The sequence below is a fragment of the Methylobacterium sp. Leaf88 genome (assembly GCF_001422795.1).
Taxonomy (GTDB): Bacteria; Pseudomonadota; Alphaproteobacteria; order Rhizobiales; family Beijerinckiaceae; genus Methylobacterium.
This window is the reverse complement of the sequence record NZ_LMMK01000012.1, coordinates 491,681-548,550: the sequence shown is the minus strand read 5'-3', so window position 1 is coordinate 548,550 and position 56,870 is coordinate 491,681. Positions and strand designations below refer to the sequence as shown.

At 67.0% G+C, this 56,870-nt stretch carries 50 protein-coding genes and 2 tRNA genes (1 of these 52 cut by a window edge); 29 read left to right on the top strand and 23 right to left on the bottom strand.

All coding sequences use genetic code 11. The features are described 5' to 3' along the window. Nucleotides 1–415, top strand: the 3' portion of a protein-coding gene (locus tag ASF20_RS08925; protein ID WP_082501241.1) for a GNAT family N-acetyltransferase. It extends 89 nt beyond the left edge of the window; only the last 415 of its 504 coding nucleotides appear in the window; its start codon lies beyond the left edge, outside the window; it ends in the stop codon at nt 413–415. A 7-nt stretch (nt 416–422) separates the two neighbouring features. Here the strand turns inward: ASF20_RS08925 and ASF20_RS08920 are convergent, their stop codons facing one another. Then, the gene (locus tag ASF20_RS08920) at nt 423–1,673 is read right to left on the bottom strand and encodes a c-type cytochrome (RefSeq protein ID WP_244476362.1); all 1,251 of its coding nucleotides are present in this window, start codon (nt 1,671–1,673) and stop codon (nt 423–425) included. 232 nt (nt 1,674–1,905) lie between these two features. Here ASF20_RS08920 and ASF20_RS08915 point away from each other — a divergent pair, with 232 nt between their 5' ends. From ASF20_RS08915 to glp, 4 genes are read left to right on the top strand one after another with little or no spacing between them, the layout of a single operon-like run. After that, nucleotides 1,906–3,063, top strand: coding sequence for a molybdopterin-binding protein (locus tag ASF20_RS08915; protein WP_156647997.1), 1,158 nt, complete (start codon nt 1,906–1,908; stop codon nt 3,061–3,063). Between the two features lie 8 nt (nt 3,064–3,071). Then, entirely contained in the window at nt 3,072–5,051 is a 1,980-nt protein-coding gene (locus ASF20_RS08910) for a molybdopterin biosynthesis protein (protein ID WP_200927204.1), read from the top strand. Next, entirely contained in the window at nt 5,048–5,593 is a 546-nt protein-coding gene (gene mobB / locus ASF20_RS08905; RefSeq protein WP_056273097.1) for a molybdopterin-guanine dinucleotide biosynthesis protein B, read from the top strand. Before ASF20_RS08910 ends, mobB begins: the two co-directional genes overlap by 4 nt. Further along, nucleotides 5,581–6,834, top strand: a complete 1,254-nt coding sequence (gene glp / locus ASF20_RS08900) for a gephyrin-like molybdotransferase Glp (RefSeq protein ID WP_056273094.1) — start codon at nt 5,581–5,583, stop codon at nt 6,832–6,834. Before mobB ends, glp begins: the two co-directional genes overlap by 13 nt. On the opposite strand, the gene ASF20_RS08895 is transcribed toward glp, so the two are convergent. Next, a complete protein-coding gene (locus tag ASF20_RS08895) occupies nt 6,810–7,802 on the bottom strand; it encodes a substrate-binding domain-containing protein (RefSeq protein ID WP_056273091.1) in 993 nt (330 codons plus the stop codon). The genes glp and ASF20_RS08895 overlap by 25 nt on opposite strands. 73 nt (nt 7,803–7,875) lie before the next feature. Here ASF20_RS08895 and ASF20_RS08890 point away from each other — a divergent pair, with 73 nt between their 5' ends. From ASF20_RS08890 to ASF20_RS08865, 6 genes are all read left to right on the top strand, one after another. After that, nucleotides 7,876–8,571, top strand: a complete 696-nt coding sequence (locus ASF20_RS08890) for an ABC transporter permease (RefSeq protein ID WP_056273087.1) — start codon at nt 7,876–7,878, stop codon at nt 8,569–8,571. A 4-nt stretch (nt 8,572–8,575) separates the two neighbouring features. Then, a complete protein-coding gene (locus ASF20_RS08885) occupies nt 8,576–9,292 on the top strand; it encodes a phosphate ABC transporter ATP-binding protein (RefSeq protein WP_056273084.1) in 717 nt (238 codons plus the stop codon). After that, the gene (locus ASF20_RS08880) at nt 9,265–10,089 is read left to right on the top strand and encodes an extracellular solute-binding protein (RefSeq protein WP_056273081.1); all 825 of its coding nucleotides are present in this window, start codon (nt 9,265–9,267) and stop codon (nt 10,087–10,089) included. Before ASF20_RS08885 ends, ASF20_RS08880 begins: the two co-directional genes overlap by 28 nt. A gap of 264 nt (nt 10,090–10,353) precedes the next feature. Further along, the gene (locus ASF20_RS08875; RefSeq protein ID WP_056273078.1) at nt 10,354–10,677 is read left to right on the top strand and encodes a hypothetical protein; all 324 of its coding nucleotides are present in this window, start codon (nt 10,354–10,356) and stop codon (nt 10,675–10,677) included. Beyond that, nucleotides 10,677–11,123, top strand: a complete 447-nt coding sequence (locus ASF20_RS08870) for a hypothetical protein (protein WP_056273075.1) — start codon at nt 10,677–10,679, stop codon at nt 11,121–11,123. Before ASF20_RS08875 ends, ASF20_RS08870 begins: the two co-directional genes overlap by 1 nt. Before the next feature lie 142 nt (nt 11,124–11,265). Beyond that, complete coding sequence (locus ASF20_RS08865) at nt 11,266–11,613, top strand: hypothetical protein (protein WP_056273072.1); 348 nt, start codon at nt 11,266–11,268, stop codon at nt 11,611–11,613. Nucleotides 11,614–11,814: 201 nt separating this feature from the next. Here ASF20_RS08865 and ASF20_RS08860 read toward each other — a convergent pair whose 3' ends face one another. Continuing rightward, nucleotides 11,815–12,060, bottom strand: a complete 246-nt coding sequence (locus ASF20_RS08860) for a hypothetical protein (RefSeq protein WP_244472742.1) — start codon at nt 12,058–12,060, stop codon at nt 11,815–11,817. Between the two features lie 14 nt (nt 12,061–12,074). Continuing rightward, nucleotides 12,075–12,722 (bottom strand): PRC-barrel domain-containing protein, encoded by a 648-nt coding sequence (locus ASF20_RS08855; RefSeq protein ID WP_056273069.1) that lies wholly within the window; start codon nt 12,720–12,722, stop codon nt 12,075–12,077. Between the two features lie 152 nt (nt 12,723–12,874). Here ASF20_RS08855 and ASF20_RS08850 point away from each other — a divergent pair, with 152 nt between their 5' ends. From ASF20_RS08850 to ASF20_RS08835, 4 genes are all read left to right on the top strand, one after another. After that, nucleotides 12,875–14,263, top strand: coding sequence for a Wadjet anti-phage system protein JetA family protein (locus tag ASF20_RS08850; protein WP_056273066.1), 1,389 nt, complete (start codon nt 12,875–12,877; stop codon nt 14,261–14,263). Nucleotides 14,264–14,467: 204 nt separating this feature from the next. Continuing rightward, a complete protein-coding gene (locus ASF20_RS08845; protein ID WP_056219253.1) occupies nt 14,468–14,737 on the top strand; it encodes a hypothetical protein in 270 nt (89 codons plus the stop codon). A 127-nt stretch (nt 14,738–14,864) separates the two neighbouring features. Beyond that, nucleotides 14,865–15,500, top strand: coding sequence for a DUF4194 domain-containing protein (locus ASF20_RS08840; RefSeq protein WP_056219257.1), 636 nt, complete (start codon nt 14,865–14,867; stop codon nt 15,498–15,500). A gap of 512 nt (nt 15,501–16,012) precedes the next feature. Then, entirely contained in the window at nt 16,013–19,468 is a 3,456-nt protein-coding gene (locus ASF20_RS08835; protein WP_056273064.1) for an SbcC/MukB-like Walker B domain-containing protein, read from the top strand. Nucleotides 19,469–19,482: 14 nt separating this feature from the next. Here ASF20_RS08835 and ASF20_RS08830 read toward each other — a convergent pair whose 3' ends face one another. Then, nucleotides 19,483–19,956: a cupin domain-containing protein gene (locus ASF20_RS08830; RefSeq protein ID WP_056219264.1), complete on the bottom strand. Its 474-nt coding sequence runs from the start codon at nt 19,954–19,956 to the stop codon at nt 19,483–19,485. An 870-nt stretch (nt 19,957–20,826) separates the two neighbouring features. Here ASF20_RS08830 and ASF20_RS08820 point away from each other — a divergent pair. Next, on the top strand, nt 20,827–21,615 hold the full coding sequence (locus tag ASF20_RS08820; RefSeq protein ID WP_244472743.1) for a Crp/Fnr family transcriptional regulator: 789 nt from the start codon (nt 20,827–20,829) through the stop codon (nt 21,613–21,615). An 84-nt stretch (nt 21,616–21,699) separates the two neighbouring features. On the opposite strand, the gene ASF20_RS08815 is transcribed toward ASF20_RS08820, so the two are convergent. Then, nucleotides 21,700–21,903 (bottom strand): ribosome modulation factor, encoded by a 204-nt coding sequence (locus tag ASF20_RS08815; RefSeq protein ID WP_056219272.1) that lies wholly within the window; start codon nt 21,901–21,903, stop codon nt 21,700–21,702. A gap of 495 nt (nt 21,904–22,398) precedes the next feature. Between ASF20_RS08815 and ASF20_RS08810 the strand changes: the two genes are divergently transcribed. From ASF20_RS08810 to ASF20_RS08785, 6 genes are all read left to right on the top strand, one after another. Then, the gene (locus ASF20_RS08810) at nt 22,399–23,490 is read left to right on the top strand and encodes an HWE histidine kinase domain-containing protein (protein ID WP_056273057.1); all 1,092 of its coding nucleotides are present in this window, start codon (nt 22,399–22,401) and stop codon (nt 23,488–23,490) included. Continuing rightward, nucleotides 23,487–23,939 carry a response regulator gene (locus tag ASF20_RS08805; protein WP_056273055.1) on the top strand — a complete coding sequence of 151 codons (453 nt, stop codon included), beginning with the start codon at nt 23,487–23,489 and terminating at the stop codon, nt 23,937–23,939. Before ASF20_RS08810 ends, ASF20_RS08805 begins: the two co-directional genes overlap by 4 nt. A gap of 109 nt (nt 23,940–24,048) precedes the next feature. Then, the gene (locus ASF20_RS08800; protein ID WP_056273051.1) at nt 24,049–25,332 is read left to right on the top strand and encodes a LarC family nickel insertion protein; all 1,284 of its coding nucleotides are present in this window, start codon (nt 24,049–24,051) and stop codon (nt 25,330–25,332) included. After that, a complete protein-coding gene (locus ASF20_RS08795) occupies nt 25,329–26,156 on the top strand; it encodes a hypothetical protein (RefSeq protein ID WP_056273048.1) in 828 nt (275 codons plus the stop codon). Before ASF20_RS08800 ends, ASF20_RS08795 begins: the two co-directional genes overlap by 4 nt. Next, nucleotides 26,153–26,854, top strand: a complete 702-nt coding sequence (gene larB / locus ASF20_RS08790) for a nickel pincer cofactor biosynthesis protein LarB (RefSeq protein WP_056273045.1) — start codon at nt 26,153–26,155, stop codon at nt 26,852–26,854. The genes ASF20_RS08795 and larB overlap by 4 nt, the downstream gene beginning before the upstream one ends. Nucleotides 26,855–26,902: 48 nt before the next feature. Continuing rightward, nucleotides 26,903–28,012, top strand: a complete 1,110-nt coding sequence (locus ASF20_RS08785; protein ID WP_056273041.1) for an aldo/keto reductase — start codon at nt 26,903–26,905, stop codon at nt 28,010–28,012. Between the two features lie 357 nt (nt 28,013–28,369). Here the strand turns inward: ASF20_RS08785 and cynS are convergent, their stop codons facing one another. Genes cynS through ASF20_RS08765 form a run of 4 tightly spaced genes read right to left on the bottom strand, consistent with a single transcriptional unit; the run spans nt 28,370 to nt 32,084 of the window. Next, nucleotides 28,370–28,858 carry a cyanase gene (gene cynS, locus ASF20_RS08780; protein WP_056219292.1) on the bottom strand — a complete coding sequence of 163 codons (489 nt, stop codon included), beginning with the start codon at nt 28,856–28,858 and terminating at the stop codon, nt 28,370–28,372. A 35-nt stretch (nt 28,859–28,893) separates the two neighbouring features. Then, nucleotides 28,894–29,874, bottom strand: a complete 981-nt coding sequence (locus ASF20_RS08775) for an ABC transporter ATP-binding protein (protein ID WP_056273038.1) — start codon at nt 29,872–29,874, stop codon at nt 28,894–28,896. Between the two features lie 5 nt (nt 29,875–29,879). After that, nucleotides 29,880–30,719, bottom strand: coding sequence for a nitrate ABC transporter permease (ntrB, locus tag ASF20_RS08770; RefSeq protein WP_056219300.1), 840 nt, complete (start codon nt 30,717–30,719; stop codon nt 29,880–29,882). Between the two features lie 3 nt (nt 30,720–30,722). Continuing rightward, nucleotides 30,723–32,084 carry a CmpA/NrtA family ABC transporter substrate-binding protein gene (locus ASF20_RS08765; RefSeq protein WP_056273035.1) on the bottom strand — a complete coding sequence of 454 codons (1,362 nt, stop codon included), beginning with the start codon at nt 32,082–32,084 and terminating at the stop codon, nt 30,723–30,725. 174 nt (nt 32,085–32,258) lie between these two features. Between ASF20_RS08765 and ASF20_RS08760 the strand changes: the two genes are divergently transcribed. From ASF20_RS08760 to ASF20_RS08740, 5 genes are all read left to right on the top strand, one after another. Continuing rightward, nucleotides 32,259–34,160, top strand: coding sequence for a sigma 54-interacting transcriptional regulator (locus ASF20_RS08760; protein ID WP_056273032.1), 1,902 nt, complete (start codon nt 32,259–32,261; stop codon nt 34,158–34,160). A 157-nt stretch (nt 34,161–34,317) separates the two neighbouring features. Next, nucleotides 34,318–35,247, top strand: a complete 930-nt coding sequence (locus tag ASF20_RS08755; RefSeq protein WP_056273029.1) for an aldo/keto reductase — start codon at nt 34,318–34,320, stop codon at nt 35,245–35,247. After that, nucleotides 35,237–35,971 (top strand): NAD(P)-binding domain-containing protein, encoded by a 735-nt coding sequence (locus ASF20_RS08750; RefSeq protein WP_056273026.1) that lies wholly within the window; start codon nt 35,237–35,239, stop codon nt 35,969–35,971. The genes ASF20_RS08755 and ASF20_RS08750 overlap by 11 nt, the downstream gene beginning before the upstream one ends. 80 nt (nt 35,972–36,051) lie before the next feature. Further along, complete coding sequence (locus tag ASF20_RS08745) at nt 36,052–37,335, top strand: MFS transporter (RefSeq protein ID WP_244476382.1); 1,284 nt, start codon at nt 36,052–36,054, stop codon at nt 37,333–37,335. 322 nt (nt 37,336–37,657) lie between these two features. Further along, a complete protein-coding gene (locus ASF20_RS08740; RefSeq protein WP_056219319.1) occupies nt 37,658–38,131 on the top strand; it encodes a MucR family transcriptional regulator in 474 nt (157 codons plus the stop codon). A 98-nt stretch (nt 38,132–38,229) separates the two neighbouring features. Here the strand turns inward: ASF20_RS08740 and ASF20_RS08735 are convergent, their stop codons facing one another. The 13 genes from ASF20_RS08735 to ASF20_RS08680 all read right to left on the bottom strand — a co-directional run bounded on the left by ASF20_RS08735 (nt 38,230) and on the right by ASF20_RS08680 (nt 52,017). Further along, a complete protein-coding gene (locus ASF20_RS08735) occupies nt 38,230–38,463 on the bottom strand; it encodes a hypothetical protein (RefSeq protein ID WP_056273021.1) in 234 nt (77 codons plus the stop codon). Between the two features lie 69 nt (nt 38,464–38,532). After that, nucleotides 38,533–39,213 carry a hypothetical protein gene (locus ASF20_RS24905; RefSeq protein WP_244476361.1) on the bottom strand — a complete coding sequence of 227 codons (681 nt, stop codon included), beginning with the start codon at nt 39,211–39,213 and terminating at the stop codon, nt 38,533–38,535. A gap of 174 nt (nt 39,214–39,387) precedes the next feature. Next, a complete protein-coding gene (locus ASF20_RS24900) occupies nt 39,388–39,750 on the bottom strand; it encodes a hypothetical protein (RefSeq protein WP_244476360.1) in 363 nt (120 codons plus the stop codon). A gap of 917 nt (nt 39,751–40,667) precedes the next feature. Continuing rightward, entirely contained in the window at nt 40,668–42,086 is a 1,419-nt protein-coding gene (locus tag ASF20_RS08725; RefSeq protein WP_056273741.1) for a DUF882 domain-containing protein, read from the bottom strand. 627 nt (nt 42,087–42,713) lie between these two features. Then, nucleotides 42,714–42,787: transfer RNA gene (locus ASF20_RS08720), tRNA-Gly, on the bottom strand. 71 nt (nt 42,788–42,858) lie between these two features. Then, nucleotides 42,859–42,942 (bottom strand) — tRNA-Tyr (locus tag ASF20_RS08715). Nucleotides 42,943–43,010: 68 nt separating this feature from the next. Further along, nucleotides 43,011–44,819, bottom strand: a complete 1,809-nt coding sequence (gene recJ, locus ASF20_RS08710; RefSeq protein WP_056273018.1) for a single-stranded-DNA-specific exonuclease RecJ — start codon at nt 44,817–44,819, stop codon at nt 43,011–43,013. Nucleotides 44,820–44,933: 114 nt separating this feature from the next. Beyond that, the gene (locus ASF20_RS08705) at nt 44,934–46,334 is read right to left on the bottom strand and encodes an NAD(P)(+) transhydrogenase (Re/Si-specific) subunit beta (protein WP_056273015.1); all 1,401 of its coding nucleotides are present in this window, start codon (nt 46,332–46,334) and stop codon (nt 44,934–44,936) included. A gap of 3 nt (nt 46,335–46,337) precedes the next feature. Next, a complete protein-coding gene (locus ASF20_RS08700) occupies nt 46,338–46,787 on the bottom strand; it encodes a proton-translocating transhydrogenase family protein (protein WP_056219337.1) in 450 nt (149 codons plus the stop codon). A 17-nt stretch (nt 46,788–46,804) separates the two neighbouring features. After that, the gene (locus tag ASF20_RS08695) at nt 46,805–47,944 is read right to left on the bottom strand and encodes a Re/Si-specific NAD(P)(+) transhydrogenase subunit alpha (protein ID WP_056219340.1); all 1,140 of its coding nucleotides are present in this window, start codon (nt 47,942–47,944) and stop codon (nt 46,805–46,807) included. Between the two features lie 69 nt (nt 47,945–48,013). After that, complete coding sequence (locus ASF20_RS08690) at nt 48,014–48,307, bottom strand: aa3-type cytochrome c oxidase subunit IV (RefSeq protein WP_056219345.1); 294 nt, start codon at nt 48,305–48,307, stop codon at nt 48,014–48,016. A gap of 124 nt (nt 48,308–48,431) precedes the next feature. Then, nucleotides 48,432–49,796 carry an AarF/ABC1/UbiB kinase family protein gene (locus tag ASF20_RS08685; RefSeq protein ID WP_056273010.1) on the bottom strand — a complete coding sequence of 455 codons (1,365 nt, stop codon included), beginning with the start codon at nt 49,794–49,796 and terminating at the stop codon, nt 48,432–48,434. A 343-nt stretch (nt 49,797–50,139) separates the two neighbouring features. Next, on the bottom strand, nt 50,140–52,017 hold the full coding sequence (locus ASF20_RS08680; RefSeq protein WP_056273007.1) for a M3 family oligoendopeptidase: 1,878 nt from the start codon (nt 52,015–52,017) through the stop codon (nt 50,140–50,142). Between the two features lie 296 nt (nt 52,018–52,313). Between ASF20_RS08680 and ASF20_RS08675 the strand changes: the two genes are divergently transcribed. Continuing rightward, the gene (locus tag ASF20_RS08675; RefSeq protein WP_056273003.1) at nt 52,314–53,807 is read left to right on the top strand and encodes a sigma-54 dependent transcriptional regulator; all 1,494 of its coding nucleotides are present in this window, start codon (nt 52,314–52,316) and stop codon (nt 53,805–53,807) included. 98 nt (nt 53,808–53,905) lie between these two features. After that, the gene (locus tag ASF20_RS08670) at nt 53,906–56,008 is read left to right on the top strand and encodes a L,D-transpeptidase family protein (RefSeq protein WP_056273000.1); all 2,103 of its coding nucleotides are present in this window, start codon (nt 53,906–53,908) and stop codon (nt 56,006–56,008) included. Nucleotides 56,009–56,870 lie beyond the last annotated feature (862 nt).

Sequence of the window (56,870 nt, the reverse complement as noted above, 5' to 3'; positions counted from 1 at the left end):
GGATGCCGCGCATTTCGGCGAACGGCTCGCGTTGGGAGCCCGCCTGTGTCTGGCTCTGAGCGACGCGCATGCAGGCGTCGCGGGGTATGCGGTTGCGTATCCCTGGCCGCTTGGACGAGTTCCGCCCTTGAACCGATCACTCGCGCCCGTGCCGTCGGCGGAGGGCGCTGCCTACCTGCATGACCTCGGCATCGACCCGGCGCTCGCCGGTGCAGGGCAGGCCAGAGCGGGTCTGGCGCTCCTGATCGGCCGGATGCGGGATGCCGGGCTGCACGACCTGGCCTTGGTGGCGGTCAACGGGACCGTGCGGTTCTGGGAGCGCCACGGCTTTCGAAGCTGCGCGCCGGGCGACGCGACGGCGAGGACGCTCGCCAGCTACGGCGGCGAGGCCCGTTACATGATCCGGACGCTGTGAGCCGGATTCAGCGCGTCGCCGTCGCGCTCTCCAAGAACTTCACGAGTGCCTCCCGGTCTTCCGCCCGGTTGATCGTCTGCTCCGGCATCCGCGTCCCCGGTGTGTAGCGGGTCGGGCCTATTTCGAAGAGCCGAGCGATGGTGCGCGCGTCCCAGACGATGTCCATGCCCCTCAAGGCGTCGGAATAGCGGTAGCCCGGCGCGGTGGCGATGCGCCGGCCGATGATGCCGGCGAGCGTGGGGCCGGCGCGGGGGCCGTCCTCCGGGGTGAGAGCGTGACACGCGACGCAGGCCTGGAACACCTCGGCGCCCCGGTCCCCGTGATACGCGGCCAGGGCATCCGACGGACGCGGCATCGCCAGGGGACCGATCGGTTCGCCGCTCATGGCATCCCAGCGCCGGATCAGCCGGTCGCTGCCGCCCGTGAGGAGTTCGCGTCCGTCCGGGCGCCACGCGATGGACCAGACTGGCAGGCCCGGCCCGACGAGGCGGTGCAGGATCGTCCCCGATTCCCGGTCGATCACCGCGACCGCGCCGCCGGCGGTGGCGGCGGCGATCCGGCGGCCATCGGGGGAGGGCGCGAGCGCGATGACCGGGTTCGGCCCGACATCGACCGAGGCACGGACCGATCCGTCCGGGTGCAACAGGCGTACGACCGCGTCCCCGCCCGCGACTGCGATTTCGCCGTCCGGCGTCACTGCCAGCGCGTTCAGGATGGTGGGCAGCGTGACCACGATGGGCACGCCCGCGGGGTCGTCGGCCCGCGGCCAGATCCGCACGGTGGCGTCGTAGCCGGCGGTGACCGGCCGCCGATCCGGCAGGAAGCCGACAGCGTTCACGTTGCCCTGGTGCCCCGCGAGCACGCGGGCCGGGCCGCCGGCGATCGGGCGGATCCGGGCGGTTCCGTCCCAGGCGGCCGAGGCCAGCAGCGATCCGTCAGGCGAGACCGCCAGCGCCGCCACCGGCCCCGCATGTTCGGTGAAGACCCGCTCCGGCTCGGGTTGGCCGGCGCGCCAGAGCGCGATACGGCCATCTTCCGAGGCCGTGACGAAGCCGCCCTCGGACAAGGCGGCGACCGCGTTTACGGCCCCGTCATGGAAGCGCAGGACGGTGAGCGCGCTGCCGCTGTCGATCGCCCACAGGATCGCGGCCTGATCGAAGCCGCCTGAGATCGCGAGGGCACCCCCCGGCGCGACCGCCAGCGCCCGAACCGGGCCGCCGTGGCCGCGCAACTGCGCGGCGGCGGGTGAGCCTGACACAAGGGACGCGAGGAAGCAGAAGGCGAGTGCCCGCCTGGACGGGACGCGATCGACCAAGGCTTTGCCGAATACCTGCACTGCATCCCCCGCGAGGAAACGCCGGGATACCGGCCCGGCGCGCGAATTTAGACGATCCGCCAGAGAGATGTCGCTGCATGGAGACGGGACCCGGTGACGCGGGAGACCCGGGGGGCGCTTGATCATCGCTCGGCGATGGCGCATCGCTCGACGCATGATCGCATCCAACCGCAGCGCCCTCGAACCGGAGGCCGGCTCGCCCGCAGCGGCACCCGGTCCGCGCCGGACCGCATCCTCGGCCCTCATGCGACTGACGCAGGCCGTTCGTCTCTTGACGGAGCACCTTGTCCCGGTCGCACCGGAGGCGGTGCCGCTCGCCGAGGGCCTCGGCGGGACCGGCGCCGTCGACTGCCATGCGCCGCGGGCCATTCCGGAATTTGCGACGGCCCTGCGGGACGGTTGGGCCGTGCGCGGTGCGGACGTCGTCGGCGCCTCGCCCTTCGCACCGATTCTTGTCGTGGGGCGCCCGCCCTGGGTCGAGGCCGGCGCGCGGTTGTCGGAGGATGTCGACACGATCCTGCCCCCCGAAGCCATCGAGGGATCGTCCATCGTGGCCGATGTCCCGGTGGGGGAGGGCGTGCGTACGGCCGGTGCCGAAGCCTCGCCCGGCACCCTGCTCCTCGCCACCGGTCAGCGGGTGACGGCCCTGCACCGGCTGGCCCTTCAGGCGGCCGGCTTCGCGAGTCTCGCCCTACGCCGTCCCCGCCTGACCCTGATCGTCGCGGGAGCGCCCGAGGCCGACACCCTCTCCCCCCTCCTGGCACATTGGATCACCGCGGCGGGCGCGTTGGTGGCCAACATCGTGGCCGCCAAATCACCGGACGCGATCGCGGATGTGCTCAGAACACAGGACGGCGACGCCGTTCTAACGATCGGCGGGACGGGCTTCGGACACAACGACCACGCCTCCGCCGGACTGGCCCTGGCTGGAACGGTGCGGGCGCATGGCATCGCCCTCCAGCCGGGGGACACCGCGGGCTTCGGCGAGGTGGGAGGACGGCCTGTCATTCTGCTGCCGGGGCGCCCCGACGCGGCGCTCGGCGCCTTCGTCGCCCTCGCGCGCCCGCTGATCGCGAGTCTGTCCGGAGCTCGGGCTCCGGCGGGAATCGGCGCACCGCTTCTGGGCAAGATCGCCTCCACCATCGGCATGAGCGAGATCGTCTTCGCCCGCCGGATGCCTGACGGCCTTCTGCCGCTGGGCGGCAGCGACCTTGCGCTGGCCAGCTTGATCCACGCCGATGCGGCGATCCTCGTCGGACCGGAATCGGAAGGATATCCGGCCGGCCGCGTCGTCCCGGGGCTCGCGCTGTGAGCGACGCCGTGCCCACCGACACCGCCGCGGAAGACGCCTTCCTGGACCGGCTGGCGCAGGCCGCGCGCCAGGAGCAATTCCTCACGGTGGTCAGCCGGGAAGAGGCCCTCGCGCGCTTCCGCTCGGCGGTGCCGCACGCGCCCCTCGCGACCGAGACCGTGTCCCTCGCCGACGCACTCGGGCGCGTCCTGGCCCACGACGTCGCCTCGCCCATCGACGTACCGCCCTTCGATCGCGCCCTCGTGGACGGATTCGCTCTGCGCGCTGCGGATACCGAGGGCGCGGACGAGGCGCGGCCGCGGCGCCTGATCCTGAACCGCGAGATCCTCGCCTGTGGGGTCGCGCCGGTCATGGCGGTGGCCCCCGGCACCGCGACGCCGATCGCCACCGGCGGAGTCGTCCCGCGCGGCGCCGATGCCGTCGTGATGGTCGAACAAACCGAGTTCCGCCCCGACAGCCTCGCGATCGACCTCATCCGTCCGGCCCGGCCGGGCCAGTTCATCGGCTATGCCGGGGCCGACATGGCCTCGGGCGAGACGGTCCTGCGCAAGGGCATGCCGATCACCGCGCGCGAGATCGGCATGCTGGCCGCCTGCGGCCTCGCCGCCGTCGACGTCGTCTGCCGGCCTCGGGTCGCGATTCTCTCGACCGGCGACGAACTGGTGGCGCCGGGCCGGGCGCTGAAGCCCGGGGCGATCTACGATTCCAACGGGCCGATCGTGGCCGCGACCGTCAGCGAGAACGGCGGCACCGTTTGGCCACTCGGTATCGTTCGCGACGACGAGGCCGCCCTGGACGCGGCCCTCCGCACCGCCATCGCCGACAGCGACATCGTCGTCCTGTCGGGGGGGACCTCGAAGGGGGCCGGCGACGTCTCGCACCGCATCCTTCAGCGCCTCGGCAAACCCGGCATCCTCGTGCACGGGGTCGCCCTGAAACCCGGGAAGCCCCTCTGCCTCGCGGTCGCGGGACAGACGCCCGTGGTCGTCCTGCCGGGCTTTCCGACGTCGGCGATGTTCACGTTCCACGACGTCGTGGTGCCGCTGGTGCGGGCGATGGCCGGCTTGGCGCCGCGGGAGGACACCTTTGTCCCGGCGATCCTGCCTCAGCGCGTGCCCTCCGAGCGCGGGCGCACGGAATTCGTGATGACCGCCCTGGCCGAGACGGAGGGCGGCCTGCGCGCCCTGCCGCTGCCCAAGGGATCCGGCTCGGTGACGGCCTTCTCGCAGGCCGACGGCTTCTTCGCGGTTCCCGCCGCCCGGGCCGGCCTGGAGGCCGGGGAAACCGTGTCGGTCACCCGGCTCGGTGCCGGCGTCCGACCGCCGGATCTGACGATCATCGGCAGTCACTGCGTCGGACTCGACCGGGTGATCGGGCGACTCGCGGAGCACGGACTTCGTGCACGGCCCATCTGGGTCGGCTCGGCCGGGGGGCTCGCCGCCCTGGGCCGGGGGGAGTGCGACCTCGCCGCGATGCATCTCCTCGACACCGAGACGGGCATCTACAACCGGCCGTTCCTCGGGCCCGGACTGGAGTTGGCCGAAGGCTGGGGACGCCTGCAGGGCGTTGTCTTCAAGCCCGGCCATCCCCTGTTCGAGGGCTGCTTGCCGGACGAGGCTGTCGCCGCGGCCTTGGCCGAACCCGAGATCGTGATGGTCAACCGGAATACCGGCTCGGGCACCCGCGCCCTGGTCGACGGCCTCCTGAAGGGCGCCCGTCCGCCCGGGTACTGGAACCAGCCGCGCTCGCACAACGCCGTGGCGGCGGCAGTGGCCCAGGGGCGGGCCGATTGGGGCGTCGCCATCGCCACCGTGGCGCGGGCCTACGGCCTCGGTTTTCTGCCGCTCGCCGATGAGCGCTACGATTTCGCCTACCGCGCCGAGCACCGCGAACGGCCGGCACTCGCCGCCTTCCTCGCCTGCCTGCGCGATCCCGAGACCCGCGCCCTCCTCAGCGAAGCCGGGTTCTCACCCGCGGAGGCGCCGTGAACCCCGCCCGGGTCATCGGCCTCGCGGGCTGGAGCGGCGCGGGCAAGACCACGCTCCTGTCCCGGCTGATCCCGCTGCTGACGGCGCGCGGCGTGAAGGTCGCAGCGATCAAGCACGCGCACCACGCCTTCGACGTCGATCATCCCGGCAAGGATTCCTACGTCCATCGCGAGGCAGGAGCGTCCGAGGTCATCGTGTCGTCGTCGCGGCGCTGGGTCCATATCCACGAGATCGGCGCCGAGCGGGAAGCGCGGCTTGGCGAGCTCCTGCGCCGGCTCTCGCCCTGCGATCTCGTCATCGTCGAGGGCTTCAAGCGCGACGTGCATGCCAAGCTCGAGGTCCACCGCGCCGCCAACGGCAAGCCGCCGATCTACCCCGACGATCCCCGGATCGTGGCGGTCGCGAGCGACCAGCCCTTCACGGATGCTCCGGTGCCGATCGTCGATCTCGACGCCATCGCGCGAATCGCCGACCTCGTCCTCGCCCTGTCGGAACCGCTGGAGACGGCGCTGGCGCACTTGGAGGGACCATGGCCCAGTTGACCGACGACTGCTTCGCGTTCGGCGGTGCGCTGATGCGCATCGAAGACGCCGTGGCGCTGATCGGCGAGCGCCTGCCGATCCTGGCCGGGACCGAGTGGCTGCCGCTCGGGCTGGCCGATGGACGCGTGGCGGCCGAGCCCGTCCTGGCGCTCCATGACGTGCCTCCATTCCCGAATTCCGCCGTCGACGGCTACGCGATCCGCCACGGTGACCTCAGCCTGGAGGGCGAGACGCGGCTCCCGGTCCGCGGTCGGCTCCGCGCGGGGACGGCCGCGGAGGGAATCTCGGGCGCTGGCGGCGCGATCCGGATCTTCACCGGGGCTCCGATGCCGCCCGGGGCCGACACGGTGTTCATGCAGGAGGACGTGCGCCGCGAGGGCGACGTCGTCGTGCTGCCCCCCGGGCTGAAACGCGGCGCCAACGCTCGAGACGCCGGTGAGGACATCGCCCGCGGGGCCTGCGCGATCCCGGCTGGGCGGCGCCTGCGGCCGCAGGATCTCGCCCTCGCGGCCGCTTCCGGCCATGACCGGATCGCCGTGCGCACGCGCCTGCGGGTCGCCCTGTTCTCCACCGGCGACGAACTTACAGAGCCGGGCGCGCCGCTTCCCTCCGGCGCGATCCACGATTCGAACCGCGTCATGCTCGCGACCCTGCTCGCCCGCCTCGGAGCCGAGGTCGCGGATCTCGGCATCCTGCGCGATGAACCCGATGCCCTCGCGGCGCGCCTGCGGCAAGCGGCCCGGGAGCATGACCTGATCCTGACCTCGGGCGGTGTCTCCACCGGTGAGGAAGACCACGTGAAGGCCGCCGTCGAGGCGGTCGGCGCGCTGATGTTCTGGCGCCTTGCGATCAAGCCCGGCCGTCCGGTCGCGATGGGCGTCGTCGACGGTACGCCGTTCATCGGGCTGCCGGGCAATCCCGGTGCCGTCTACGTCACGCTCCTGTTCGTGGTGCGCCCACTCCTCGCGCGCCTGGGCGGCGCAAACGACGTTGCACCCCTCGGCCAGCCCGTCCGGGCCGCCTTCGCCTATCGCAAGAAGGCGGGCCGGCGCGAATACGTCCGCGTCAGCGTCGCCCTCGGGCCCGATGCCGTCCTCGAGGCCGTGAAGTACCCCCGCGAAGGTGCCGGTGTGCTCTCGTCGCTGACGGAGAGCGACGGCCTCGTCGAACTCGACGAAACGGTGATAGCCGTGGCCGCGGGCGACATCCTCACCTTCTATCCGCACGCCGTGCTCTGGTAGCCGAGGGTGACGGACGCCGCTCGTCCGGCGGCCTCCGTCAATTGCGTTAACAACGCCTCGTCGACGGTGGTGCGGGCGGCCAGGAAGTAGGTTTCCCAGCCCAGGGACTGGAAAGCGAGGCCGAAGCGCTCGGCGATCGCGGGTGTCCCCATGCCGACATCCGCGGTGCCGGTGGCGATGAGCGCGGCGACGGCCTGATGGGTGAATTCCTCGGTCTGCGACCCCCGGATCGCGCGGCTCTCCAGACCAGCCTCGGCGCAGAGACGTTCGAACCAGATGCGCGTCCCGGCACCCCGCTGGCGGTTCACGAAGCGCAGGTCCAGGCGGGCGATGTCGCGGACGCCGGTGACCCCGTGCGGGTTGCCGGGCGGAAGCATCAGGCCCTGCTGACGCCGGAACAACGGTCGGACGCGGAGGTCCGGATCGCGAAACACGGCATCGAAGGGATCCGGGGCCGGACCTTCGGAGCCGTAGTGGAAGCCCGCCGCATCCGCGCTCCCGGTACGAAGATGCGACAGGGCGTCGAGGCTTCCGGCGATCGCGAGCTCGACGTCCGCCCGGGCTTCGACGACACCCAGAAGCAGCGGATCGTGGCTCGCCGCGAGCCTCAGGGGGGGCAATTGACGGGCCTCCAGCCTGCGCAAGGCCTCCGTCATCCGGTCAGCCTCGGCGGCGAGAAGGGGGCCGAGCCGATCGTACATCCCTGACAGCGTCGCGTGGAGCGTACGACCATACGGTGTGAGCACCGTGCCGTGCCCCTTGGTCTTGATCGCCACCGGCTGTCCGAGGGTGGCTTCGAGGTCCGAGACCCGGCTCCAGGCCGAACGATAGGAAATTCCGAGTCTTCGCGCGGCGACGAGCAGCGAGGTGGAGGTGGAAAGCGCGTGCAGCAGGGCGAAGGTCGTCCGCAGCGCGAGACCGTTCCAATCGCCATCGGCCTGCAGCGTGAGAGGCGTCGATACACGCATCGGCAAAGTCTTTCCTATTGATCTTTCCCGCTCCCCCGTATCATCCCGCGAGGCCCCGTGCAGCCCGGTGACGATGCTTCAGACCTTTCAGGAGACGATCTCGCGTCTGGCGACCCTCGACCGCGATGTCCTCGTGATCGCGTGGCTTTCCCTGCGTGTCAGCCTCACCGCCGTGGGCATAGGGCTCGGCATCGGGATCCCGGTGGGGGCCTTTCTGGCGGTCGCCATGTTTCCGGGGCGATCGGTCCTGGTCGGGCTGCTGAACGCCTTCATGGGGCTCCCCCCGGTGATCGTCGGGTTGGTGCTCTACCTCGTGCTGTCGCGCTCCGGCCCGCTGGGGTCGCTCGGTCTCCTGTTTACCCCGGGCGCGATGGTGGCGGCCCAGGCCGTACTGGCGACGCCTCTCGTCGCGGCGCTCACTCGGCAGGTGGTCGCCGATGCCGAGGCGCATCTCGGTGAGCAACTGCGTTCGCTCGGACTGTCGGCCCCGCGCCGGGCGCTCGCGCTGATCCACGATACGCGCTTCTCCCTCGTGACGACGGCCCTGGCCGCGTTCGGGCGCGCGATCTCGGAGATCGGCGCCGTCCTCGTGGTCGGGGGCAACATCGATGGTCACACCCGCACGATGACCACGGCGATCTCTCTGGAGACCCAGAAGGGCGACCTCAGTCTGGCCCTCGCGCTCGGGCTGGTGCTGATCGGGCTCGTCATCCTGATCAACGCGTTGGCGGCGACCCTGCGCGCCCACGCCGCGCGCGCCTACGGCTGAGCCGATGCCCGCGATCGAACTCAGCGACCTCGCGCTCGCCCGGAACGGCACCACTATCCTGGATGGCCTGAGCGCCGGGATTTCCGCCGCCGGCATCACGGCGCTGATCGGGCCGAACGGCGCCGGCAAGAGCGCCACGCTGCGCGTCATCGACGGCCTGCTCGCACCCGATGCCGGGTCGGTGCGGATCGTCGGCGCCGGCCCTGTGCGGCGCGCCTTCGTCTTCCAGCGCCCGGCTCTCCTGCGGGCCAGCGCGCTCGCCAATGTCGCCCTCGCGCTGACGCCCCTCGGCCTGTCGCGGATCGAGCGGACGCGGCGCGCCCACGCTGCACTAGCGCGCGTCGGCCTCGGCGACCGGGCTTCGGCGCCGGCGACCCGCCTCTCCGGCGGCGAGCAGCAGCGCCTCGCACTCGCGCGGGCCTGGGCGGTCGAACCCGATCTCCTCCTCGCCGACGAGCCGACCGCCAATCTCGATCCGGGCGCCACCGAACTGGTCGAGGGCCTGATCGCCGAGATCGCCCGGCAGGGCACGAAGGTGGTGCTCGTCTCCCACAATCTCGGACAGGTCACGCGGCTCGCCGCCGACGTCGTCGTGCTCGCCCGAGGGCGGGCCGTCGAGCAGGGTCCGACCCGCACGCTTCTCACCTCGCCCCGGGCCCCCGAAACGCGGGCCTACATCACCGGAGAACTTCCTTGGACATCCTTCGCCGCGGCCTCCTGACCTTCGGCCTCCTGTTCGCGCTCGGTGCCGCATCCGGCGTCCGAGCCACACCGGCTTCCATCGTCGTTGCCTCCACCACGTCCACCGAGCAATCGGGCCTGTTCAAGCACCTGCTGCCGCTCTTCGAGGCGAAGTCCGGCATCGCCGTGAAGGTCGTGGCCCTCGGCACCGGACAGGCCCTCGACGCGGCCCGCCGGGGCGATGCCGACGTGGTTCTGGTGCATGATCGCCCGGCCGAAGAGAAGTTCCTGGCCGAGGGCTTCGCCACGAAGCGCTGGGACGTGATGTACAACGACTTCGTCCTGATTGGACCGAAATCCGACCTGGCCGGTGTCCGTGGGGGCGACGCGGTCGCGGCTTTCGGCAAGCTCGCGGTGGCCAAGGCTCCGTTCGTCTCGCGCGGCGACCGGTCCGGCACCCACAGTGCCGAGTTGCGGACCTGGAAGGAAGCCGGCGTCGATCTCGCGGACATCAAGGGCGACTGGTACCGCGACATCGGCCAGGGCATGGGACCGGCCCTCAATACCGCTTCGGCCCTGAACGCTTACCTCCTGGCCGACCGCGGGACCTGGCTCGCGTTCAAGAATCGCGGCGATCTCACCATTCTCGTCGAGGGCGACAAGCGCCTGTTCAATCCCTATGGGGTGATGCTGGTGAACCCGGCCAAGCATCCGAACGTGAAGGCGAAGGAGGGCCAAGCCTTCATCGACTGGCTGATCTCACAAGAGGGGCAGGCGGCGATCGCGAGCTACAAGATCGAGGGCAAGGAGCTGTTCTTCCCCAACGCGAGCAAGTAGGGCCGAAGCTTTCGTACGGGGAAGCCGGATCATCGAGGAAAGCGTCGGGTCGAGCTGCCCTCCGGGCGGGGCAATCGTTCATCGATCTTTTCTTCGAGACGGGTGACGTCGGCTCCCGCAAGCCTGCCGGCTGCGGCGATGCGCGACGAGAATGCGTCGCGCAGGGTGCGCGCCCTGACACTGATCGGGATGCGATGCGGGCATGCGGACGGCGCCACGTCGAGTGCCTTGCTGCCATCTCGCTCCAGGGCCTATCGGTGAATCATGACCGAGTTCATCGAGCACACCGACGGCGAGGAGATCCTGGAAGACGGTCACGGGGTCCGGTTCATCCTGCCGGCATGGCGGTTCGACCTCCCTGTCACCCGAGGGGCGTGCAGAGACGAGTTGTCTGATGGCCGAAGGGTGCGAACCTTCAGCATCCAGAAGGGTGACCTTTCCGCGAATGAAGCGCGTCATTACGCGGGCCGGCTGCGGGACGCGCCGGCCCGGGCGATGGCGGTCTTCGACGCAAGTCGACGCGATGTTCATCCACCCGGAAAAACGATGCGGGCCATTTCACGATCAACGTTCTCCCGGGCCTGCTGATGACGCACGATTGGTGCATCGTCAGCCAATACAACGCACGCCCGAGCCCGGGCGAGCGCTGGCGAAATCCGCCCTTCTCGATCGGGGTCAGGCCGCAGGCCCCTCACGCTCGGGAGGAAGTCCTCTACGTTGATCTCGCCACCTTCCCCACGGCCGGATCTCAGGAACAAGGCCGCCACGTCGATCTGGGACCGGAGGCCGTCGTCCCGTTGCAGCGGGATCGCTCCTATGCGGTCGCCATTGACTTCGCGGATGGGGCCGGCGGCGAGGGCCTGCTGAAGGTGAGAGTCGATGACAAGCTCATCGTCGATTACGCCGGCCCGACGGGCTACGCCAACTTCGCCGGGTGCTTCTTCGCCTACGGCCTCTACCGCTCGCCGTGGTGCCCCGGGTGTGAGGGCCTGAGCGCGCGCTTCGTGAACGTCGTGGAAGGCGTCGCTGAGTAGTCGCTGGACCCGCCGCTCGTACGAACGACGAGTCCTCCGGGCCGCACCTCGTCACGCCTGCGGTCCGAGCGGTGCCGCAGGACGGTTTCCCGGATCGATCTGCCGGGCAATCCTGCGATTGCCCGGCGCTCTCGTCTAATCAGTGCCGATCGCGACGGACGACGGCGGCGCCGTGATCGGCCCTGGCACGATCTCGGTTAACGGCACTCCGACCGACAGCCGCAGCGTGATTGTCTCTGCGCAGACCTGCCCCGTCCTGGTTGACGGCCGCCTGATCCCGCGCGATGGCGGCTCGGTCTCCGCGCCGTTCGTCTCGGCGCAAGACTGCGCCATCATGGTATTCCCTGGCCCGGTCCGTCCCGGCGGACCTGCGATCATCGGCGCTCGATTGCTCAGCGCGGTTCAGATCGCGGCGCTCCGCAGCCGCTCGCCCGTTGTCGCGGCGCTGAATCGCTGCGTCAGACTGCGCAAGGGCCGGCAGCACCGCTGAGGCTGAGAGAAAAAGTGATAAGGCGGCGAGGGTGAATTTGGATTGGGTTATGTGCTGAACCTCGTCCGATTTCTGAGCCCCTCGGGCCCGGTTGAATGGGCGGAGCTTCTACGTCGTGAGCTGTCGGCTCGATGAACGCCGTTGCCCTCTCGCGGAAACGGCGTTCACGAATTGCCGATCGGATCGACGGGCGTTGTGCTCTCAGCGGATGTTTCCCGATTGCCGGCGCCGGGCGACGTACCAGACCGCCAGCGCGACGACCGCGATGGCGAGGCTCAGCCAGATCCAGTTGAAATCCGTCGCCGCCGCGTTGGCGGCGGCGGAATTCGAGCCGGCTGGCCCCGTCTCCGGGATCGGTGGGGCCGGATTGGTCTGCTGGGCAAGCGCACTTCCGAGCGTTGCCGTCCACAGGAAGGCACTCGTGGTGAGAGTTCGGGTCATCGTCATCGTGGTCTCCACGGCTACTTGTCGGCCTGGCGGGCCGCTCCGTACTGGAAGGCCGGCGCCGCGTTGAGCTGTACCTTGGTCATGCGGATCTCGGCCTCGATGGGCACACCGCCGGCCAGCACCGTGGCGCGATCGTCGGGCGCCTTCCGGTTTTCGTCGACCGTGCCGGTGGTCGCCGTGACCTGATCGGTGTGCTTGTTCTGGACGGCGCCCAGGACCTCGCGCGTCGTGTCGGCCCCCGGCATGGTCTCGGGCTGCACGCGGGCTGCGGCCTCGGTGCTGGGCTTCGTCTCGGGCGTGACCACCGAGGTCGGCCCACGCGTGAGGGGAACGTCCTTCATGTTCCACGCGAGCGAGTCGTAGGGAATTGCCACCAGCTTCTCGCCGATTCCGAGGAAGCCGCCGACGCCGATTACCACCGCCTCGACCTTCCCGGCGTCGCCGATGAGAACGTCCTCGATCGATCCGACCCGCACATGGTCCATGCCCACCACCGGAAGGCCGATCATCTTGGATCCCCGCATCGCCCCCGGCTGCGGCTGGGCAAACCCGGCGCCGGTTCCGTCCGAGGCCGGTTGTGCATGGACCGGCCTCCCGGACGCCAGCGGCAGAGCGAGAACGGACAGGGCGAGGAGCAGGGTGCTCCGGCGGCGGACAGACATCGCAAACTCCACGAAAACAACTGGCTTCGCAGAACGCGAACGACCGGTGGACAACGCGCGGTTCACGTCCTGAGTTCAGGGCGATCCGCGCGCCACCCCTCCGGCGATTTGACTCTCCGCGCCGGGCAGGGCTGATCTCTGCCGGCTTCACCATGCTGTTCACACACCTCTCCGACGACCTGTTCAAGCCGCTCGCCTCGCCGAGCCGGGCCTTCAATGCGGCGCTCCTGCTGCACCTGCACGGTCGGGTCTTCGGGGACACCGCCGAACCCCTGCGCAAGAGCGAACTTATGACGGCGATCGGTGACTTCGCCGCCGATTTCGTGGACCGGGAGATCGACGACGACGCCTCCGGCACGGTGGAACCGAGCGAGCGCCGCTCGGTCGTCTATCGCCGCCTTCTCGATGCCGGCTGGCTGGTGGAGCGGCGGGAGCGCTATGTTCCGGTGGTCGAGTTCGACCCCGAGGCCCGGATGGTCATCGAGGAACTGGCGCGGCTCGACAGGGGCGAGCGGCGCTCCTACGGCGGTGCCGTCCTCGACGTGCTGGGCAGTCTGGAAAGCGCGATCGCCAACCCAGCCGAGCGATCCGAGGCCCTGGTCAACGCGGCCAAGTCGGCCCGTACCTTCCTCAGTCATCTGCGCAGCCTGGCTGGATCGATGCGCAAGAGCGAGGAGCGCATCCTGCGCGAGGCGGATCAGGGCGTCGCCCTGCGCCTCTACTTCGAGGAGTTCGTCGCGCGGCACCTCGTCAGCGACTACCGGACGCTGCACACCCGCTTCAATCCTTTCCGCTTCCGGTCGGGAATCGTGCGCGAGGCCGGCCGTGCCCTGCGCGATCCCCTCACCCTGCGCGTCCTGACCGATGCGGGGCTCCGGGAGGGGCGGGCGCCCGACCGGGAGACGGCCGAGCGCGCCGTCCGCGGCGATCTGGCCGAGATCCTGGCGATCTTCGAGGGGCTCGATCGCCACCTCGACGTGGTCGCCGACATCGTCGCCCGGCTCGAGCGCCGGATCGCCGCCACCCTGCGCTACCTAGACCATCGGGATTCCGACCGGATCGAGCGCACGGCCGCGGCCTTGCGGGCGGTGGCTGGTGGCGATGACGACCTCGCCGGCCTGCCCGATCCCCAGGTCTCGCTGTTCCGTCCCCCGATCGGCGAGCCGCATTGTTACGCACCGCGCCTGCGCCGGGCGGCGATCGAATGCGAGCCGTTGCCCGAGATCGAGATCGATCCCGTCATCGAAGCCTTCATCGCCGCCAAGGACGCGTTCCGGGAGCGCGTCGCGGTCACGCCCGAGCGGATCGTGGCCTTTATCGAGGCACGGCTCGGGCCGGAGCGCACCATCCGGGGCTCCCAGATCCGGATCGCCGACGTCGACGATTTCGTCGTGTTCCAGCGCCTGCGGGAGATCGACGTCCTGTTCGACGGGAGCCTGCGGGGCCGCTATCGGCTTTCGCGGATAGAGGGTCGGGTGTCGAATGGCTGGCTCGATTGCCCAGACTTCCTGCTGGAGCGGGCGCCGGCGCTGCGCCGCTAGATCCGGGGCCGTCCGAGTCCGCTCGCGGCTATGCTGCCTTCACGGTCGAATTCTCTGCGCGACAGCGTTCGTCGCGATCGGTTGAATTGATGATCCCGGTTTAATCCCGGGCCTTGGCAAAATACTGTGACGGGTTCATGCTCCGCTGGATTTTATTCGCGCGATGCGACACGAAATTCGAGAAGACTGCGGGAGCGTTCGTCCATGACCAGCGCCAAATGCCTGATCAAGTCCGCCTGGATTGCCGCGGAAGTCGGCCGGGAGCGCTGTGAGCGAGTCCTGGTGGTCGAGACCTACATTGCGGTCAGCCCGCTGGAACCGAACTACGATCCGGCCCGCTACGAGGCGATCGTTTCCGAGGTCCAGCGCGTTCTCGCGGCGAATCCCTCGCTCGACCGCGCTTCGATCCTCAGCATGCACCGCGACACGGCCTGCCTCTCGCTCTTTCGTGCGACGCCGGCCGTCGCGGCCTGAACGACATCGCGGAACTGGCGTCGCACTCTCGCGGACCCGCTCGCGGCCACGACCGTTGGCGCGCGTCGCCGCGAGGCGCTAGAGACACTGGCCGGCGCGGGCAGATCCCGCGACCGCGAGGCCAGCCATGCTCGAATCGTTTCGCGCCATCGTCGACGGTGAGGACTTGCCGCCGCCCGGAGCCCGCGCGCCTTCGGAAGAGGAGTTGACCCGGGCGCTTCAGGTCCTCCTGAAGAGCCAATGCGTCTATGCCGGAACACCGGGCATCGGGCGCTCCTATGAGCTCGCACGGCACTACGCGCCCTTCTTCCAAGCCTACTTCGCGTGCCTCGGCTACCAGTTCGACGTGATGCATCGCGATCAGATGGTGTGCCTGCGGGTTCCGCCCGAGGGCGTCCGTCACGATGCTCAGGCCGAGCGCCTGCGCAAGGACGAGACTCTGGTCTTGCTCGCCCTGCGTCTCGCCTACGAGGAAGGCCTGCGTGCCCACCGGGTGACCACCGAGGGTGTCGTGGAATGCACGACCGACGACATCGTCGAATCGATCCGCACCGCTACGCGTAGCGATCCGCCGGAAGAGGCTCGACTCACCGAGATCCTCCGTCTGTTCGCGCGCAAGGGGGCCCTGCGCCTGGGCGAACGCGACAAGGTCGAGAAGATCACACCCTTGATGGTGATGCCCGGGATCGCGGTGTTGTCGCCGGACGCCTGGATGGATCAGGTCCGAGCCTGGGGGGCTGCGCGCGGCGACGAGGAGGCGTGAGGTCTGAGGCGTCGATCCGCACGCGCTTGCCGAGGAAATCGAGGAGGCTGCGCATCCGCGGTGAGAGTCGATCGCCCACCGCGTCGAGGGCGTTCTTGTCCTCGCAATCCCCTGGCTTCCAGCCTTCGAGCATCGGTTCCGGTCGCCCGGCGGCGCGACCATCGCGGGATGCGGCCGGAACAGGCGCGATCGAGCGGTAACGACGATCCGCTCGGAGGACCCAACGGCGCCGGCCGATGTCCTGGACGCCGGGTTCTTCCGGGTCCACCGCCCCCTCTCGCTGAGTCAGCGCAACATCGCCTTGGAGGAGATTGCCGCATTAATCGCCTCCCGCGCCAGTCCCAACTCCGCGGCCTCCCACGACGCGACGCGGCGCGGGGAGCGTGGGATCGTCCCGACTCTCGCCCAGCGGTGCCGCGTCCCCAGGCCAGCGGCCCCGCCGGCTTGCATCCCGGGCGCTCAGCGTTCATGCGAGGGATGTCTTCTCGAACTCGGGATCGTCAGCGCCGGCCGTGTACCGCCTTACCGATATCGTCCTCTCGAACTGGTACCTGATCCGCCGTGAGCAGATTCGGATCCGGGGCGCGGCTGCGCTGGTGGGACCTACGGGGGCCGGCAAGTCGACCATCTTCGATGCGGTCGGCACGGTGCTGGCGGGCAACAATGCCAGCCGCCTCGCCCTCAACGCTTCGGCCTCGGGACGCAGCGCCCGGACCGTGCGGGATTACTGCCTCGGCTGGATCAGCGATCCGGCCGAGGGCGGACGCCCTACCCGTGAAGCCTGCGAGACACTGATCGTCCTGGTCTTCGAGAACGAGACCACGGGGCGCGTCGTCTCCGCCGGGCTCGCCCTGGTGGCCCGGGCGGAAGACAGCCGCGAGACGACCCTGTCCCGCTTCGTCCATGTCGGCCACCGCTTCGAGGTCGCCGACTACGTCCGTGAAGCGCCGGGCGGAAGCTTCGTCGCGCCCTGGGCCGAGATTGCCAAGGACCTGCGCACCCGCGGGACCACCTTCGACGAGTACCGAGCGTCCGGCGAGCGCTTCACCGCCGAACTCCTCGGAAACCTTCGCGAGGGCGCGGCGGTGCCGGAGCCGCGCCACTTCCTGCGCACCTTCTCCAACGCCGTGGCGTTCAAGCCGATCTTCGATTCGTCCGCCTTCGTCCGGTCCTTCGTGCTCGAACCCGAGCCCCTGGACGTCGCCCGCATCCGGCAATCGGTGGAGACCTGGCGGCGCCTCCTCGAGACCATCGAGGAGTTGGAACGGCGCCTCGCCCACCTCGCCCGGATCGTCGGGCGCTATGAGACTTGGGCCGAGGCGAGCCTCGCCTCGGTTCTCGGGGACCTGCGCGCCGCTGATGCGGACCTGCGTCGGCGCATCATCGACACCGTGACCGCCCGCCAGACCCTCAAGGATGTCGCCGAGCGCCTGCGCATCGCGCGCGAGAGCGTCGCCACCAGCCAGGGCTTCGTGCGCGAAATCGACGGCGAGATCGCGGGTAAGAAGGCGCTGCTCGCCGGCACCGCCGCCGAGGGGCGCCTCGCCGCCTCGAACGCCGGCCTCGCCATGCTGGCCCGCGACCGACGGGACCTGGCCGCCCGGGTCGCCGAACTGGTCGGAATTGTCCTCGATACCGGCAAGCTCGCGGTGATCCTCGGCGAGATCCGCAAGGTTTCGCCGGAGGCCGCCCGCCTGGTGGAGGCCTGCGCCCGATCGGGTCTGCGACGCGAGGCCAATCCGGAAGAAACCCTGCGGTCGGACGGACCGCTCGCCGCGTTGCTCGCCGGACTAGCTGGAATGCCCCCGATCGCAACGCCCCTCGAGCGGGCGGCGGAGGACGCGGCGCTGCGCGCCCGCGCCCTCGAGAACGAGGCGCAGTCCCGCGCGCCGGCACCGAGCGCGGGGCGGGGGGCGGCGCCGCGTCTGTCCTCGGACGTGGCGGCGTTCCGCGAAGAGCTGTCCCGCCTCGGCATCGTGGCGACACCGATCTGCGAGCTGGCCGAGATCATCGATCCAAAATGGGGGCAGGCCCTCGAGGGCCTCCTCGGCGGCGCCCGCGAGGCGCTTGTCGTGCAACCGGACCGCCTCAACGAAGCGTTCGCGCATCTCGAAGCGCGCAAGAGCCAGTTCTACCGCTGTCTCCTGGTAAAGACGACCGATACGGCCCGGCGGCGCGGCGGGCGCGACGACGAGGGTCCGCTCGCCCTGATCGAGACGGCCGATCCCCACGCGCAGGCCTTCCTCGGGGCGCGCCTCGGCGGCTACGATCTCGCCCCGAACGACGCGGCCCTCGCGCATATGAGCCGGGCCGTGGCCCCGAGCGGGCGCTCGACCTCGGGCATGGCTTATTCGGTGGTGCGCCCGGTCCAGCTCATGATGACCCGGGGCCACCGGGGTCCGACCGCAGAGAGCCGCCAGGATTGGGGGCAAGCGGTCTCCGAGGCGCGCCGAGCCCGGGCAGAGGCCGATGTCCTGCGGGAAGCGGCCCGGATCGGGGCCGCCCTCGCGCGCCGCCTGTCCGAAACGAACCTGGATCTCGCTGAATTGCGCGCCGAGGCGGACGCGATCGAGGGCCGACGCCGCAGCCTGACCACGGAGCGGGAGAGCGTCGAGCGGGCCGAGACCGGCGTCCTGGAGGCCGAGCTCGCGGAGCTCGCCAAGGAGCGTTCGGCCTATCTCACCGAGCTCGTCCAGGTGCTGGAGCCGAAGCGAGACCTGCTGCTGGGCGAGGAGGCCGGCCTGAATGCCAAGGTTGCGGCGAGCCGCGAGGCCGCCCGTGCTGCGCTCCAGGCGCGCCGGACCGCGTATCAGCGCTGGGCAGGCGGCGACAGCATGCGCATCCGGCTCGTGCGTCCGGACGCCTTCGACCCGAAGGCGCTCGCGACGCTGCGTGCCGAGCGTGCGGATCTCGACGCCAAGGCGCTGGCGAGCCATGCCAATACCGGGCGTGCGCGAGCCCGTGAAGCGGCGGAGACGGCGCGAACGCAGGGCAGGGCGGCCGAGCGCGACCTCGCCGAGTACTGCGTGCAGTGGCGGGTGGAAAATCCGCTGGGGGCGGGCGACGTGCCGGCCTCCTTCGGCTACGGCTGGGCGAAGCGGGCCCATGACGAGGTGGCGAGCCACGAACTGCGGCGCTACCGGGACCAGGCGCGGCGGGCGGAGAGCGAGATGCGCCGCCTGATGATCGAAGACCTGTTGACCCGGCTCGCGGACAAGTTCGAGCGCGTACGCGCCCGGCTTGAGGCCCTCAACGAGCGCCTGTCGAGCCAGACCTTCACGGGGCAGACCTATGCCTTCGAGGCCGAGGTGGATCGGCGCTACGCCGCCGTCCATGCCCTGGCGACAGAGGTCGCCCGCTCGCCGGATGCGGCCCAGGCGATCCTGCCGGACGAGGGCGGCGCGATTCCCGATGGTCCGCTCGCGGCGGCGATCGACGAGATCACCGCCCTGATCGCCGGTGAGGAGAGCGCCGCGCGCCTCGCGGACTACCGGAACTACTTCGTCTACGAGATCGGTATGCGGGATCGGGCGGGAAACCGCACCACGATGTCGAACCGCGCGCTGCGAGGTTCGGGCGGCGAAGCGCAGGCGCCCTTCTACGTCGCCATCGCGGCGTCGCTCGCCTCGGCGTATTATCCGGGCGACCGACCCGGCGACGAGAACCCCGGCCTCGGCCTCTGCCTTCTCGACGAGGCGTTCTCCAAGCTCGACGTGCGCAACAGTCAGGCCCTGGTCGATCTCTATCAGGCGTGGGGGCTGCAACTGCTGATCGCGGCCCCGGAAGACAAGCGGACGACCTTGACCGAGGTGATGGACACCATCGTTACCGTCTACAAGAGCCCGGATCTCTCCTCCGTGCGAATCGAGGCCGAACACCCCCTGGAAGCTGCCAAGCGCGCCCTGGCGGCGATCAATCCCGAGCGCCAGGGCATCGAAGGCTTCCGGATCACCGACGCCGCCGAGTAGGGCGCGAGGCCGCCCTACCAGACCGGCTCGGGACCGTACCAGGTGAAGTGCTTCTTGACCGGTTCGATCACGTCCCAGGTGCCGGAGAAGCCCGCCGGCGTGACGAAGGCATCGCCGGCCCGGTAGGTCTTCGCGACGCCCTCCGCGTCCGTCACCGTCACCACGCCCGCGATCAGTTGGATGAACTCCGCCCGGCCGAAGTCGATGCGGAACTTGCCGGGCTGGCAGGTCCAGATGCCGGCGGCGAACAGGCCGTCGGGGCTTCTGTAGACGTAGGTCGCCGTCTGCTCCGGCTTGCCCGACAGGATGTGTGAGCGCTCAGGCCAATACGCGGATTCCCGCGGCTGAAGCGCCGGGAAGTCGTAGGTCCGCTCGACCGGTCCCTCCAGCACCGGGGGAGGTGCGGCGGGCCGCCGCCACGACGGCAGCGTGCCGACGAGGGCCATCACAGGACCCGCGAAGGTGTGAAGCAGGCGTGCAATTTCCATTCGAGATCCTCCGAACCTCTCCGACCGAAAGTCATGGGTCCGCATGCGAACCGCAATGCAATCATCGACTTTCGGCGATTGATTTGAACAGAAGACTGAATAGATCCTTAAGTACAGGATGCATAAACCAACATGTCGTTTTTCGTCGATACTGGCGGATGATTTGCCGGTGAGCGCCATGGCGCGGAGCGATGGCGGTCGCTGAATTTCCGGCCCACGGAACAGCCACGGTTGTGAATCTATCCTAAGTTGCATATCCGATGGCTGATCCATCACGTCAGTGCGACACCTTCACGTGTAATAGATTTTGGACAGATCTCTACGTCTAACAAATGATTGTTTCGTATCGCACACACAGTTGACGCATGGAATCTTGCGGATCGAAATCGGCAACTGCACTTGCATCGATACTGCACTTGCATCGATAATGGATAAGGGGCTTACTTGTGTTCCGGGTCTGATGGGATCTGGCTCCGTCTCGAAAACAGGGTCGAGTGATGGAAGAAGCCGGAACATCACGGGGGCCGGTCGCCGAAAGCGACACGATTCTCCCCCTCGACTTGTACGAAATCCTCCGGGAGGCCGATTCTCGCGTTGCCGGCCCGCTGACGACGGCGGCGGCGACCGAGGCGCTTCGGAGGCGCCAACGCGTCGATCCGCCCGTCATCGAGCCACGGCGCCAGGATGGCGACCGCTCAAGGCCCTTTCGGTGTTTCCGCAGGCACAGTGTGACCTTCGTTCTGCCAACGACCTGCCATCGCGAGGATCCGATCACGCGGGGCTTCGGCGGCGCGGCTTGGCTCGCGAAGCCCACGATCCCCTGGGACGTCGTGAGGGCCCACGACGAATTTGCGATCGGGAGTGTGTGACATGGGACAGGCCCTCAGCAGTCAAACGTCCGGCGATCGCGTCCTCGTCCCCATGATGGAGTCGCCCGCGTCTGCGCTGATACAGAAGCTCGAAGCGTTCCAGGACTTGTCGACGGAGGATCGGAATGCGCTGTCACGTCTGGCGACAACCGCGCGGGACTACCCCGCTCATACCGACATCCTTCGCGAGGGAGAGCCCGCCGACGGCGTTCTGATCGTGGTGAAGGGGTTCGCCTGTCGCAACCAGTTCCGTCAGAACGGTGCACGGCAGATCACCGCCTTCCTGGTGCCCGGTGACCATTGCAACCTGGAGGCCGGCCTCATCAATCGGATGGATCACGCCGTGAGCACGCTCTCACCCTGCCGTGTGGCGCGCGTGAACGCGGATGCCCTGCAGGCGATCCTGCGGCAACACCCGGCCATCCGGCAGGCCCTCCGGATGAGCATCCTCGTCAACGAGGCCACGCTCCGCGAGTGGATCGTCAACATCGGATGCCGGACGGCCGTCGAGCGCATCGCGCATCTATTCTGCGAACTGCACCTGCGCCTCAACGCGGTGGGACTGACTCGGGGGATGACCTACGAACTACCGTTCACGCAGAGCGACATCGCTGTCACCGTCGGGTTGTCGAACGTGCACGTCAACCGTTCCCTGCAGGCCCTTCGCCGCCAGCGGCTCATCGCCTTGTCCGGCAAGCGGCTGACCATCCTAGACTGGGCCACCCTCAGCGAATTGGCCGAATTCAACCCGAGCTACCTGCAACTCGGTCGCCGCAGTCTGGATGGATGACTCGAACCGAGGCGTCGGTCTGCCTCGGTTCGAGGCTCGGGTGCCGAGCCGCCGGTTCTTAGAGCACCGGGTGATAGGCCCGGCTCAGGCTTTGACGGACGATTGGGGATCGATCGTACCGGTTTCGCTTTCCGGACGATCGTCGGAGGCCTCGTCGAACGCCTGCATCCAGGCGGCTCGGTCCTCGCTTCCCTCGGCATAGGGGCAACTTTCGCGCTGCCTGCCGTAGAGGCGGGCATTGCGGCCCTTGATGAAGGGGCTGTCGCTGGCGGTCGCACCGTCGCTCATTTTTCGTATCCTGATGGTTGGGCCGCACGCCGGGGGGAGGACGTCCCATGGCGTTCGTCGGTCGCACGGCTCTGTTGCGAGTCAACCCGGAGCCGGTCGCTCCGGTTCATCCGCGTCCGATCACGAGAGCGCTCTCACCCGTGGCGCCGATGATTCGCGGCATGCGCCACCGCGCGTCGGAGGTTCCGGAATAGATCCTCGACCGCGTAGGGGTTGCGAAGCAGTTCGAAGCCGTGTCCATCGCGGGTTCTGCCGCGTCACGCCTCCCTATCCCACGCCCGTCGGCGCGTCGCTCACGCGCTGTCGAGCATGACGGCGAAGGCGTCGGAACCATTGCGCGGACCATGGATTGCGATAGGCGCTGACGTTAGACCTGTGCCTGCAGTGTGTCGGCCCTGGCCGATGGATGACCCTGCACCGCCTTTTCGTTGTTCACTGGCCAGCGGCATCGCTGTCCGTTCCGGGAAACGATCGTTCGTGCCGAGTTTTGGACCGATGCAGACGTTCGATACGACCACGACCACCCTGACGACCCTGCGGCGCGGTTCGCAGCTGTACGAAACGGAGCGGCGACTCAACGCGGTCCTGAACAATGCCTCGGTGGCCATCTTCCTGATGGATGACCGCCAGCACTGCGTCTACATGAACCGTGCCGCCGAACTGCTCACCGGTTTCAGCTTGACCGAGGTGCTCGCGCGCGATTGCCCGCTGCACGACATCGTCCATCACACCTACCCGGATGGCCGCCCGTTCCCGCTTGCGGAATGCGCCATCGACCGCGCCTTTCCGGAGAACAACCAGGAGCGCGGCGAGGAGGTGTTTGTTCATAAGGACGGACATTTCTACCCGGTCGGATTCACCGCCAGTCCCATCCGCGACGACGAAACCCGCATCATCGGCACGATCATCGAGGTGCGTGACATCACCGAGGAGAAGGCGGCCGCCGAGCGTCAGCGCCTGCTCACCAACGAGCTCAACCACCGGGTCAAGAATACGCTGGCGACCGTTCAGTCGATCGCTGCGCAGACTTTCAGGGGCAACACCGACGCCGCCGTGCGCCAGACCTTCGATGCGCGGATGGTCGCTCTGTCGAACACGCACAACGTGCTTACGGCCGAGAACTGGGAGAGCGCGGGCCTGCGCAGCGTCGTCGAGGGCGCCCTGGCACCGCATGCTCTGGCCGAGGTCGATACGGCGCGCTTCGACCTCGTCGGCCCGGACACCCGCCTGCATCCGAAGGTCGCCGTAACCCTCGCGATGGCGCTGCACGAGCTCATGACGAACGCGGCCAAGTACGGCGCGCTGTCCGTCCCGGAAGGCCGGGTCGGCGTATCCTGGACCCTGGAGCCGGGGGAGTCGGGCGAGCGCCTCGAACTCGTCTGGACCGAGACGGGCGGGCCGCCGGTCGCGGAGCCCACGCGGAAGGGATTTGGCAGCCGGCTCATCGAGCGCCAACTGCCGATGGAATTCGACGGCAGCGCGGACCTGACCTTCGCGCCGACAGGCGTGACCTGCCGTCTTCGGATCCCGCTGACCGCCCTCGGGTGGCATGGGCAGGAACGGGTGACCGGACGGACCGCCCGATGAGCGGCCTTCAGGGACGGCGCGTTCTACTGGTGGAAGACGAGAGCCTTGTTGCCATGCTCGGCGAGGACATGCTCCTCGATCTGGGGTGTGAGGTCGAGGTCGCCATGCGCCTCGACAAGGCGATCGACTTGGCCCGCGGGGCGGACCTCGACATGGCGATCCTGGACGTGAATCTCGGGGAAACCTGCAGCTATCCCGTGGCCGACGCCCTGTTCAAGCGCGGCATCCCCTTTATCTTCGCGACGGGCTACGGTCTCTCCGGCATCGAGCCCGCCTACCAGGCCATCCCGGTGATGCAGAAGCCCTATCAGGTGGCTCAGATGGAGCGGCTGCTCCGGCACCTGCTCACCTGCGAAACCCCGTCCTCCGCAGGGACCGTGCAGCCGCTGCCGTGCGGGTGCTCGTTCTGGGCGAAGATCGTCGGCCCGCTCCAGATCCGGGCGGACTGAGCACCGTCGCTGCGGCCTTCGGTCTCCGGGCCGAGGCGCTTGCTGCCGGACCTTTCCGAACGATGTCGCGTTCGCTCCTCGCGGTGACGGGACAACGAACACGACGCGCATGCAGATTCATCTGGACGCCCTTGGCGGCGTCGCCGGCGACATGTTCGCCGCCGCCCTTCTCGATCTCTTTCCCGACCGGGAAGCCGGCGTGCTGGGGAGCATCCGAGCCGCCTTGCCGGGGGTCTCGTGCGAACTCGTCGGACACAACGACGGCATCCTCGCCGGGCGCCGCTTCGTCGTCGCGCGCAGTGCGGAGCATCGGGACGGCGTCGCTCCCGGTCACACGCATCGCCATCACGCGCACGAGCATGGCCACCGACACGATCCCGCCGGCGGAGCCGGTCACGGGCATCGCCACTGGTCGCAGATTCGCGCGGACCTGCAGGCCTGTCCGCTCGAGTCCACCGTCAGCGCACACGCGATCGGTATCTTCACCCGTCTGGCCGAGGCCGAGGCGCGGGTCCATGGCATCGCCGTCGAGGCGGTGGCGTTCCACGAGGTCGGTGCCTGGGATTCGATCGCCGACATCGTGGCGGCCGCCCACCTGATCGCGGCCCTGGATGCGGAGGCCTGGAGCGTGTCGGCCCTGCCCCTCGGCTCGGGCCGGGTCCAGACCCAGCACGGGCCGCTGCCCGTGCCGGCCCCGGCCACGAGTCTCCTCGTCGAGGGCTTCGAAACCCTGGACGACGGTGTGCCGGGTGAGCGCGTCACCCCGACGGGGGCCGCGATCCTGCGCTACCTGCGGGACATCGCACCGCCGCTTCCTGCGGCGCCGCGGATCCTGAAGGGGTCGGGCATCGGCTTCGGCACGAAGGTCCTGCCGGGCCTGAGCAACTGCCTGCGCGCGGTGGCGTACGAGGCGGCGACGTCGAACGGGAGCGGCGAGCACCGCAACCTCGGCGTGATCGAGTTCGAGGTGGACGATCAATCGGCGGAGGACCTCGGCATGGGCCTCGATCGCCTGCGCAGGCACCCCGACATCTTCGACGTCGTCCAGATGCCGGTCTTCGGCAAGAAGGGACGGATGATGACCCATGTACGGGCGCTCGCCCGTGCCAGCGCGCTGGACGAGGCGATCGCGGCCTGCTTCCGCGAAACCACCACGATCGGCCTGCGACATCGCATCGTCTCCGGCGCAGCCCTGCCGCGGCGGATGCACACGGTCACGGTGGAGGGTCAGACCATGCGGGTGAAGGTGGTCGACCGGCCGGGTGGACGCACCGCCAAGGCGGAGGCCGACGACGCAATCGCGCAGGAGACCCACGCCACCCGTGCCGGCCTGCGCCGCGCCGCCGAGGCCCTGGCGCTCCGGGCGGATGACGAGGCGGGAGGCGCGGCATGAGCCCCGAGGTCTTGCAACGTCTGAACGACGTCATCCTGGCGATCGGACCTCTCGCGGTCGCGGTCAGCGGCGGTGTCGACAGCCTGACCCTCGCCGAGACCGCCCACCGCCTGCTCGGAGCCGACCGGGCGCTGATGGTCCACGCGGCTTCGCCGGCGGTGCCCGTCGAGGCGACGCAGCGGGTCCGGAACGAGGCGGCGCGGGCGGGCTGGTCCCTGCGCGTGGTCGAGGCCGGCGAGTTCGCCGACCCGAACTACCGGGCCAATCCGGTCAATCGCTGCTTCTTCTGCAAGACCAACCTCTACGGCACGATTCGTCAGGTCACCGACCGGATCATGGTGTCGGGCGCCAACCTCGACGATCTCGGCGAGTACCGCCCGGGCCTCGACGCGGCGCGCGAGCACGGCGTCCGCCATCCCTACGTCGAGGCCGGCTTGGACAAGGCCACGGTGCGATCGCTCGCCCGAGCGCTCGGTCTCGGATCGGTGGCGGAGCTTCCGGCGGCGCCCTGCCTGTCGAGCCGCGTCGAGACCGGGATCCGAATCGAGCCCGAGACCCTCGCCTTCATCCACGCCGTCGAGGGCCTGGTGAGTCGCAGCCTCGAGGCGGCGATCGGACCGCGCCGTGCCGTGCGCTGCCGCGTCCGGGCCGCCGGGATCGTGGTGGAGCTCGATCCTGTCAGCCTCGCTGCCCTGGACGGCACTCGCCAGACCGCGCTGGCGGCGCAGATCCGCGCGGGCGCCCCGGCAAACCTGCCGGAGGCTCCGGTGCGGTTCACGGCCTATCGCACTGGCAGCGCCTTCCTGACGGGAGCGGCCCGATGAGCGTCTCCGACGAGTTCGTCCTCGATTTCGCCCGACCCGAGCGGATCGGCCTTGAGGAGGCGATCTACGCGGCCGGCAAGTCCCCGGTGCAGATCGACGCGATCCTGGACGCCGCCGCGGCCCGTGGCGCGCCGCTGCTGCTGACGCGCCTCGACGCCGACAAGCACGCGGCCCTTGCCGGGCATCACCGGGACCGGATCGATTACTGCGCAGTGTCGCGCACGGCGATCTTCGGGCGAGCCCGGCCGCTCACCGGGCCGGCCCGGATCGGCATCGTCGCCGCCGGGACCTCCGACGTTCCGGTCGCTCGGGAGGCCGTGCGGACCTTGGCCTATCAAGGGCATGCCACGACCCTCTTCGCCGATGTCGGGGTCGCCGGGCTCTGGCGCTTGACCACCCGGCTCGACGAAATTCGCGCTCATCCGATTCTCATCGTGGCCGCCGGCATGGACGCGGCCCTGCCGAGCGTCGTCGGCGGCCTGGTCGCCAGCGTCCTGATCGCGGTGCCGACCTCCGTCGGATACGGGGTGGCCGAGGGCGGCCGTACGGCCCTCGACGCCATCCTGGCGAGCTGCGCCCCCGGGATCACCGTCGTCAACATCGACAACGGCTACGGGGCCGCCTGCGCGGCGATGCGCCTGCTCCAGGCCGCCCGCACCCTCTCGGAAGCCAATCGCGTCGAGGGGACGGCGGCCTGACATGCCGCGCGCATCCCGCAACACCCCCCTTCACACCGGAGAGCAGACATGGAACGCCGCAGCTTTCTCCAGGGCGCCGCAGCCGGCGCCGGACTCGCCGCCACCAGCAGCGCCAGCGCGGCCGTGACCGCCCCCGGCCTGCCCAACATCCGGCCGAAGGACCCGGCCGACCTGCCTCTGCTCAGCGATCCCGGCGAGCGCCGGGGCGAGATGCTGTACCGGTCCTTTGGTCGCCACGACGAGAAGATCTCGGCGATCGGGATGGGCGGCTTCCACCTCGGCAAGAACGCGGTCTCCGACGACGAGGCGACCCGCCTCATCCATGCCGGCATCGAACGCGGCATCACGTTCATGGACAATTGCTGGGACTACAACGGCGGCCGTTCGGAACTGCGCATGGGGGTCGCCCTCTCGCAGGGCGGCTACCGCGACAAGATCTTCCTGATGTCCAAGATGGACGGTCGCACGAAGCAGGAAGCGATGCGTCAGATCGACGAATCCCTCAAACGCCTGCGCACCGATCGCATCGACCTCGTGCAGCACCATGAAATCCTGCGCTTCGACGATCCGGACCGGGTCTTCGCCGAGGGCGGCGCCATGGAGGCCTTCGTGGAGGCCAAGAAGGCCGGCAAGCTGCGCTACATCGGGTTCACCGGCCACAAGGACCCGCGCATCCACCTTCAGATGCTCGAAGTCGCCGAGGAGCGCGGATTCCAGTTTGATTCCGTGCAGATGCCGCTCAACGTGATGGACGCGCATTTCCGCTCGTTCGGGCATCTCGTGCTGCCCTACCTGGTCCAGCACGGAATTGCGGCCCTCGGCATGAAAACCTTCGGCGACGGCGTCATCCTGAAGAGCGACGCGCCGATCAAGCCGCTGGAATACCTGCACTTCTCCCTGAACCTGCCGACCACCGTGGTGATTACCGGCATCGAGAGCCAGCGCGACCTCGACCAGGCCTTCGAGGCGGTGAAGACCTTCAAGCCCATGGACAAGGCGACCGTCGCCGAGCTTCTGGAGCGCAGCAAGCCCTACGCGCTCCAGGGGAAGTACGAGCTGTTCAAGACTTCCGCCACCTTCGACGGCACCGCCAAGAATGCGGCCTGGCTCGGCGAGGACGTGGAAAGCGTTAAGAAGCTCGCGCCCACGATGGAATGAGATCGGACGGCACCCGGGCGTTGTGGGACCGTCCCGGTCCGAGACTTCCAACCAGGTTGCCTGCAGCACCACGTCATCCCGGGTCCGCGCTGCGGAGCCCGGGATCCAGACACGCAGGAGGTGCAGACCTTCCACGCGTCGGCGGTTCTGGAATGCACGCCTCCGGCCGCGCCCCTTCGGGTCCGAGCTCGCCTGCGGCGCCCCCGAATGCTGAAGCTGTCAGGCTCGCAATCGTCTGCCGTTCACGGATGGCCGTGCCGTCACGCCCCACGGGGATCCGCGATGGCCTGATGAAAGCCGAAGTACAGAGCGATGCGTCGAGGCCGCTCACTCGCTGGCCGAGCGGCCTCGCTCCAATCAGCCTTCCTTGAAGCCGTAATCCGGGACCCCTTCCTCGTTGCCGTAGTACTTGTACGGCAGGAACTTGCCCGAGAGATTCATCTTGACCCGGTCGCCCTTGTTGTTGGGCTCACGTTCCATGGTCATGTTGAAATCGATCGCCGACATGATGCCGTCGCCGAACTCTTCCTGGATCAGTTCCTTCCAGGTGGTGCCGTAGACCATCACCAGCTCGTAGAAGCGGTAGATCAGCGGGTCCGTGGGCGGCATCTGCGCGATCGAGCCGCGGAACGGCGCCTCGTTCAGCATGCGCTCCTCTGACTGGCTGAGGCCGAACAAGGCAGCGGCCTTGGCGGCCTGGGCCTTGGGCAGCTTCATCTGGCCCATGCAGGCGGCGGTGATGAGGATCGGCGAGATGCCGCCGATCTCATCCTGGATGTACTTCCAGGTCCAGCCCTTCTCGCGCTTGATGTCGAGCAGCTTCTCGGTGAGGTCTTCGCGCTTCATGGCTTGGGTCTCCGTGGCGAGTGGGTGAGAGAAGGTCAGGCGCGCCGGGCGGGAGGCGCGTCCGCCGACAGGGCGGTGGCATCGGCCTCGCTGAGGCTCGGGCGGATCACGGGCGGGTGGCGCTGGTCGTAACCGGCCGGCATCGCGTCCCGGAGCGTCTTCGAGCGGCTGACGAGGAAGTCCATCAGGTGATTGCGCAGCGCGTAGTAGCCGGGCGCATGATGCAACTGCGTGCGGTCGCGGACCTTCGGCAGCGGATTCTCGACGATCTCCGCCACCTTGGCCTGGGGGCCGTTGGTCATCAGCACGATGCGGTCGGCCAGGTAGATCGACTCGTCGACGTCGTGGGTGATCATGAACACGGTCTGTCCGGTCTCGACACAAATCCGCCGGACCTCGTCCTGCAACGTGCCCCGGGTGAGCGCGTCGAGGGCCGAGAAGGGCTCGTCCATGAGCAGGATCTTGGGCTCGATAGCCAAAGCGCGCGCGATGCCGACCCGCTGCTTCATCCCCCCCGACAGTTCCGACGGCCGCTTGTGCTCGGACCCGGCGAGCCCCACCGTCGAGATGGCCTTGCGGGCCCTGGCCTCGACCTCGGCCCGGGGCGCCTGGCGCCAGCGCGACGCGACCGCGTAGGCGACATTGCCCAGCACCGTGCGCCAGGGCAGGAGCGCGTGGCCCTGGAAGATCACCGCCCGATCGAGGCTGGTCCCCTCTATGGCCTGCCCGTCGGCGATAACGACGCCCTCGCTCGGCGCCTCCAGCCCGGCCAGGATGTTCAGCACCGTGGTCTTGCCGCAGCCGGAATGGCCGATCATGCAGACGAACTCGCCCCGGCGCATGGGCAGCCACAGGTTCTCGAACACGGTGGTGCTCTTGCCCCCCGGCGCCGGATAGCGCCGGGCGATGCCCTCGATCGAGATGAATTTTTCCGAGGACGGCATGGTCTGGGACGACATGCGGGCGTCTCCGGTCTTGTCCGAGGATTTGGAGCGGAACGGGAGGAGGGCGGTCATGGCGCTCACTCCGGGAAGGTGACGAGGCGTTGTGCCTGCGCCAGCAACTGGTCGAGGATCATGCCGACGAGGCCGATCACCAAGATCGAGGTGATCACGTTGGTGATCGAGAGGTTGTTCCACTCGTTCCAGACGAAGTAGCCGATGCCGGTGCCGCCCACGAGCATCTCGGCCGCCACGATGACGAGCCAGGCAATGCCGATGGAGATGCGCATGCCGGTGAGGATGGTGGGGGCGGCTGCCGGGAGGATCACCGTGACCGCCCGGCGGAAAGGTCCGACCTCCAGGGTGCGGGCGACGTTCAGCCATTCCCGGCGGGTCCCGGCGACGCCGAAGGCGGTGTTGATCAGCATGGGCCAGAGCGAGCAGATGAAGATCACGAAGATCGCCGAGAGCCCGGAATCCTTGATCGTATAGAGGGCGAGCGGCATCCAGGCCAAAGGCGAGACCGGCTTCAGGAGCTGGATGAAGGGATCGAGGGCCCGGCCCATCAGGGGCGACATGCCGATGAGGAAGCCGATCGGGATCGCCACGATCACGGCGAGCCCGTAGCCCAGCGCCACACGGCCGATCGAGTAGGCGAGCTGGATGCCCAGCCCCTTGTCATTCGGCCCCCGGTCGTAGAACGGGTCCTTGAGGTGCTTCCACATCGTCGCCCCGACATCGAGGGGCCCCGGCATCGCCGACTTGCCGGTGGTGGCGCTGGCGCCCATCAGGGCGGCGTATTCCGGGTCCATCGCCTCGGTCTTGCCAGTGCCGCTGACCGCGATCTGCCAGGTGAGCAGGAACGCCAGCAGCAGGCCCAGCGAGACGAGGCCGGCGCGGAGGGACAGGCTGGTGGCCATGGCTCAACCCGCCCGCTTGATTTTGAAGGATGCGAGATATTCCTTCGGCTTGGCCGGATCGAAGGTCTTGCCCATGACCGCGAAGGTCTTGCTGGTGGTCTCGGGCGGGGTAAGCCCGTTCTGCTTCATCAGCCGGGCGGCATCGGTGGCGAGATAGACCTTGGCGGCCACCGCCGCGTAGTCGACATCGCCCTTGATCTGACCCCAGCGCTGCATCTGCGTCAGGATCCAGACGGCGAAGGACTGCCACGGGAAGGCATCGAAATCGACGCGGTCGGGCACCTTGCGCACGTTACCGAGGCCGTCCGCGAAGGTGCCGGTGAGAACCTGCTCCACCACCGTGACGGGCTGATTCAGGTAATTCGCCGGGGCGATCTGGGCGGCGATCTCCTTCCGGTTTTCCGGCTTGGAGGCGTAGGTGGTGGCCTCGATGATGGCCCGCAGCAGGGCCGCGTAGGTGTTGGGCGTCTGGGTGATGAAGTCCTGCGAGGCGGCGAAGGCGCAGCAGGGGTGCCGGTCCCAGATCTCCTTCGACAGGATGTGGATGAAGCCGACGCCGTCATAGACCGCGCGCTGGTTCACGGGATCGGGGGCCAGGAACCCGTCGATGTTGTCGGCCCGCAGGTTCGCGACCATGTCGGGCGGCGGCACGGCGCGGATCTGCACGTCCGTGTCGGGATCGATGCCGGCCTCCGCGAGGTAGTAGCGCAGCAGGTAGTTGTGCATCGAATAGTCGAACGGCACCGCGAGCTTGAAGCCCTTCCAGTCCTTCGGGTCGCGCCGGTCCTTGTGCTTCATGGCGAGCGTGATCGCTTGGCCGTTCACGTTCTCTACCGCCGGCATCGTGTAGGGTTGCGGGTTCGAACCGACGCCCAGCGAGATCGCGATCGGCATCGGCGCCAGCATGTGGGCGGCGTCGTATTCGCGGTTCAGGGTCTTGTCGCGGATCACCGCCCAGCCGGCCGTCTTCACCACGTCGACGTTCAGGCCCTGCTTCTCGTAGAAGCCCATGGGTTTCGCCATGATGATCGGCGTGGCGCAGGTGATCGGGATGAAGCCGATCTTCAGGTCGGTCTTTTCGGGCTTGGCGCCCTCGGCAAAGGCCTCGGCGATCAGGCGGGTGGGCAGGAACTGGCTGACGGCCGCCAAGGCTGTCGCGGCTCCGACGCTGCGCAGGAACGCCCGCCGCACCGCATCGTGGGGAAACAGCGCCCGCATCACCGTCCCGTCGACCACCCGCTGCAGGGCCGCGTCGCCCGTCGGCTGGGCCGCATCGTGTTCACCCTGCGAACTGTGAGCGCCGCAGGAGCAGCCGCCTCGGCCAAGGCGCCGGGTGGCATCGAAGGGATTGTCGAACAGGGCCATGGTCGCCTCGCCACTGGAAACTGCACACTTATGAGCAACCCCCATGCCAGGATCGAAAACGACTGTTTGTTAAGTGAAAGCAAGTGCTTGACCTCGCAGGGCCTGAACACGAAATTTCGTGGTTCATGAAAGATCGTGGTTGCGCAACGAGATCTCGTAACAACATAAGGGTAGATGACGATTCCGCCCGCTCCGCTCGATCTCGGCATCGCGTTTCGCGAAAGCCGCGAGGCGATGCTGGTCCTCGACCCGGATCGGGATTGCGTCGTGGAAGCCAACCCGGCGGCCGCCGATCTGCTCGGATATCCCGACACCGTGCTGCGCGGCCTGCCGGCGAGCGTCCTGCATCCGGGCCAGCTCCCGACGCTGATCGTGTTCACGCAGGCGGTCCAGGCCAAGGGCCATTGGTGGACCGACGCCCTGACGCCGCGGCATGGTGCAGACAAGGCCCTGCGCCTCGAATATGCCGGTTCGCTCCTGCTCAGCCACACACCGCTGATGCTGGTGACCCTGGCCGACCTCGACGCGCGCCGTCGGCGCCAGGTGGATGCGCAGGCCGATGTCCATATGCGGGCCGGCCTCTCCGAGTGGCAGCGGATGGAGCGGGTCTTCCGCGATCTCGAACGCGAGAACCAGCTCATCCTGCGGGCGGCCGGGGAGGGCATCTACGGCGTCAACGCGGAGGGGGTGACGACCTTCGTCAACCCAGCCGCCGAGCGCATGCTGGGCTGGACCGCCGCCGACCTCGTCGGGCGGGACATGCACACCACGGTGCATCACACGCATCCGGACGGGGCGCACTATCACCATCACGATTGCCCGATCTACGCGGCGTTTCGCGACGGTGTCGTGCATCAGGTCGACACCGAGGTGTTCTGGCGGCGTGACGGACGCGCGTTCCCCGTGGAATACACATCGACGCCGATCCGCGACCGAGGCCAGCTCCTCGGCGCCGTCATCGTCTTCCGCGACGTCGGCCCCCGGCGCGAGGCCGACGAGCGGCTGCGTCAGGCGCTCGCCGAGGTCGATTCCCTGCGTGAGCGCCTGGAGCTCGAGAACGCCTACCTCAAGGAGGAAATCCGCCTCGAAAGCCATCACCAGGGCATTATCGGCCGCTCACCCGCCATCGAAGCGACCCTTCGCCAGATCGACGTGGTGGCGGGCACCGACGCGACCGTGCTGGTCACCGGAGAATCCGGCACCGGCAAGGAGCTGATCGCGCGAGCGATCCACGAGGCCAGCCGCCGCTCCGATCGCCCCCTGATCCGGGTGAACTGCGCCGCCGTGCCCCGAGAGCTGTTCGAAAGCGAGTTCTTCGGCCACGCGAAGGGCGCCTTCACCGGGGCCGTCCGCGACCGGGTCGGGCGCTTCGAACTCGCCGATGGTGGCACGCTGTTCCTCGACGAGGTGGGTGAAATTCCCCTGGACCTTCAGGGCAAGCTGCTGCGGGTGCTGCAGGAGCGCTCCTTCGAGCGGGTGGGAGAGGAGCGCACCCGCGCGGTCGACGTCCGGCTGATCGCGGCCACCAATCGCGACCTGCGGGAGGAGGTGCGGCGCGGTCGCTTCCGCGAGGACCTGTATTTCCGCCTCAACGTTTTTCCGATCGCCGCGAGTCCCTTGCGCGAGCGGCCCGAGGACATTCCGTTGATCGCCCAGCACTTCCTTAAGGGCGCGGCGCGGCGGCTCAACATCGCCGAGCCGCGGCTCACGGAAGGCGACGCGCGCCGCCTCAGCCGCTATCCGTGGCCGGGAAACGTCCGCGAACTGGAGAACGTGATCGAGCGGGGGGCGATCCTCGCGGTGCGTGGGCGGCTCCATCTCGACTTGCCGGAGGTCGATTTACCGCCGCGCGGCCGTGACGCCGTCGCCACGGCCTTGCCGATCCTGAACCCGTTGACGGAGCTTGAGCGGCGCGCCCGCGACCGCTCCGAGATCGAGGGAGCCCTGACCCTGGCCGGCGGCAAGGTTTTCGGCCCGGGGGGTGCCGCCGAACTGCTCGGCCTGCGGCCGACCACCCTGGCCTCGCGGATGAAGGCGCTGGAGGTCGATGCACGGACCTTCCGTGCGCGACGTTGACGCCGCCCTGCATCGCCCGCTGCTCCGACCCTTGACGGATACGCCGTCCTTCGCCACCGGCCATCGCAGGCGCGATCCGTGCGCCAGTGGATATGTCGAAGTCCGGCACCGGGCCCTAGATGGTCCGGACGCTCGCCTCGCTGGAGTTCATGCCCCGATGCATCCCAATCGACGCGCCGTCATCGCCGGCGCCGCTCTTCTGCCTCTGTCGGCAGGTCCGCTGAAGCGCAGGGCGATGGCCGAGACGGCGCAAATCTCCGGATTACTCCGCCGCCCAATTCCTTCATCCGGCGAAACCCTGCCGGTGATCGGCATCGGTACGTCGCGTCGCTACGAGGTCGAACCGACGCCGGAGAAGATCGCGCCGTTGCGCGAGGCGGTCCAGCGGTTCGTTGCGCTCGGTGGAACGGTCATCGATACCGCGCCGAGCTACGGCACCGCCGAGGACGTGCTTGGACTGATCCTCAGCCAGGATGGCCTGCGCGAGAAGGTGTTCCTGTGCAGCAAGGTCGGGACGCCGGGCCGGGAGGCCGGCGCGGCGGAGATCGCGCGATCCTTCCAGCGCATGAAGACATCGGTGATCGACCTCATCGCGGTCCACAACCTCATCGATCCGGATGCAAATCTCGCGACCCTTCGCGATCTGAAGGCGCAGGGGAAGATCCGGTATCTCGGCGCAACGGTCTGGCGCGACAGTCAGCTTGCGGATCTCGAAGCGCTGATGACGCGCGAGACCCTGGACTTCATCCAGGTGAACTACGCCCTCGACGATCGCAGCGCTGCCGCGCGCATCCTGCCCCTGGCAAAGGAGCGCGGGACCGCCGTGATGGTCAACGTTCCCTTCGGGCGCGATCGCCTGTTCAAGGCCGTGCAAGGGCGCGCGCTGCCACCCTGGGCTGCGGAGTTCGACTGCGCGAGTTGGCCCCAATTCTTCCTGAAATACGTCCTCGCGCACCAAGCGGTGACTTGCCCGATCCCCGGCATGGCCAAGGTGGCCTATGTCGAGGACAACCTCGGCGCCGCACGGGGCCGTCTGCCCGATGCCGCGCAACGCACCCGCATGGAAGCCCTCGTCGATGCACTTTGAGTTCGTGACACGCCGCTCGATCCTCGCGCACGTCTCCGGCGCTGCCGTCGCCTTCGCTCTAGTCGGCTCCGCCTGGGCGCAGACCGAATCGGAGCCGATGCGCATCGGGATCATCGGTGCCGGCAATATCGGCGGCACACTCGGCGGCATGTGGGCTAGGGCCGGCCATCCGGTAATGCTGTCGTCTCGGCACCCAGAAGACCTGAAGGGCCTCGTCGACGGGCTGGGACCCAAGGCCCGCGCCGGGACTCCGGCCGAAGCGATCGCCTTCGGCGACGTCGTGCTGGTGGCGGTTCCCTATAAGGCGTATCCACAGATCGCGCAGGATCACGGTGCCGCCCTGAAGGGCAAGATCGTCATCGATGCCGGTAACGCCACCCAAGCCCGCGACGGCGAGGTCTACGGCGAGGTCCAGGCGAGCGGCATCGCAGCCGTTTCGGCGAAGTACCTGATTGGCGCCCACATCGTTCGTGCCTTCAACGCGGCGAATTACAAGGTGTTCGCTAAGAACGCTCACCGCGAAGGGGGCCGGATGGCGATCCCCCCCGCAGGTGACGACCCCCAGTCCGTCGCGGAAGTGTCGAAGCTCGTCACCGATGCGGGCTTCGATCCGGTGGTCGTCGGACCTCTCAGGACGGCGGACAGCTTCGCCATGGGCTCGCCCGGCTTCGGGCTCGAACTTACCGCTACGGACCTGCGCACGCGCCTGGGTGTCACACCTTGAGTGGTGAAACATCCGCCGGCGCATCACCCAAAGTGCCGGCGGGCCAGCAGGCCGCTGCTTGGCTTGGGCGCCTCGTCGATATGCGGCCAGGCGAGGCACCGGCGCTTGCCTGGTCGTGGGCGTACATCTTCTCGATCCTGGCGGCTTATTACGTGCTACGTCCCATCCGCGACCAGATGGGCTTGGCGGGCGGCATCGAGAATCTGCCCTGGCTCTTCACGGGCACTTTGGTGGGGATGCTGGCTCTTAACCTGCCCTTCGCCTGGCTCGTGAAAACGCTGCCGCGGGCGCGGTTCGTACCGCTCACCTATCGGTTCTTCGCGGCCAACATTCTCGTCTTCGCCGCTACTCTGTACCTAGCGGGTCCAGAAGGGAATATCTGGATCGGCCGTGCGTTCTTCATATGGTTGTCGATCTTCAACCTGTTCGTCGTCTCGGTCTTCTGGGCTACCATTGTCGATGTCTTCTCGACGGAGCAGGGTAAGCGGCTGTTCGGTTTCATCGCAGCCGGGGCGACCCTCGGCGCCATCGCGGGCTCGGCGACGACCGTCATCCTCGCTCGCGACGTGCCGACCTGGGCCCTCCTGACCGCCGCGGCAGTCCTTCTCGAGGCGGCGGTCTTCAGCATGCGCGGACTCGCCCGTTTGTCGGACCGCCTGCGTCAGGCACCGACCGCCGGTGATGCACCGGCCGCCGAGGCCATCGGTGGCAGCGCCTTCGCGGGTATCACGCGGACGCTCCGGTCACCCTACCTTCTGAATATCGGTCTGTTCCTATTGCTGTTCTCGATCACATCGACGTTCCTGTATTTCGAACAAGCCGGCATCGCGAAGCGCAGCTTTCCCGATCGAGGAGCGCAGACGGCCTTCTTCGCAAGCGTGGATCTGCTGGTGAATGCGCTCACTCTTGGCGTGCAGTTCTTCCTGACCGGACGGATCGTGCGCCGGATCGGTTTGGGGCCGGCACTGGCCGTCCTGCCAGCGGCCAGCATCCTGGGTTTCGCGGCCCTGGCCGTTTCGCCGACGATCACCGCCATTGTGCTCTTCCAAGTTCTGCGACGCGCCGGAAACTTCGCCATCGCACGGCCTATCCGTGAGGTGCTGTTCACGGTTGTACCGCGAGAGGATCGCTATAAGGCGAAGAACTTCATCGACACGGTGGTGTATCGCGTCGGTGATCAGGTCGGGGCCTGGTCATTCGCCGGGATCGCCGCTCTGGGGCTCGGTTCGACCGCTGTCGCCGTGACGGCGGTCCCGCTGTCCGTGGCATGGCTTCTGAACAGTGTCTGGCTCGGGCGTCGGCAAGGGGAGCGTCAGGCGCGACAGGACAGCATCGTGCAGGATCAGACCCCAACTGGCCGGTAGCAGGCCCCGATGCCAAGGAGTTCTGCGCGTGGCGGCGTCACGTGCCAAACCGGAAATCGCTGCGATTCCACATTGGATCGGGCAGTAGGGCCAACGCTCGCCCTATCCATCGCGGCCCGATGGTTGTGCCGGCGGACGTGCCCGAGCACACAAGCAATAATCGCGAGTACGCTTCCGCATGCAGCGTCTCTGTTGTGGACATCTCTTATCTGTGATGCGCATATCAGGCATGTTCATCGCCGAATTTGGCCTCGGGCGCTTGATAAATGTCTACGAATGGGCGATCTGCTGCCTTGGGGGCACAGGGAAAAGAAAACTACGCATGTCCGAAAGCACCGAAATTCAAACGACCGACTTCGTCGATCTCGCCGCCGACATCGTCGCGGCGTATGTATCGAACAATCCAGTCCGGACCACCGATCTACCGGATCTGATCCGCAATGTGCACGCCGCGCTCAACGGCCTCGTCACCGGTGCCGCCCAGACCGCCGAGGAGGTTGCGCCCGAAAAGCCGACGCCCGCCCAGATCCGCAAATCCGTGATGCCGGACGGCATCATCAGCTTTCTCGACGGCAAGAGCTATAAGACGCTGAAGCGTCACCTCAGCAGCCACGGCCTTGATCCCCACAGCTACCGGCAGCGTTACGGCCTCCCGGCCGATTACCCGATGGTCGCCCCGTCCTACGCCGCCATGCGTTCGGAACTCGCGAAGTCAATCGGCCTCGGTCAGGTTGCGAACCGCAACGAAGACGAAGAAGTCCCGCCGAAGACCAAGGGCCGCAAACAGGCTGCTTAAGTCACCGCCTCGCGCCTTGTCGAGGTTACGCTCCCCCTTGACGGCGCGTGACCTCGGCGGTCGTTGCATCAACCCCGTGGCTGGGTATTCGACGGGTTCTAGAGCCAACGTTCATCGAGATCCGTCGCGTTCCGATCGGTGATCGGCTGGGTGTTGTCACCTTGCGCGAAGATTACGATATCGTTGGGACCGACGTCGCGCGTGGCGTAGAAGTCCCAGCGCCGGTGGATGATCCGGGGACCGCCGAAGAGACGGTACGCGTTCCAATAGCGATCATCGCGAAACCCCACATAGTGAACGCTTCGAGGGGCCTGTGCCGGTTCGTCAGGCATGGCTTTGTCTCGGGCGATGGAGAAGCGGCTGAGGTGAGGTTTTGCGTAAATCCCTCGGCATCGACGATCCTATCGTCCGGCCAGAGACGCGGGTTGGCCGGGAAGCGATAGGCGATTGCCCGTATCGATCAGGGTATCGCCCGAGATGCGGTAGATGCCCAAGTTCCGGTCGACGTAATTACAGACATAAACGTAATCTCTGGAGGGACTGAATGCGATACCCTGCGTGACGACGCCCGCTTCCGCCTGGGACGTCATCTGCACGCTCTGTGACGAGAGGGTCAGCAACGCGACAGCGCCAGTCGGCGTATAGCCCGGGCTTCCATGTGCTGCGCTCGACCCCCGGACGATCGAGACGGCGGCATGTCGGCCGTCCGGCGCGATCACCAGTGCTTCCGGCGTGTCGCCGATTCCCAGGTGATCGAGGACGACCGGGCGTCGACCATTGGCGCGAATGACACTGATGGTATCGGCGTGCCCGTCGCTTGGCTCCTGTCCGGTGTTCCCAGTGAGCGCGAGCGTTCCGTCGGGCGTCACATCGAGCCCGTAGACCCCTGCGCCAACTGGCATATCGTACTCCGGCTCATAGCGCACCGAAGTGCCATTGATCGACAGGACGCCAATACGCGCCGCTTTGTTCTTTGCGACGAAGGCGCGCCGTCCATTCGCAGCGAAGGCGACCGCCGCAGCTTCATCGCCCACATCGATCGTTGCGACCGGCCGAACCTTTGAGCCGAGGATTGAGAGCACGGTGACGCTGCGTCCCTCGCGATTGGCGATGAGCGCGAGATCGCCGGTCCTCGAAATGCTGATCCCGGAGGGTTGCTGTCCAACCTCGAGTGTCTCAATGAGGCGCGGTGGCGTCGCGGTCAGATCGATGACATGCAGGCGATTGTCCGCGTGAGCGTACCAAGCGGTACCGTCCTAGTGCATCAGCACCGAACTTGCGACCAAACCGAGACGCCCGTCCGGCGTGACCCGCAGGTTCGTCGGCGGTCCGTACACCGAGTTGTCGAGAGGGAGGGTATGGATCAAGCGAGGATGTGCCTCATCACTGGCGTCGATGATCCCAACGGCATCACTCCCGTTCGGTCCGTTGCGGCTGCCATCCGGCGCGAAGAACGTTTTGCCATCGAGGCCGACAAGCAGGAAGGCCGGTGCGTCTCCCGAGTCCAAAGCGCGTATCGGGCTAAGGGCGATCAGGAGTGCCATCCCGAGCGTGCGGACGTGAATGCGTGTCATGTCCTGCACATAGGGCAGCCGGATCGGGAATCCCGTTCGGTACATTCCGGAGCGATCGGCTTACCGGGCCCGCCGGCCGGCACGTTATCTAAACAAACGGAGTCCTGCGCCGAGAAGACCAAGGCCTGCAATGAGCAGCGTACCGCCAGCCCATTCCAAGGTACTCCGACGCCGCGGCGAGGCCTGGGCAGCGGCGGCCAGAGCAATACCTGCCAGCAGGAAACTTGCACTTACCGTGAACATCAAGAACCGCCTTCCTTGGGTGTTTGAGCTATTGCGGTCCTCATCGAAAGGTTGCCTGATCCTTCCAACGCCGCAGACACCTCCTTGTCTTTGAAATGAATTTGGAATGGCATACCCCATTTGGCGGATCGGCGAAGCTTTCGCACACAATAAAAATCTTCGCGAAAGCCGGATTCCCCTCGAAATTCGAGTTCATAATTGCCGAATGCTCTGCCATTCTTTGAAAAATATCTTTTTACAAATTACGCGTTTGAACATCGTCCTCTGAAAGCGCTCAGATTAATCAGTTTGATAGACTGACATCAGTTTCACCTTTCATCTTGGACTATGGGTTCGATGATAACTTAACTTACCTCCAGGCTGCTCGGTGAAGATTTGTTCGGTTGATCGTCTGTCGCGATGCTTCCGATTGGTGGGCCGTTTTAAAAATTTGGCGTCGGCAAGGAAAATGCCGGCCCAGACACAGGTTGTGTTCGGGGCAGATATTTCACGGGCGGACGACATGGTCCGTGGCAGCGAACTACCCTCTTGGTTCCCGTGATGCGAACGCCCGTCGCGCTTCTGGTGGACGACCTCCACGGTCAGTCCCGAGCCTCACTCCGCCGCGCCGCGGCCTACCGGTTCGTGCGCTCGCGTCCGAGGACCGTCGGCGGTCCCTCCCACCTTGAGCGGAATACAAAGCGAATCTGTCGCGTTACAGGCAAGTGACCGCGTTGCGATCAGCGTGTGCCGGGTACGACGCGTGTGGCCGAGCCAGTAAATCGCGAGGCCGCGAGGTCGTCGCCTGGGCTTCGGGCCGAGAAGCGGGTGGCGACGCCGGCTTGCGGCAAGACAATCGCGGTCGGCGCTCCGTCGAGCTTTGCCTTCGCGTTGGCAAGCCTCACCGGCGCCATCCGACTCGCGGGCTCGACATTCGCGGCAGCCGCCACGAAGAGAGCATGGAGCTGCGTTCGCGGATCGGCATTAGCTGGCACGAGGGCTGCACGGGGGGGTATCGACGGGGAGAGATTGGCCATGCCGGCAGTGCCGAGGCCGGCAAGCTGTACGACGGGCCGTGGGGGCGGTAGAGGCATCGTCAGGGCGGCGGTCACCGCTGCAAATTCCGCCGGACGACGGGGCGGCAGCGGCAGGGCCACAGAAGCGACCGTATCCGAGGGTGACGTTGCAGTTGTGGGCGTTTCGCTGGTCAGGAGGCTCTGGGCGTCACGGCCGTCGCGACGAAGAAAATTGCTTTTGAGGGCCTCATCCGCGGCGGGTGCCGCGTAGGCGAGCGCCGTGCGCGCACCGACCGGGTCCTCGGGATCGGCGCTGGCGACCACCACGGCTGCCGTCCTCGGGCGGGCTCGCTCCGACGCTTTCGTCGCTGCCTGCACGGGCGGTGCGGTATCTTGCGCGCGGCCGCCGCCGAAGAGGCTGGCAAAGAACCCCTTGATGCTCGGCCCGTCGTCCTCGTCCATTTGCGCCACCTCGGTGACCCCAAGAACGGTTCCACCGCGCGAGAGGATTTCGGAACGGGCCATTTCGTAGCCGGGCAGGGGGCGATTGTCCGAGGGCAGGTGAACGGTCTTTCCATCCGGAAATAGACGGACCAACTGATCGTGCGTCATACGCGGCCATGAGCGGACCGAGCCAACGTCGAGGTGCACGAAGGGGGAGCCTGAGCGGGGATACCAACCGACGCCGCCCCTCTGCATTCGCATGCCGATGGCCCGGATTTGGTCGATCGACACATCCGGCAGGTAGAAATCCATCGCCTTGCCGAGCATGTGCTGACTGTACTCGGCGACCATCTTGGATCGCCGGCGCAGCATCGCGTTGGTGCCGGGCGAGCGATAGGCAGAGACGACGTTGATCGGTTCCTGCGAACCTACCGACCGGTAGGCTTCCCAGACCGTGTCGAACAGGCGAGGGTCCATCTTGATCGGCTCATCAGATCGCCAGTCGCGCAAGAGCCAATTCAATTGCTCCAGAGCTGCCCTGTCGTAACGTCCGTCGCGCTTGAAGGTGACCGTCAGGCTTTCCTTTGTATGGGTGTGATAAATCGAAAGAGTCCGCGTATCACCGTTGGCGACGGCGTCCTGGGTGCCGCGGGTTCCACCCGCCAGAGCCAGACCGAAACTGGCACCGAAGACGGTCAGACGTCCGGCCCGCTTCCAAGAGCCGGGGCGATGGGTCGTCCGGCCGTTCCGCAGAAGCTTACCCACCGTGGTCTCACCCTCTACCCATTCGCGCGCGGAGCACGGATCATGGTGAACGCAAGGTTGCCGAAAACCGTAAACGTCCGGTTTACCGGGGCCTCGACACTTCGCCGCTCTACATTCAACGGCTAAGTCTGAACCGTGGCGAAATCGTGCCAGGGTGTGCGCGGGCGCACAGGGCAGATTTTGTTCCTAACGCCTCTGGGGCAAAGGTAGGCGCTCCCGCTGCACGAAGCGATTCCTCCACGCCCGCCCGTGTCCAAGGTGTACCAAAGCCTAGGTGCGGCGAACGCGATTTGGGCAGGAACGTGGACGAAGGGCTGATCGATGCGACGGCCGCGCGCCGATGTGTCGAGATCGTCACGGAGGGTTCGCCGCTTCGCCCCCTTGGTTCGCCAGGAGAGGACATCCCCATCCGTCGATATCAACCGCTGGAAAGCCAACGCAAAACGTCGTCGCGCGAGCCAACCCGCACCAAGCAACCGATCAATCGGCCTCGTTCGGACCCTCGGCAAACGATGGAGAAGTTTTCATGCCGCTTCAGCGGCGTCGGATTCAGAAATCGGATGGAGCGGGTACCGGGAATCGAACCCGGGTATTCAGCTTGGAAGGCTGCTGCTCTACCATTGAGCTACACCCGCATCGCCGACCTTTATAACAGGTCGCCAAGGCTAGAGACATCCCGGAGAGTTTCGGGATCTCGGTAAAGATTTGGTGGGGGAAGTAGGACTCGAACCTACGAAGCTTACGCAGCGGATTTACAGTCCGCCCCCTTTGCCGCTCGGGACATTCCCCCAAACCGACCGTCTTTCGACGGCGCGCCGTCCTTATGATGACCGCCCGGGCGGGAGTCAACCGCATCGCTCAATCGAAATATGCGAGATCGCAGATGCGCATTTGGGCACGCTCAGCGCCACGCCAGGTATCCACGGACAGCGTCCCAGCGACATGCACCTCTCGGCCGACGCTGGATAGGATTGCCTGTCCGAGAGGACCCTGTGCCGAACGGAATGCAATGGCGCCGATGGCCTGGCCATCCCGACTTCGCAGACGGGCTCGAACGTGCCCATGACCGACGACCGCGGCGTCCACGATGCGGTGTCGCGGCAGGACGAAGGTCGGCTCCGGGGCCGCGGATCCGAATGGGCCGGCCCGGTGAATCGTGCGCACGAGTTGGGCGGTGACACCGCCTGCGCTCATTGCGCCATCCACTTGAAGCGCTTCGACAGCGCGTGCCTCGGCAACGGTCTCGGACAGAACAGCCGTGAGGTGATCGCGAAAACCCGTAACGTTCGGACCAGGCAGCGTGACGCCCGCCGCCATAGCGTGGCCGCCACCCTTCAGGGCAACCCCTGCCTCGACCGCCGTGCGGACCGCGTGCCCTAAATCCACACCCACGATCGATCGACCCGAACCGGTTGCGGTGCCGTCCGGCCGGAGGGCGAAAGCGAAGGCCGGGCGGCCGAAGCGCTCCTTCAAGCGCGCCGCGATGAGCCCGACGACGCCGGGATGCCAGTCGGTGGACGCGACCACCAGCACCGGTTGCTCGGGATCGAGACTGAGCACGTGGTCCATCTCGGACTCGGCGGCGGCGACCGCTGTCGCCTCGATGACCTGACGTTCGCGATTAAGCCGATCGAGTTCCGCCGCAATCCGTGCAGCCTCGGCCGGGTCGGCCGTGGTGAGGAGGGTTGCCCCAAGAGCCGCATTCCCGATGCGTCCCCCGGCATTGATGCGCGGGCCGACAAGGTAGCCGAGGTGCCAGGCCTCTGGCGGCTCAGTCAAAGACGCAGCATCCAGAAGCGCTGCGAGACCAATGCGGCCGCGGCCGCGCATCACCTTAAGGCCTTGCACGACGAAGGCGCGATTCAGGCCAACCAGCGGGACGACATCCGCGACGGTGGCCAGGCCAACGAGGTCGAGCGACTCGGCGAGGTCAGGCAGCCGATCGACGAATTCCGGTTCTCGCCGAAGTCGCCGGTTTAGCGCAACGAGCGTAAGGAAGACGACCCCAGCTGCGCAGAGATGGCCGAGCCCCGACAAGTCGTCGAGGCGATTCGGGTTCACGAGCGCACGGGCCGGGGGCAGGTGCTCTGGGGCGCCATGATGGTCGAGGACGACGACATCGAGGCCGACTGCCGCTGCGGCCTCCAAGGGCGCGTGTCCGCTCGTGCCGCAATCGACGGTGATCAGCAGCGTAGCGCCGGCCTCCCGCAGAGCCTCGACGGCGGCGACGTTGGGGCCATAGCCTTCGCTGATTCGGTCAGGAATGTGGATTTGGACGGTCAGGCCGAGGCTACGCAGGTAGCCGGCCAGGAGCGAGGCGCTGGCTGCACCGTCGACATCGTAGTCGCCGAATACCGCCACTCGCTCGCCGGTCAGAACAGCGCGCGCGAGCCGCTCGGTAGCCGTCGCCATATCGACCAAGCAGTTCGGGTCCGGCATCAGGTCGCGCATTCGCGGCTGCAGATACGCCTCCGCTTCGGCCGGTCGGATGCCGCGCCCGGCCAGGACCCGGGCCAGCAACTCGGGCAGGGCATGCGCCTGCACCATCGTCGCCGCGTAAGCCTGTAGGGCCGGATCGGCGCAGCGGTCGCGCCAGGGCCGGCCGAGAACCGAGTGGGAGACGTCGAGGAACGCGCGAGGCGCGTCGAGGGCGAGGGCGGCTGACACGGGGGGATCATAGCGCCATCTGGGACGCAGGACTGCATCCCAAACGACAAAGGGGCCGGCGAACACGCGCCGGCCCCTCGAGGAAGGTCCCGCGGGTCAGCGCCCGCGGTCGCATCAGAGATTCTTGAGGATGTTGTCGACCACCTTCTTGGCGTCACCGAACAGCATCATGGTGTTATCGCGGAAGAACACCTCGTTCTCGACGCCGGCGTAACCTGAGCCCATGCCGCGCTTGATGAACAGGACGGTCTTGGCCTTCTCGACGTCCAGGATCGGCATGCCGTAGATCGGCGAGGCTTTGTCGGTCTTGGCCGCCGGGTTGGTGACGTCGTTGGCACCAATCACGAAGGCCACGTCGGCTTGCGGGAACTCGCCGTTGATGTCCTCCAGCTCGAAGACTTCGTCGTAGGGCACGTTCGCCTCGGCGAGCAGCACGTTCATGTGACCGGGCATGCGGCCGGCGACCGGGTGGATCGCGTACTTCACGTCCACACCTTCCTTCTTGAGCATATCGACCATCTCGCGAAGGCTGTGCTGGGCCTGGGCTACAGCCATGCCGTAGCCCGGCACGATGATGACGCGCTCGGCGTTCTTCATGATGTAGGCCGCGTCGTCGGCCGAGCCCTGCTTGACCGGACGGGTCTCGACAGCGCCACCGGCGCCGGTTGCTGCGGCGTCACCGCCGAAGCCACCGAGGATGACGGAGACGAACGAGCGGTTCATCGCCTTGCACATGATATAGGACAGGATCGCACCGGACGATCCGACCAGCGCACCCGTGATAATGAGCGCGAGGTTGCCCAGAGTGAAGCCGATACCAGCGGCGGCCCAGCCCGAGTAGGAGTTCAGCATCGAGACGACGACGGGCATGTCCGCGCCGCCGATCGGAATGATGAGCAGGCCGCCGAGCACGAAGGACAGCAGCACGATCAACCAGAAGATCGCCTTGCTCTCGTTGCCGATGAAGATTGCGATCAGCACCACAAGGGCGACGCCGAGGCCGATATTGATGAGGTGCCGCTGCGGCAGCATGATCGGCTTGCCGGACATACGGCCATCGAGCTTCAGGAACGCGATGACCGAGCCCGTGAAAGTGATTGCGCCGATGGCGACGCCGAGCGCCATTTCGAACAGCGATTCCTTGTGAATGTGGCCAGTCTCGAGGATTCCGACCGCCTGCGGCGCATAGAGCGTTGCCGCCGCGCCCATTACGGCCGCAAGGCCGACAAGGGAGTGGAAGGCGGCCACGAGCTGCGGCATCGCCGTCATCGGCACACGCTTGGCGATGATTGCGCCGGCACCGCCGCCGATGGCGAGGCCCAAGATGACAATGACCCAGGCGCCGAGCCCGGCTGGCGGATGGCCGACCAGGGTGGTGAGCATGGCGAGGCCCATGCCGATCATGCCGTACAGGTTGCCCTGTCGCGAAGTGGTCGGGTGCGAAAGCCCCCGCAGCGCCATGATGAACAGGACGCCGGAGACGATGTAGAGAAGGGATGAGACGTTCTGGGACATGTCTCAGGCCTTCTTCTTGTACATGCCGAGCATGCGCTGAGTGACGAGGAACCCGCCGAAGATGTTCACGCTGGCGAGGATGATGCCGACGAAGCCGAAGAAGCGGGCCCAGCCGGTGCCGTGCTCGACGTAAGGCACGCCGGCGGCGAGCAAGGCGCCGACGATGATGACCGACGAGATCGCGTTGGTGACGGACATCAGCGGCGTGTGCAGGGCCGGGGTGACTGACCAGACAACATAGTAGCCCACGAAGATTGCCAGGACGAAGATCGCGAGCTGGAAGACCGTCGGGTCGACGGCTCCGTGAGTCACGGCGCTGAGGCCGTGACCGAGGCCGTCGGCGTATTTCTGCGCCTGGAGCGCGTGCTGCTGCGCGATGTCAGCGGCAGTTCGGGCCGCGGCGGCGGCGGCGCGCGCCTGCTCGGCGGCCTGATCGGGGGGAAGCATAGCCATCGTATCCTCCGGCGGGATCAGGATTGGGGCTGGAACGAGGGGTGCGAGACCTGACCGTCGCGGGTCAGGTTGGTCGCCTTGACGAGTTCGTCGTCCCACTTCACCGCCAGGGCCTTGGACTCCTTGTCGACCAGGGTCTCGACGAAGGCGTAGAGGTTGCGGGCGTAGAGGCTGGAGGCCGTCGCCGCGAGGCGGCCGGCCACGTTGAGATGGCCGACGATCTTCACCCCCTTGTCGGTCACCACGACTTCGCCGGGCTTGGCGCCCTCGACGTTGCCGCCGCGCTCGACTGCGAGGTCGACCAGGACCGAGCCGGGCTTCATGGAGGCGACCATCGCCTCCGAGACAAGCTTCGGCGCCGGCCGGCCCGGAATCAGCGCCGTGGTAATGACGATGTCCTGTTTGGCGATGTGGGTGGTGACGAGGTCGGCCTGCTTCTTCTTGTACTCGGTCGACATCTCCTTGGCGTATCCGCCGGAAGTCTCGGCCTGCTTGAACTCCTCATCTTCGACCGCGACGAACTTGGCGCCGAGGGATTCGACCTGCTCCTTGGTGGCCGGGCGCACGTCGGTGGCGGTGACCACCGCGCCCATCCGGCGGGCCGTTGCGATAGCCTGGAGGCCGGCAACGCCGACGCCCATGACGAAGACGCGGGCGGCCGGTACGGTTCCGGCGGCGGTCATCATCATGGGCATGGCACGACCGTATTCGGACGCGCCGTCGACCACGGCGCGGTAACCCGCAAGGTTGGCCTGGGACGACAACACGTCCATCACCTGCGCGCGGGTGATGCGGGGCATCAGCTCCATAGCGAAGGCGTCGAGACCGGCCTCCGCCATGGCGCCGAGTTCGGCCTCGTGGCCGTACGGATCCATGATGGCGATGACCGTGGCGCCGCGCGGCAAGAGGGCGATCTCCTCGGCCGAGGGACGCCGGACCTTCAGAACAAGGTCTGCGGACCCGGCGGCCTCGGAGGCCGATCCGGCGATGGAAGCCCCGGCGGCCTCGTAATCGGCGTCCGGAACGCCGGCCTTCAGACCGGCACCAGACTGGACGGTTACGTCGGCCCCAAGGCCGATGAACTTTTTGACCGTCTCTGGCACCGCCGCGACCCGCGGCTCCGCGGGATCGGTTTCCGATAATACAGCGATGCGCATGCAGGAATGCTCCTTAAAGGACGGCCCGAAGGCGACCCGCAAATCAGTCAAGTTGTGGTTGGAGAGGGATCAGGCGAAAGCGAGGTAAAGCGCCAGCAGGATGCCGACCGCCAGGGGGGCCTTCCAGCCGATCGCGGGGGCGAGAGCACCGACCGCACCGGCGATACCGGAGAGGATCACACCGAAGATCGCCGTCAGCCAGGCCTCGCGGATACCGCCGACCGCCAGGGCCAGAACCCAACACAGCACGACACCGGTGCCGATCTCTACGAACCGAACGAAGCCGCGATAGGTCTGCTCGTGGGTCTTCTCATCCATCGCCGGGCTGTAATGCGCGCCGGACACGGTCTTGGTATCAGCCATCTTGTGGGCGTCCCCTTGGGCATCATCTTGATTTGTTCCAAGGGGATTTAGCGCAAGCCAAGGTCGCTCGCAATCGACATGCGCGCCCGGCAATCGCCTCGAACGGCTTTTTGTGGCCACGCTTTCAAGCCGGAGAAGCAAGTCCTGCCTTTGCCAATGCCTCGCCCTGTCGCCCTTCGAGATCCGCGAGGGAGAAACGGTCGATCTCGGCCTCGAACAACTGGTGATAGTTTAGCTCCGACCGGAGATGCAGGAAGACGGCGCCGAGGCCGACCGCCGCCCGGTCCATGAAGACGAATTCCTGCGGGATCGTAACCGGACCGCGTGCCTTCAGGGCCTGATGAACCTCGAAGGCTTGTCGGCGCCCATATTCGCCGGGCTTGACCCCGTCGGCCACGGTTCGCGTGCGATCTTCCAGGATCGGCCCATAGATAAAGCGCGCCCAGATATTCAGGATTTCGACGAGTTCCTTGTTGAGATTCTTGAACCCCCAGGTCTCGTAGGCATGAACGATGCGTGCGTTGTCGTTGGTGAGCAGGCCCCGATACAGGTCGACGACACCGCCGACGAAGCGTGGATGGAAGATGCGGACGCAGCCGTAGTCGAGCAGGTTGATCCCCCGCGCCTCGCCCCCTTCTGAGAAGACCGTGTAATTGCCAAGGTGTGGATCGCCGTGAATGACGGCGGCACGGCTGAACGGATGCCACCAGGCCTTGAACATCGACCGGGCCAGACGATTGCGGACGTCTACTGGACTCTCGGCGAAATCGAGGATGCGCTGCCCGTCGAGCCAGCCGAGCGTCAGGAGGCGCTTCGTCGAGAGATCCTTGTGGATGGCGGGCACGCGGACCGCATCGACGTCGCGAAGGACGTCGCCGTAGAGGACGGCATGCTTGGCCTCGCGCTCGTAGTCGAGTTCCTCGCGGACACGGGCACCGATTTCTTTTGCGATCTCGCGGGTATCGAGCCACGAGGACATCCGCCGATGCAAGGCGAATGCGACTTCAAGCTGTTTAAGGTCGGCCTCTACGGCCGATTGCATATCCGGGTACTGAAGCTTGCAAGCGAGGTGCGTGCCGTCGAGGGCCGTGGCGCGGTGAACCTGACCGAGGGAGGCCGCTGCCGCCGGCTTGAGGTCGAAGGCCCGGAATCGGGTCTGCCAATTGGCCCCCAGTTCGGCGATCATGCGTCGCTTGACGAAAGCGGCGCCCATCGGAGGCGCATCGGCCTGAAGCTTCTGAAGTTCGGTCGCGTAATCGGGTGGCAACAGGTCCGGCACCGTCGCCAAGAGCTGCGCCACCTTCATGATCGGGCCCTTCAAACCGCCAAGGGCCTGCGCGAGGGCTGCCGCATTGGTCGGAGCCTCCTTTCCGCCGAACAGCTTCGCGCCGGCCATGCGCGCCGCCACCCCGCCGACATTGGCACCGACGCGGGCATAGCGACTTGCGCGGGCGGAGAAGCGGTTGGCTTCACGATCGGTGTCGGCCATCGGGATCAATCAACTCGTCGGGAGAAACTTTCTTTGGAGATAAGCGCAGTGATCGATCACGCCAGGGCAGCGGGCTCATGGGTCGCGGCTCGATAGTCCAGTGCCGGACCGATCGTCGAGAATTGGGCGTGTCAGTCAGCTGACGTCACTCTCACCGGTGGCGAGCTCGCGAATTACCCTTACAGCTCCGGCATGTTTCACTTGGATCGCCCTTCGCGATGCCACGGGACGGGTTGGTCAGCCCGGGACGAGCGAGGCGCCGGGTCCACCGACGAACCACCCCCCGTTGTCCAGGACGAACAACGAGAGGCATCCTTCTTCCATCGCTCATATCGCTGAGCGCTTACGCAGCCTCCATCCCCTCCAACTCAGCGATCATGCCCTCGATCATCGACAGTCCGATCTGCCAGAAGCCAGGGTCGCGGGCGTCGAGGCCGAAGGGGCCCAGGAGTTCGCCGTAGGGCTTGGCACCGCCAGCGGACAGGAGGGCGAAGTAGCGCTCCACGAACCCGTCTTCCGCCTTGGCGTAGACGCCGTAGAGCGAGTTCACGAGGCAATCGCCGAAAGCATAGGCATAGACGTAGAACGGCGAATGGATGAAGTGAGGGATGTAGGCCCAGAACGGCTCGTAGCTCGCATCAAGCGCGATCGCCGGACCGAGGCTCTCGGCCTGCACCGACATCCAGAGGCCGTTGATTTGCTCGGCGGTCAGCTCGCCCTGTGCCCGGGCGAGGTGGACCTTCCGCTCGAAGGCGTAGAACGCGATCTGGCGCACGACCGTGTTGATCATGTCCTCCACCTTCGCCGCAAGCATGGCGCGGCGCTGGCTCGTGTTCGTGGTGGCGGCCAGGAGGCGGCGGAAGGTCAGCATCTCACCGAAGACGCTGGCAGTCTCGGCCAGGGTCAGAGGCGTAGGCGCCATCAGGGCGCCGTTCGGGGCGGCGAGGACCTGATGCACGCCGTGGCCGAGCTCGTGCGCCAGGGTCATCACGTCCCGCGGCTTGCCCTGGTAGTTGACCAAGACGTAGGGGTGGGCCGAGGGCACGGTCGGGTGCGCGAAGGCGCCGGGCGCCTTTCCGGGTCGAGTCGGAGCGTCGATCCAGTTGCGGTCGAAGAACGTCCGGGCGATGTCGGCCATCTGCGGAGAGAACGCCTGATAGGCGTCGAGGACAGTGTCACGCGCCTCGATCCACGGAATGGTGCGCTGATCGACCTTGGGGAGAGGAGCGTTTCGGTCCCAATAGGGCAGAGCCTCGACGCCGAACCACTTGGCCTTCAGGCGATAATAGCGGTGCGACAGCCGCGGATACGCGGCCTGGACGGCCTCCACCATCGCGGCGACCACCTCGGGCTCGACGCGATTCGAGAGATGACGCGCATCCGCGACGTCCTTGAAGCCACGCCAGCGGTCGGAAATTTCCTTGTCCTTGGCGAGAGTGTTGGTGATCAGCGTAAAGGTGCGCAGGTTCGCACGGAAGACTTCGCTGAGAGCGCCCGCAGCGTCCTGTCGAATGGCGCCATCCGGATCCTGAAGCTTGTTGAGGGTCGGCTCCAAGGTAAGCTGCTCACCCTGCACGGGGAAGCGGAGTGCCGCGATCGTACCGTCGAAGAGCCGATTCCAGGCCGAGCGCCCGGTGACGGACTTTTCAAGGAAAAGTTTCTCGGTGCGATCGTCGAGTTGGAACGGTTTCTCGCGCCGCAGGTCTTCCAGCCAAGGCGCGTAATGGTTGAGCGGCCCATCCGCCATGGCCCGATCCATCGCCTCGTCGGAGATGCGGTTCAGTTCGAGGGCAAAGAACAACAGATGGCTGGAGGCCGCCGTCAGCCGCTCCTGCGTGTCTCCGTAGAATTTTTCCCTGAGCTCATCGGTGGTGTCGCCGGAATAGACCAAGCCCGCGAAAGACATCAGGCGTCCGAGCAGATCTTCGATGCCTTCGTATGTCGCGACCGCCTCGGCTAGCTGGGCCGAGGCATCCGACGCGGCCGCCATCACGGCGAGGCGACCGGCGTAGCGCTCGGAGAACCGGGCACAATCCGCTTCGGCTCGGACCAGGTCAGCCGAGAAATCGGGAGAATCGATCCCAGCATACAGGTCGGTAAGGTCCCATTCCGGCAAAGCCCCCAGATCGGCCGCATGCGCGGCGGCTCTGGCAGCGCTGGCCCCCTCCGCATTCGCGACGATGCCCGAACGACTGGCAGTGGCGACGGCTCGGCTCGGCATGATGATCTGGTTCCCTCTCGGACCGGTCAGGTCCGTGCGCGGTGATATCGAGTGCAAAGGCCGTCCGATCAATCCGAGTCGATCAGAATCCTGCGGGTCGGGACGGTTTGTCAGCGGGTGTGAAGTGGGGGGCGTGCCGAACGCTCTACGCTCCGCAAAAGTCGGATCGTCGTTAAGCACGGCTTTACGCTCTTGGGGCACCCTGCGGTTCGAAACGAAACACGCCAGCGACGATGACGCCCGGAGGACCCTCGTGTCGCCGGATGCCGTCCGCTTGCGAACAGCGAGGCTGCCCCATGTCGACAACGGTCCTGATCGTCGACGATGATCCCGTGCAGCGCCGCCTCGCCGAAACGATGGTTCGGCGCCTCGGCTTCGAGGCGCGGGTGGCCGAGAGTGGCGAGCAGGGCCTCGAGGCGTTGCGCGCCGGCGATGCGATCGATGTGGTGCTTCTCGACCTCGTCATGCCCGGTGGCCTCGATGGACTGGGCGTCATGTCCGAGATGCGCAGAACTGGCCTCGACGTGCCGGTGATCGTTCAGACCTCGAACGGCTCGATCGATGCCGTTGTCACGGCGATGCGTGCGGGCGCCACGGATTTCGTGGTCAAGCCAGCCGGTGCCGAGCGTCTGCAGGTCTCGATCAAGAACGCTCTGAAGGTCGATCAGCTCGAGGAAGAGGTCCGCCGCATGCGCCGGCGCGCCTCAGGCGCGCTGAGCTTCAAGGATCTGACATCGCGGAGCCCGGATATGGAACGCGTGATCCGCCTCGCCGAGCGCTCGGCCAAATCGAACATCCCGGTGCTGATCGAAGGAGAGTCCGGCGTCGGCAAGGAGGTGCTGGCACGGGCGATCCAGGGGTCCGGCGATCGACGCGGCAAGGCCTTTGTCACCGTCAACTGTGGCGCGATCCCCGACAACCTCGTCGAGTCCACCCTGTTCGGCCACGAGAAGGGCGCCTTCACGGGCGCTACCGAGCGTCATGTTGGCAAGTTCGTCGAAGCCTCGGGTGGAACGCTTTTCCTCGACGAGATCGGCGAACTGCCCCTCGATGCACAGGTGAAGCTCCTGCGCGCTCTCCAGGAAGGTGAGGTCGATCCGGTGGGCGGAAAGCGCAGCGTACGGGTGGACATCCGTCTGATCTCGGCGACGAATCGCTCGCTCCTCGACTTGGTCAAGCAGGGCCGATTCCGCGAGGACCTGTATTATCGCCTGAACGTCTTCCCCATGACGCTGCCGCCGTTACGGGCTCGCCGCGAGGACATTCCTGATCTGGTGCGCTCCTTTTGCGCGCGCTTCGCGGCCGAAGAAGGCAAGAAGGTCAGAGCCATCACACCCGAGGCGATGGCGCTGGTAACCCGGTACGGCTGGCCGGGTAACGTCCGCCAACTGGAAAACGCTCTGTTCCGCGCGGTGGTGCTGGCGGATGGCGACGAACTCACGGTGTCCGAATTCCCGCAGATCGCCGCCCAGGTAGAAGGCTTCGACATCCGGATTCCCGCCGCACCGATCCAGCCGATGGTGCAGGGCGGCGCGCCGCAGCCCGTGAGGGAGATCGTCCGGGTGGAAGTGCGCGATCCGCATGCCATGAGTCTGGTCGCGGAAGAGACCGGCGAGATGAAGACGATGGACGGCTTGGAAGCGGAGATCATTCGCTTCGCACTCCAATTCTATCGCGGCCGAATGTCCGAGGTCTCACGCCGCCTCGGAATTGGCCGATCTACCCTTTACCGGAAACTCAAGGATCTTGGTCTCGCGGAACAGGACAAGGTCGACGAGGCTGCTGCCTGAGACCTCTCATCGGCGATCGTGCGATTGCGCACGCAGCCGCCTGGTCCGATTATCCTAATGCTATCGGCCGGTATGGTCGGTCCCGAGGAGTTGCCATCATGGGCGTTTTGCGCTCTGCCTCCGTCGCGCTGTCCGCACTGCTGGCGGGCTGCTCAGCCTATGGGGCCCAGGCCCAGGTTTCCGACATGCGGCAGCAAGAGGGTCGCGCATCCGACGCTCAGAACTCGCAGGCCCAGCCTTCACACGCACAGGCTCCGGATGCAGCCTCCGCGACCCTGGTTACGCGGAACGCCTCGGTCGATCCGGGCGCGCCCGAGGCAGCCAGGCCCGATCCGTCTGCCGATAGCGCGGGTCCGATTGCGGCGAGGGGACCGGACGCGAACGCGTCCATTCCGGGAACGCCTTCTGCGAGCGAAGCAACGGCACCGCCGCCCCTGCCGACCGACCCGCAGGCCGCTGCCATCGCCACCCGGCTTGCCGATCCGACACCGCTCCTCTCCCGGCTCTCGACGAAGGATCGCGAGGCCATTCAGGCGTTCTATGCGTTGGGTGCCTTCAAGCCGGTCTGGATCGTCGATGGAGCACTCACGCCTGCGGCAAAATCCGCGGCCGCCCGTCTGGCCTCCGCGGGGGAGGACGGTCTAGCGGCGTCCGCCTATCCTGTGCCGGTTCTTGGAACGCAGGGCGCCACCGAAGCGCAGATCGCGGATGCGGACCTGAAGCTCTCGGCCGCCGTCGTGCTCTATGCACGGGATGCGCGCGGTGGTCGCATCCATCTTGCCAACCTGTCTCGCTTGATCACGCCGGTCCTCGATTTGCCGGCACCGGATGCCGTCCTCGCCCGCATCGCATCCGGCGGCGCGTCGGCCGGTTCGCTGCTGCAGGGCTACAATCCGGCTCAGTCGGGCTACCTCTCCCTGAAGGCGCGCCTCGCGGTGTTGCGAGGTAACGGCCAGACTCCGTCCGCGGCCGGTGTGCATCTGCCGCCGGGGCCAGTGCTCAAGCTCGGCATGACGGACCCGCGCGTTCCGGCCCTGCGTAGGCGATTTGGACTCGAAACCCGGACGGCCGGCACCCTCGATGCCGGACCGGGCAATCCAGAATTCTACGATGCCGGCGTGGTCGCGGCCGTGACGGCGTTCCAGCGCGCGCGAGGTCTAGCCCCGAATGGCACATTGACCCTGCAAACAGTGTCCGCTCTTTCCCGGCCCGAGCCCGCAGCCCGCACCGACGACGCGGAGGCCGCGCTCATCGTGAACATGGAGCGCTGGCGCTGGTTGCCCTCCGACCTCGGCCGCGACTACGTCATGGTCAACATCCCGGAGTTCCGCCTACGGGTCGTCCGGGATGGGCGTCAGCGCGACGAAGCACGCGTGATCGTCGGCAAAACGGAATCGCCCACACCGATCTTCTCGGGGATGATGGAGTACGCCGTCGTCAATCCCTCTTGGAACGTCCCGCCTTCGATCCTGAAGAACGAGTTCCTGCCGGGTCTCGCCCGCGACCCGAACTACGCGGCCCGTCGGGGCTACGAAGTGGTCTACCGCAACGGCAACGTCTCGGTGCGTCAGCCGCCCGGGGAGCGCAACGCTCTTGGCTTCATCAAGTTTATGTTCCCGAACAACCACGCCGTCTATCTGCACGATACGCCGAACCGAACCCTCTTTTCCTCCGCTCACCGTGCCCTAAGCCATGGCTGTGTGCGCGTGGAGGATCCCTTCCGGTTCGCCGACGCAGTTTTGCCTGAAGCCTGGTCGAGTGAGCGCTTGAAGAAGCTGATCGGGAAGGGCGAGCGCCAGATCCGCCTGAGTGAAAAGCTGCCGGTACACCTCGCCTATTTCACGATGTCGGTGGACGAGGCCGGCACGGTGCGGACCCTACCCGACCTCTACGGGTACGACTCCCGTATGAAAATCGCCCTCGGCCTGAGCCCAGGAAACCTATTGGTTGCGCGCGGGGCGGACGGCAAAACCCTGGAAGCCCGGCGGTCGGCGCAGAAGAAGCCCGCGGTGACGGCGCGAACTGTGCCCGCCCTGACGGCGGCACCTAAACCCCTGGACGAAGGGCGGCGGTCGCGGATCCGGGAGGTGAATTCCGAAGGTCCCGCCTTGCGCGCCACGGCCGAACGCCCGCCCGCCGGTTTTGGCGAACCCGACCTATGGACCCCTCGACCCGGCCGGCCCCTAAACGGTTGGTGGTAGCACTGGACCTTGGCGCGACTGAGCGACCCAACTGAACGGATCGTCGGCGGAGGCTTCTTTCCCGCAAGTTTCGTGGATGGACGCAAGAAGGTTCGGGAAATCGAGCAACGTTCGGCCGATCTTCAGCATGAGCTGAGTGTACTTCTCCCTTCCCGAAAGTATCCGTTCGCTGTCGGCTCAGGACTGCCGACAGGCTCGAAAACGTGTTGAGGGATGCATTCAGATGTGCCCAATTAAGGGCGCAGGATCCGATTGCGCAACGACCTGCAGAATTAGCGGCGCAGCAACGTACCGGATTGCAAATGTCGACGTGTGTGCCGTATTGGCACGTCAGGATTTCGGAAAGGTCAGACCGATCCTGCGGATGTCGCCCATCACATGAGATGACGAGCATCGACCTGTCCCCCTGCGCCAATCCCGAAGGAACACGACACTCTAAAGTTGCGGTCGAGTCGGCCTGGTGGGTAAGCCTGAGCGATGAGTAGGCGCCCATAGACCCGTGGGGGGCACCGACCACGCATGACGCCGGGCTCTGCATGGCATGTGCAACCATCGGCTTTGTCACCCTGATGGGCCAGGCATTTGGCGGATCATCGACGTCAACATGCACTTCCCTAGCGAAGTACATGGGTCGGGAGCACGAATTTAAATATCGATGGCTACTTCAGATAGTACCATTTCAAATAACTGAAATATGTTTCGATATGCCGGCAAATATACTGCCAAACCTGTATTTTCATGCATGTCGCTGCCTTTGGTTTGTCATAATTCAAGGGTATGGTTTACAAGGAATTTGGCCTAATTCCTGCTATTGATGCTTTCCGTAGTCATTGTTCGCTGCAGGACGGGATGGACCTGGCCT

Excerpts from the sequence above, each read along its gene's own strand:
- ASF20_RS08915 (WP_156647997.1), top strand. The coding sequence starts at position 1,906 with ATGATCGCATCCAACCGCAGCGCCCTCGAACCGGAGGCCGGCTCGCCC.
- glp (WP_056273094.1), top strand. The coding sequence starts at position 5,581 with ATGGCCCAGTTGACCGACGACTGCTTCGCGTTCGGCGGTGCGCTGATG.
- ASF20_RS08895 (WP_056273091.1), bottom strand. The coding sequence starts at position 7,802 with ATGCGTGTATCGACGCCTCTCACGCTGCAGGCCGATGGCGATTGGAAC.
- ASF20_RS08890 (WP_056273087.1), top strand. The coding sequence starts at position 7,876 with ATGCTTCAGACCTTTCAGGAGACGATCTCGCGTCTGGCGACCCTCGAC.
- ASF20_RS08885 (WP_056273084.1), top strand. The coding sequence starts at position 8,576 with ATGCCCGCGATCGAACTCAGCGACCTCGCGCTCGCCCGGAACGGCACC.
- ASF20_RS08875 (WP_056273078.1), top strand. The coding sequence starts at position 10,354 with ATGACCGAGTTCATCGAGCACACCGACGGCGAGGAGATCCTGGAAGAC.
- ASF20_RS08870 (WP_056273075.1), top strand. The coding sequence starts at position 10,677 with ATGACGCACGATTGGTGCATCGTCAGCCAATACAACGCACGCCCGAGC.
- ASF20_RS08860 (WP_244472742.1), bottom strand. The coding sequence starts at position 12,060 with ATGACGATGACCCGAACTCTCACCACGAGTGCCTTCCTGTGGACGGCA.
- ASF20_RS08855 (WP_056273069.1), bottom strand. The coding sequence starts at position 12,722 with ATGTCTGTCCGCCGCCGGAGCACCCTGCTCCTCGCCCTGTCCGTTCTC.
- ASF20_RS08850 (WP_056273066.1), top strand. The coding sequence starts at position 12,875 with ATGCTGTTCACACACCTCTCCGACGACCTGTTCAAGCCGCTCGCCTCG.
- ASF20_RS08845 (WP_056219253.1), top strand. The coding sequence starts at position 14,468 with ATGACCAGCGCCAAATGCCTGATCAAGTCCGCCTGGATTGCCGCGGAA.
- ASF20_RS08840 (WP_056219257.1), top strand. The coding sequence starts at position 14,865 with ATGCTCGAATCGTTTCGCGCCATCGTCGACGGTGAGGACTTGCCGCCG.
- ASF20_RS08830 (WP_056219264.1), bottom strand. The coding sequence starts at position 19,956 with ATGGAAATTGCACGCCTGCTTCACACCTTCGCGGGTCCTGTGATGGCC.
- ASF20_RS08820 (WP_244472743.1), top strand. The coding sequence starts at position 20,827 with ATGGGACAGGCCCTCAGCAGTCAAACGTCCGGCGATCGCGTCCTCGTC.
- ASF20_RS08815 (WP_056219272.1), bottom strand. The coding sequence starts at position 21,903 with ATGAGCGACGGTGCGACCGCCAGCGACAGCCCCTTCATCAAGGGCCGC.
- ASF20_RS08810 (WP_056273057.1), top strand. The coding sequence starts at position 22,399 with ATGCAGACGTTCGATACGACCACGACCACCCTGACGACCCTGCGGCGC.
- ASF20_RS08805 (WP_056273055.1), top strand. The coding sequence starts at position 23,487 with ATGAGCGGCCTTCAGGGACGGCGCGTTCTACTGGTGGAAGACGAGAGC.
- ASF20_RS08800 (WP_056273051.1), top strand. The coding sequence starts at position 24,049 with ATGCAGATTCATCTGGACGCCCTTGGCGGCGTCGCCGGCGACATGTTC.
- ASF20_RS08795 (WP_056273048.1), top strand. The coding sequence starts at position 25,329 with ATGAGCCCCGAGGTCTTGCAACGTCTGAACGACGTCATCCTGGCGATC.
- larB (WP_056273045.1), top strand. The coding sequence starts at position 26,153 with ATGAGCGTCTCCGACGAGTTCGTCCTCGATTTCGCCCGACCCGAGCGG.
- ASF20_RS08785 (WP_056273041.1), top strand. The coding sequence starts at position 26,903 with ATGGAACGCCGCAGCTTTCTCCAGGGCGCCGCAGCCGGCGCCGGACTC.
- cynS (WP_056219292.1), bottom strand. The coding sequence starts at position 28,858 with ATGAAGCGCGAAGACCTCACCGAGAAGCTGCTCGACATCAAGCGCGAG.
- ASF20_RS08775 (WP_056273038.1), bottom strand. The coding sequence starts at position 29,874 with ATGACCGCCCTCCTCCCGTTCCGCTCCAAATCCTCGGACAAGACCGGA.
- ntrB (WP_056219300.1), bottom strand. The coding sequence starts at position 30,719 with ATGGCCACCAGCCTGTCCCTCCGCGCCGGCCTCGTCTCGCTGGGCCTG.
- ASF20_RS08765 (WP_056273035.1), bottom strand. The coding sequence starts at position 32,084 with ATGGCCCTGTTCGACAATCCCTTCGATGCCACCCGGCGCCTTGGCCGA.
- ASF20_RS08760 (WP_056273032.1), top strand. The coding sequence starts at position 32,259 with ATGACGATTCCGCCCGCTCCGCTCGATCTCGGCATCGCGTTTCGCGAA.
- ASF20_RS08755 (WP_056273029.1), top strand. The coding sequence starts at position 34,318 with ATGCATCCCAATCGACGCGCCGTCATCGCCGGCGCCGCTCTTCTGCCT.
- ASF20_RS08750 (WP_056273026.1), top strand. The coding sequence starts at position 35,237 with ATGCACTTTGAGTTCGTGACACGCCGCTCGATCCTCGCGCACGTCTCC.
- ASF20_RS08745 (WP_244476382.1), top strand. The coding sequence starts at position 36,052 with ATGCGGCCAGGCGAGGCACCGGCGCTTGCCTGGTCGTGGGCGTACATC.
- ASF20_RS08740 (WP_056219319.1), top strand. The coding sequence starts at position 37,658 with ATGTCCGAAAGCACCGAAATTCAAACGACCGACTTCGTCGATCTCGCC.
- ASF20_RS08735 (WP_056273021.1), bottom strand. The coding sequence starts at position 38,463 with ATGCCTGACGAACCGGCACAGGCCCCTCGAAGCGTTCACTATGTGGGG.
- ASF20_RS24900 (WP_244476360.1), bottom strand. The coding sequence starts at position 39,750 with ATGTACCGAACGGGATTCCCGATCCGGCTGCCCTATGTGCAGGACATG.
- ASF20_RS08705 (WP_056273015.1), bottom strand. The coding sequence starts at position 46,334 with ATGTCCCAGAACGTCTCATCCCTTCTCTACATCGTCTCCGGCGTCCTG.
- ASF20_RS08700 (WP_056219337.1), bottom strand. The coding sequence starts at position 46,787 with ATGGCTATGCTTCCCCCCGATCAGGCCGCCGAGCAGGCGCGCGCCGCC.
- ASF20_RS08695 (WP_056219340.1), bottom strand. The coding sequence starts at position 47,944 with ATGCGCATCGCTGTATTATCGGAAACCGATCCCGCGGAGCCGCGGGTC.
- ASF20_RS08690 (WP_056219345.1), bottom strand. The coding sequence starts at position 48,307 with ATGGCTGATACCAAGACCGTGTCCGGCGCGCATTACAGCCCGGCGATG.
- ASF20_RS08685 (WP_056273010.1), bottom strand. The coding sequence starts at position 49,796 with ATGGCCGACACCGATCGTGAAGCCAACCGCTTCTCCGCCCGCGCAAGT.
- ASF20_RS08680 (WP_056273007.1), bottom strand. The coding sequence starts at position 52,017 with ATGCCGAGCCGAGCCGTCGCCACTGCCAGTCGTTCGGGCATCGTCGCG.
- ASF20_RS08675 (WP_056273003.1), top strand. The coding sequence starts at position 52,314 with ATGTCGACAACGGTCCTGATCGTCGACGATGATCCCGTGCAGCGCCGC.
- ASF20_RS08670 (WP_056273000.1), top strand. The coding sequence starts at position 53,906 with ATGGGCGTTTTGCGCTCTGCCTCCGTCGCGCTGTCCGCACTGCTGGCG.